Source organism: Mesorhizobium sp. M4B.F.Ca.ET.214.01.1.1, from assembly GCF_004791545.1.
Lineage (GTDB): Bacteria > Pseudomonadota > Alphaproteobacteria > Rhizobiales > Rhizobiaceae > Mesorhizobium > Mesorhizobium abyssinicae.
This window is the reverse complement of the sequence record NZ_SRUX01000009.1, coordinates 245,235-285,915: the sequence shown is the minus strand read 5'-3', so window position 1 is coordinate 285,915 and position 40,681 is coordinate 245,235. Positions and strand designations below refer to the sequence as shown.

Annotated in this window: 55 protein-coding genes (1 of these 55 running past the window's edge); 16 read left to right on the top strand and 39 right to left on the bottom strand. The window is 62.9% G+C overall.

The window, feature by feature from the left end; translation table 11 throughout:
- On the bottom strand, positions 1-400 hold a 400-nt coding region (locus EN857_RS19895), incomplete at its 3' end, for a response regulator (RefSeq protein ID WP_135897656.1).
- Positions 401-935: 535 nt separating this feature from the next.
- On the opposite strand from EN857_RS19895, the gene EN857_RS19890 reads away from it, so the two are divergent.
- Positions 936-1,115: a hypothetical protein gene (locus tag EN857_RS19890; protein ID WP_135897655.1), complete on the top strand. Its 180-nt coding sequence runs from the start codon at positions 936-938 to the stop codon at positions 1,113-1,115.
- A gap of 67 nt (positions 1,116-1,182) precedes the next feature.
- On the opposite strand, the gene EN857_RS19885 is transcribed toward EN857_RS19890, so the two are convergent.
- The 13 genes from EN857_RS19885 to EN857_RS19835 form a co-directional block, all read right to left on the bottom strand.
- Complete coding sequence (locus EN857_RS19885) at positions 1,183-1,902, bottom strand: hypothetical protein (RefSeq protein WP_135897654.1); 720 nt, start codon at positions 1,900-1,902, stop codon at positions 1,183-1,185.
- A gap of 1 nt (position 1,903) precedes the next feature.
- Complete coding sequence (locus EN857_RS19880; protein WP_135897653.1) at positions 1,904-3,625, bottom strand: hypothetical protein; 1,722 nt, start codon at positions 3,623-3,625, stop codon at positions 1,904-1,906.
- Positions 3,625-4,044, bottom strand: coding sequence for an HK97 family phage prohead protease (locus EN857_RS19875; RefSeq protein ID WP_135897652.1), 420 nt, complete (start codon positions 4,042-4,044; stop codon positions 3,625-3,627). The genes EN857_RS19880 and EN857_RS19875 overlap by 1 nt, the downstream gene beginning before the upstream one ends.
- Positions 4,032-4,298, bottom strand: coding sequence for a hypothetical protein (locus tag EN857_RS19870; protein ID WP_135897651.1), 267 nt, complete (start codon positions 4,296-4,298; stop codon positions 4,032-4,034). Before EN857_RS19870 ends, EN857_RS19875 begins: the two co-directional genes overlap by 13 nt.
- On the bottom strand, positions 4,295-4,555 hold the full coding sequence (locus tag EN857_RS19865; RefSeq protein WP_135897650.1) for a hypothetical protein: 261 nt from the start codon (positions 4,553-4,555) through the stop codon (positions 4,295-4,297). Before EN857_RS19865 ends, EN857_RS19870 begins: the two co-directional genes overlap by 4 nt.
- The gene (locus EN857_RS19860; protein WP_135897649.1) at positions 4,546-4,797 is read right to left on the bottom strand and encodes a hypothetical protein; all 252 of its coding nucleotides are present in this window, start codon (positions 4,795-4,797) and stop codon (positions 4,546-4,548) included. Before EN857_RS19860 ends, EN857_RS19865 begins: the two co-directional genes overlap by 10 nt.
- Positions 4,797-5,210 carry a P27 family phage terminase small subunit gene (locus tag EN857_RS19855; RefSeq protein WP_135897648.1) on the bottom strand — a complete coding sequence of 138 codons (414 nt, stop codon included), beginning with the start codon at positions 5,208-5,210 and terminating at the stop codon, positions 4,797-4,799. Before EN857_RS19855 ends, EN857_RS19860 begins: the two co-directional genes overlap by 1 nt.
- A 123-nt stretch (positions 5,211-5,333) precedes the next feature.
- Positions 5,334-5,531, bottom strand: coding sequence for a hypothetical protein (locus tag EN857_RS19850; protein ID WP_135897647.1), 198 nt, complete (start codon positions 5,529-5,531; stop codon positions 5,334-5,336).
- Positions 5,528-6,277: a hypothetical protein gene (locus EN857_RS19845; RefSeq protein ID WP_135897646.1), complete on the bottom strand. Its 750-nt coding sequence runs from the start codon at positions 6,275-6,277 to the stop codon at positions 5,528-5,530. The genes EN857_RS19850 and EN857_RS19845 overlap by 4 nt, the downstream gene beginning before the upstream one ends.
- Positions 6,274-6,435: a hypothetical protein gene (locus EN857_RS34830; protein ID WP_189522820.1), complete on the bottom strand. Its 162-nt coding sequence runs from the start codon at positions 6,433-6,435 to the stop codon at positions 6,274-6,276. Before EN857_RS34830 ends, EN857_RS19845 begins: the two co-directional genes overlap by 4 nt.
- Positions 6,432-7,109, bottom strand: coding sequence for an ATP-dependent Clp protease proteolytic subunit (locus EN857_RS34825; RefSeq protein ID WP_189522819.1), 678 nt, complete (start codon positions 7,107-7,109; stop codon positions 6,432-6,434). Before EN857_RS34825 ends, EN857_RS34830 begins: the two co-directional genes overlap by 4 nt.
- A 5-nt stretch (positions 7,110-7,114) precedes the next feature.
- A complete protein-coding gene (locus EN857_RS34820; protein WP_189522818.1) occupies positions 7,115-7,642 on the bottom strand; it encodes a hypothetical protein in 528 nt (175 codons plus the stop codon).
- A gap of 59 nt (positions 7,643-7,701) precedes the next feature.
- Positions 7,702-8,004 carry a hypothetical protein gene (locus EN857_RS19835; RefSeq protein WP_128333389.1) on the bottom strand — a complete coding sequence of 101 codons (303 nt, stop codon included), beginning with the start codon at positions 8,002-8,004 and terminating at the stop codon, positions 7,702-7,704.
- Between the two features lie 167 nt (positions 8,005-8,171).
- On the opposite strand from EN857_RS19835, the gene EN857_RS19830 reads away from it, so the two are divergent.
- Entirely contained in the window at positions 8,172-8,405 is a 234-nt protein-coding gene (locus EN857_RS19830) for a hypothetical protein (protein ID WP_135897644.1), read from the top strand.
- Positions 8,406-8,467: 62 nt separating this feature from the next.
- Here the strand turns inward: EN857_RS19830 and EN857_RS19825 are convergent, their stop codons facing one another.
- From EN857_RS19825 to EN857_RS19800, 6 genes are all read right to left on the bottom strand, one after another.
- The gene (locus EN857_RS19825; RefSeq protein ID WP_135897643.1) at positions 8,468-9,145 is read right to left on the bottom strand and encodes a hypothetical protein; all 678 of its coding nucleotides are present in this window, start codon (positions 9,143-9,145) and stop codon (positions 8,468-8,470) included.
- Positions 9,142-9,798, bottom strand: a complete 657-nt coding sequence (locus tag EN857_RS19820) for an HNH endonuclease (protein ID WP_189522817.1) — start codon at positions 9,796-9,798, stop codon at positions 9,142-9,144. Before EN857_RS19820 ends, EN857_RS19825 begins: the two co-directional genes overlap by 4 nt.
- Positions 9,776-9,982 (bottom strand): hypothetical protein, encoded by a 207-nt coding sequence (locus EN857_RS19815; protein ID WP_135897641.1) that lies wholly within the window; start codon positions 9,980-9,982, stop codon positions 9,776-9,778. The genes EN857_RS19820 and EN857_RS19815 overlap by 23 nt, the downstream gene beginning before the upstream one ends.
- Positions 9,979-10,281 (bottom strand): hypothetical protein, encoded by a 303-nt coding sequence (locus tag EN857_RS19810; RefSeq protein WP_135860020.1) that lies wholly within the window; start codon positions 10,279-10,281, stop codon positions 9,979-9,981. The genes EN857_RS19815 and EN857_RS19810 overlap by 4 nt, the downstream gene beginning before the upstream one ends.
- A gap of 107 nt (positions 10,282-10,388) precedes the next feature.
- Positions 10,389-10,934, bottom strand: coding sequence for a hypothetical protein (locus EN857_RS19805; protein WP_135860021.1), 546 nt, complete (start codon positions 10,932-10,934; stop codon positions 10,389-10,391).
- On the bottom strand, positions 10,934-12,121 hold the full coding sequence (locus tag EN857_RS19800) for a site-specific integrase (RefSeq protein WP_135897640.1): 1,188 nt from the start codon (positions 12,119-12,121) through the stop codon (positions 10,934-10,936). Before EN857_RS19800 ends, EN857_RS19805 begins: the two co-directional genes overlap by 1 nt.
- A gap of 576 nt (positions 12,122-12,697) precedes the next feature.
- Here EN857_RS19800 and EN857_RS35810 point away from each other — a divergent pair.
- Together EN857_RS35810 and EN857_RS35805 are read left to right on the top strand one after the other, a co-directional pair.
- Positions 12,698-13,252 (top strand): ankyrin repeat domain-containing protein, encoded by a 555-nt coding sequence (locus EN857_RS35810; protein ID WP_245511282.1) that lies wholly within the window; start codon positions 12,698-12,700, stop codon positions 13,250-13,252.
- A gap of 2 nt (positions 13,253-13,254) precedes the next feature.
- Positions 13,255-13,593 (top strand): c-type cytochrome, encoded by a 339-nt coding sequence (locus EN857_RS35805; protein WP_245511283.1) that lies wholly within the window; start codon positions 13,255-13,257, stop codon positions 13,591-13,593.
- Positions 13,594-13,864: 271 nt separating this feature from the next.
- On the opposite strand, the gene EN857_RS19790 is transcribed toward EN857_RS35805, so the two are convergent.
- The 3 genes from EN857_RS19790 to EN857_RS19780 form a co-directional block, all read right to left on the bottom strand.
- Positions 13,865-14,512, bottom strand: coding sequence for an outer membrane protein (locus EN857_RS19790; protein WP_128346764.1), 648 nt, complete (start codon positions 14,510-14,512; stop codon positions 13,865-13,867).
- A 91-nt stretch (positions 14,513-14,603) separates the two neighbouring features.
- On the bottom strand, positions 14,604-14,816 hold the full coding sequence (locus EN857_RS19785) for a hypothetical protein (protein ID WP_127391529.1): 213 nt from the start codon (positions 14,814-14,816) through the stop codon (positions 14,604-14,606).
- Positions 14,817-14,869: 53 nt separating this feature from the next.
- Positions 14,870-15,721, bottom strand: coding sequence for an alpha/beta hydrolase (locus EN857_RS19780; protein ID WP_127391528.1), 852 nt, complete (start codon positions 15,719-15,721; stop codon positions 14,870-14,872).
- A gap of 146 nt (positions 15,722-15,867) precedes the next feature.
- Here EN857_RS19780 and ade point away from each other — a divergent pair, with 146 nt between their 5' ends.
- Positions 15,868-17,685, top strand: a complete 1,818-nt coding sequence (gene ade / locus EN857_RS19775; RefSeq protein ID WP_127391527.1) for an adenine deaminase — start codon at positions 15,868-15,870, stop codon at positions 17,683-17,685.
- 22 nt (positions 17,686-17,707) lie between these two features.
- Here the strand turns inward: ade and EN857_RS19770 are convergent, their stop codons facing one another.
- The 3 genes from EN857_RS19770 to EN857_RS19760 form a co-directional block, all read right to left on the bottom strand.
- Positions 17,708-18,871: an alpha/beta hydrolase gene (locus tag EN857_RS19770; protein ID WP_127391526.1), complete on the bottom strand. Its 1,164-nt coding sequence runs from the start codon at positions 18,869-18,871 to the stop codon at positions 17,708-17,710.
- A gap of 123 nt (positions 18,872-18,994) precedes the next feature.
- A complete protein-coding gene (locus EN857_RS19765) occupies positions 18,995-20,068 on the bottom strand; it encodes an alpha/beta hydrolase (protein ID WP_127391525.1) in 1,074 nt (357 codons plus the stop codon).
- Between the two features lie 102 nt (positions 20,069-20,170).
- Positions 20,171-21,574 carry an aminopeptidase P family N-terminal domain-containing protein gene (locus EN857_RS19760; protein ID WP_127391524.1) on the bottom strand — a complete coding sequence of 468 codons (1,404 nt, stop codon included), beginning with the start codon at positions 21,572-21,574 and terminating at the stop codon, positions 20,171-20,173.
- 139 nt (positions 21,575-21,713) lie between these two features.
- Here EN857_RS19760 and ilvA point away from each other — a divergent pair, with 139 nt between their 5' ends.
- Together ilvA and EN857_RS19750 are read left to right on the top strand one after the other, a co-directional pair.
- Positions 21,714-22,970, top strand: coding sequence for a threonine ammonia-lyase IlvA (ilvA, locus tag EN857_RS19755; protein ID WP_127391523.1), 1,257 nt, complete (start codon positions 21,714-21,716; stop codon positions 22,968-22,970).
- Positions 22,967-23,524 (top strand): DUF1697 domain-containing protein, encoded by a 558-nt coding sequence (locus EN857_RS19750; RefSeq protein ID WP_127391522.1) that lies wholly within the window; start codon positions 22,967-22,969, stop codon positions 23,522-23,524. Before ilvA ends, EN857_RS19750 begins: the two co-directional genes overlap by 4 nt.
- Positions 23,525-23,533: 9 nt before the next feature.
- On the opposite strand, the gene EN857_RS19745 is transcribed toward EN857_RS19750, so the two are convergent.
- Both EN857_RS19745 and gloA read right to left on the bottom strand, forming a co-directional pair.
- Positions 23,534-23,824 (bottom strand): DUF2218 domain-containing protein, encoded by a 291-nt coding sequence (locus tag EN857_RS19745; RefSeq protein ID WP_126054341.1) that lies wholly within the window; start codon positions 23,822-23,824, stop codon positions 23,534-23,536.
- Between the two features lie 119 nt (positions 23,825-23,943).
- Positions 23,944-24,384 (bottom strand): lactoylglutathione lyase, encoded by a 441-nt coding sequence (gene gloA / locus EN857_RS19740; protein ID WP_127285838.1) that lies wholly within the window; start codon positions 24,382-24,384, stop codon positions 23,944-23,946.
- A 300-nt stretch (positions 24,385-24,684) separates the two neighbouring features.
- Here gloA and EN857_RS19735 point away from each other — a divergent pair, with 300 nt between their 5' ends.
- The 4 genes from EN857_RS19735 (at position 24,685) to EN857_RS19720 (ending at position 27,322) form a co-directional block, all read left to right on the top strand.
- On the top strand, positions 24,685-25,281 hold the full coding sequence (locus EN857_RS19735; protein WP_127285837.1) for a cold-shock protein: 597 nt from the start codon (positions 24,685-24,687) through the stop codon (positions 25,279-25,281).
- 170 nt (positions 25,282-25,451) lie between these two features.
- A complete protein-coding gene (locus EN857_RS19730; protein WP_127391521.1) occupies positions 25,452-26,015 on the top strand; it encodes a DUF192 domain-containing protein in 564 nt (187 codons plus the stop codon).
- 19 nt (positions 26,016-26,034) lie between these two features.
- Complete coding sequence (locus EN857_RS19725; RefSeq protein ID WP_127391520.1) at positions 26,035-26,802, top strand: alpha/beta hydrolase; 768 nt, start codon at positions 26,035-26,037, stop codon at positions 26,800-26,802.
- A 19-nt stretch (positions 26,803-26,821) separates the two neighbouring features.
- Positions 26,822-27,322, top strand: coding sequence for a GNAT family N-acetyltransferase (locus EN857_RS19720; protein ID WP_127391519.1), 501 nt, complete (start codon positions 26,822-26,824; stop codon positions 27,320-27,322).
- Here EN857_RS19720 and EN857_RS19715 read toward each other — a convergent pair.
- Positions 27,319-27,924, bottom strand: a complete 606-nt coding sequence (locus EN857_RS19715) for a hypothetical protein (protein WP_127391518.1) — start codon at positions 27,922-27,924, stop codon at positions 27,319-27,321. The two genes, EN857_RS19720 and EN857_RS19715, sit on opposite strands and share 4 nt — an antisense overlap.
- Before the next feature lie 208 nt (positions 27,925-28,132).
- Between EN857_RS19715 and cysE the strand changes: the two genes are divergently transcribed.
- Together cysE and EN857_RS19705 are read left to right on the top strand one after the other, a co-directional pair.
- Complete coding sequence (cysE, locus tag EN857_RS19710) at positions 28,133-28,981, top strand: serine O-acetyltransferase (protein WP_127285831.1); 849 nt, start codon at positions 28,133-28,135, stop codon at positions 28,979-28,981.
- A gap of 144 nt (positions 28,982-29,125) precedes the next feature.
- On the top strand, positions 29,126-29,329 hold the full coding sequence (locus EN857_RS19705; RefSeq protein WP_042644432.1) for a DUF3126 family protein: 204 nt from the start codon (positions 29,126-29,128) through the stop codon (positions 29,327-29,329).
- A gap of 70 nt (positions 29,330-29,399) precedes the next feature.
- On the opposite strand, the gene EN857_RS19700 is transcribed toward EN857_RS19705, so the two are convergent.
- Positions 29,400-30,131 (bottom strand): hypothetical protein, encoded by a 732-nt coding sequence (locus tag EN857_RS19700; RefSeq protein ID WP_127285830.1) that lies wholly within the window; start codon positions 30,129-30,131, stop codon positions 29,400-29,402.
- Between the two features lie 124 nt (positions 30,132-30,255).
- Between EN857_RS19700 and EN857_RS19695 the strand changes: the two genes are divergently transcribed.
- Both EN857_RS19695 and EN857_RS19690 read left to right on the top strand, forming a co-directional pair.
- The gene (locus EN857_RS19695; RefSeq protein ID WP_127391516.1) at positions 30,256-30,600 is read left to right on the top strand and encodes a hypothetical protein; all 345 of its coding nucleotides are present in this window, start codon (positions 30,256-30,258) and stop codon (positions 30,598-30,600) included.
- A gap of 19 nt (positions 30,601-30,619) precedes the next feature.
- Positions 30,620-31,147: a gamma carbonic anhydrase family protein gene (locus EN857_RS19690; protein WP_127391515.1), complete on the top strand. Its 528-nt coding sequence runs from the start codon at positions 30,620-30,622 to the stop codon at positions 31,145-31,147.
- 31 nt (positions 31,148-31,178) lie between these two features.
- Here the strand turns inward: EN857_RS19690 and EN857_RS19685 are convergent, their stop codons facing one another.
- From EN857_RS19685 to EN857_RS19665, 5 genes are all read right to left on the bottom strand, one after another.
- Positions 31,179-31,748 carry an ankyrin repeat domain-containing protein gene (locus EN857_RS19685; RefSeq protein WP_127391514.1) on the bottom strand — a complete coding sequence of 190 codons (570 nt, stop codon included), beginning with the start codon at positions 31,746-31,748 and terminating at the stop codon, positions 31,179-31,181.
- 7 nt (positions 31,749-31,755) lie between these two features.
- Positions 31,756-32,508 carry an NYN domain-containing protein gene (locus EN857_RS19680; protein WP_127391513.1) on the bottom strand — a complete coding sequence of 251 codons (753 nt, stop codon included), beginning with the start codon at positions 32,506-32,508 and terminating at the stop codon, positions 31,756-31,758.
- A 346-nt stretch (positions 32,509-32,854) separates the two neighbouring features.
- Positions 32,855-33,460 carry a transglutaminase-like cysteine peptidase gene (locus EN857_RS19675; protein WP_135858401.1) on the bottom strand — a complete coding sequence of 202 codons (606 nt, stop codon included), beginning with the start codon at positions 33,458-33,460 and terminating at the stop codon, positions 32,855-32,857.
- Between the two features lie 262 nt (positions 33,461-33,722).
- Positions 33,723-34,340 carry a PilZ domain-containing protein gene (locus EN857_RS19670; protein WP_127286334.1) on the bottom strand — a complete coding sequence of 206 codons (618 nt, stop codon included), beginning with the start codon at positions 34,338-34,340 and terminating at the stop codon, positions 33,723-33,725.
- A 126-nt stretch (positions 34,341-34,466) separates the two neighbouring features.
- Positions 34,467-35,105, bottom strand: a complete 639-nt coding sequence (locus EN857_RS19665; RefSeq protein ID WP_127394237.1) for a PAS domain-containing protein — start codon at positions 35,103-35,105, stop codon at positions 34,467-34,469.
- Between the two features lie 578 nt (positions 35,106-35,683).
- On the opposite strand from EN857_RS19665, the gene EN857_RS19660 reads away from it, so the two are divergent.
- Positions 35,684-36,727 carry a substrate-binding domain-containing protein gene (locus tag EN857_RS19660; RefSeq protein WP_127394228.1) on the top strand — a complete coding sequence of 348 codons (1,044 nt, stop codon included), beginning with the start codon at positions 35,684-35,686 and terminating at the stop codon, positions 36,725-36,727.
- A gap of 75 nt (positions 36,728-36,802) precedes the next feature.
- Here EN857_RS19660 and EN857_RS19655 read toward each other — a convergent pair whose 3' ends face one another.
- The 4 genes from EN857_RS19655 to EN857_RS19640 form a co-directional block, all read right to left on the bottom strand.
- The gene (locus tag EN857_RS19655; protein WP_127286331.1) at positions 36,803-37,096 is read right to left on the bottom strand and encodes a MoaD/ThiS family protein; all 294 of its coding nucleotides are present in this window, start codon (positions 37,094-37,096) and stop codon (positions 36,803-36,805) included.
- Positions 37,097-37,101: 5 nt separating this feature from the next.
- The gene (locus EN857_RS19650; protein WP_128347081.1) at positions 37,102-38,184 is read right to left on the bottom strand and encodes an exo-alpha-sialidase; all 1,083 of its coding nucleotides are present in this window, start codon (positions 38,182-38,184) and stop codon (positions 37,102-37,104) included.
- 166 nt (positions 38,185-38,350) lie between these two features.
- Positions 38,351-39,364 carry an ABC transporter permease gene (locus EN857_RS19645; RefSeq protein WP_127394001.1) on the bottom strand — a complete coding sequence of 338 codons (1,014 nt, stop codon included), beginning with the start codon at positions 39,362-39,364 and terminating at the stop codon, positions 38,351-38,353.
- Positions 39,361-40,681, bottom strand: the 3' portion of a protein-coding gene (locus EN857_RS19640; protein ID WP_187331297.1) for a sugar ABC transporter ATP-binding protein. Its footprint extends 212 nt past the window's final position; only the last 1,321 of its 1,533 coding nucleotides appear in the window; its start codon lies beyond the right edge, outside the window — the gene reads right to left on this strand; it ends in the stop codon at positions 39,361-39,363. The genes EN857_RS19645 and EN857_RS19640 overlap by 4 nt, the downstream gene beginning before the upstream one ends.

Below are 40,681 nucleotides of genomic sequence, written 5' to 3'. Positions count from 1 at the left end.
AGGTCAGCTCGATTAGATGCCTGATGAGGTCATCGGGCATAACGGGTTTCACAAGACGCCGAACGCCCGAGAATTCGCTTGGGACAATGGTCCGGTCATACCCGGTGACGAATATGAACGGGATGCCGTGCGCCTTCAATTCGGCCGCGACGGCGAAAGTCGCGGCCGCACCAAGCTTAATGTCAACCGTGGCGCATTCGACGTCGTCGCTGGCGATTTTCCGCGATGCATCTTCAGGATTAGCCACAGGGCCAATTACCCTGCCGCCAGCTTCTCTGATCGCCTCTTCGAGTTCGACTGCGATCAGATACTCGTCCTCTACGACAAGGACTCGGCGTCCCTGCAGTGGCGCTGCCGGCTTGAACTGGACTGAATTATTGGGAACGACAGAACACAACATCGACGCCCCCTTTGGGTTGTCGGGTCATGAAGAGAACTTATACCTATTATTGAGGGGATTTGCGAGTCAATTTGGCGAGAACCGAATAGCCCGGCTGCTCAGCAGCATGGCAGAGCGACAGGATCGGGCGCCGGGCTATTCAGTAGGCCCGCTGCAGGGTTGGGGAGCTGGCAACGGGGATTTATGACGTGCTTAACGTCGTGACAGGCCACCCAGTTCCCGACAATTTTAGTGCCGGCCGGCAACCCTCTAATGCCGACCTTTCAGGAACCTAGCCTCGCGTAGCAGCGAATTCCAATCGGTTCCAACCAGCTCGATCAGCTGCTTGGCCTCTTCCTCCCCGATGCCAGTCTCCCTCGTAAGTCGCTCTGCCAGCAGCTTTAGATGGGCTTGGCGATCACCCCCATTGTCGATTGCCGGGCACATGGGTTGTTACCTCCAATTTGAAGAGGAACCCATGAAGCTAGCTTTTGTTTCGGCCCGCGAAAGCATACGCTAATATTTGAGGACGAATCGTCAACTTAGGAGGCGCGTCATGGATTCGCCAAGCAAGCTGGAGAACTTGCGCTTTGTTGCATCCCTGCTGGGCGTAATCCGCCATCGGATGCATGAGGATGGTGAAGATCTGCTGACGTACCTAATAGACATTGCGTATCTGGAGGCTAGCGATCGGCTGAAACAAAAAAGCCCGCCGGTCGAAGCCAGCGTGGAATAAACGACCCCAGAGCCCGCCACCGGTGTTCGATCAATTGGATATTGCGCTCGGCTCTGGTGTCAATCGGTTAAGCCCAGCTCGAGGCGACAAGTGCTTCGAAGCCTGCCGACGACGAGCATCCGACCGTGTATGCGCTCGTGGCAGATGCTACGGACGCGTGGCCTGCGGCCGCGCGCATATTGGTCCCGCCGCTGCCGTGCTGGCGATCATCGTCGGCAGTGACGCCCGACAAGGTGAAGGCGCCGGTCGAAGGCTCGACGCCTCCGAAAGCGCCGATGACGACGCTGAGATCTGACGCCGCGAGGGTAGAATCTGATGGGTCGTTGCCAGTCGCCTTGACAGTATCAACTGGCGTCGATGATGCCAGGCCTGTGATGGTGTAGACGTTGATCAGGCCGGCCGGTAGCAGCCCACTCCATGACACGACGATGTCGACCGTGGTGCCGGTGCTCACCACCCCGGACATGAGGCCGACCTGCACGCCTTCGTTCACTCCATCGTTGATGCCGATTTGGTCGATGATCGCCCCAGCGCCACCTGACCCGTTGAACGTGGCGCCAGTGAAAGTTCGTTGCGCAGCCGCGGCGCGAACGATGTGGCCTGTTACGACGACAAGCCTGCCGGTTTCAGCAGCGCCGATATCGACGCCGTTCTGGGTGATCGAATTGACAGATCCCGATGTCGTGAAGGTGCCGCGATGGGTGACGACTGGACCGGTCGGGCCACCACCGCCGCCGCCGGCATTCGGGTTGTTAAAAAATGATCCTGTCGAGAGCAGCATGGCCATTTCACCTTTCAAAGATGGCGATTGAGTACGGCTCGCAAATTGCCCTGGCGATGTCGCGGGCGCCGGCCGTGATGTCGAACACCGCGCCATCGATCAAGTCGTCGATCGTGCCCTCACAGGCCACTTGCGAGGGATCGAATCCGCCGCCGTAGACCATCAAATCGGTGAGAAGATCGGTGAGGAGACGAAGCTCGCCGCCGCCAGGAACAAACGTCAGCCGCCGCGGAATGCCGCCGGCCGTCTCCGAGATGATTTGGTCGGTCTGACCGTCGAAATAGTACGACGCGGTGGAACTCGCGCCGGAGATCGAGCGCGTCGTGCCGAGATCGAGGTCGGTGAGGTAGGACGTGGTGCCGCCGACTGGCAAAAAATATAGCTCATCAACGAATCGCTGCAGATCAGGCGGGCCGAGATCGCGCGAGCCGATCGCTTCTATCTGGTACGGCACAGACTTGGTGAACTCGACGGCGCCGGTCGTGCCGTTGACGCGGGAAACGGTTGCCGCATCGGTCCATACAACCAGGTCGCCATCGTCATAAACAGCATAGCGAAGCGCGTCGGCAAATGTCGCCAACACAGACGTGCTCTTGAGCGTCCCCTGGCTCGAGAACGTTGCTTTGACCAGGTCATTGTCGGCGCAGAGGTAGAACACCGCGTCGCTACCGCTCACCGGGCCGGGCGTGATGCATTGCAGGTCGGAATAGCCCTGCCAGGAAGCCGTCGACTGGTAGGCCCTGGTCACGGTGTCGGCAGTGAGGCGATAGCAGAACACCTGTTCGTTGAGGCCGAAGCCGACGACGAGCGCGGTTGAGGTGCTGACATCAACCAGACAGCCATCGACCAGCGAACTGTTTGTCGCCGAGTCGCCTGACGTTGCAACCACGGCGCCAGTGCTTCCGTCGCACAATACCGCGTCCCAGTCCCCCGTGCCGCTGGCGCTCGCGAAATAGAACAGCCGGTCGAGTGTTCGGCTATAACGAAAGGCCCGATAATAGTTGTAGATGTCCGGCTCGCGATCGAACGTGAAATACTGCTTCGCCGCGGGGATCGAGTAGAGGAAAATGTCCGTATCGTCGAAGCCGTAAAGCTTCGACTGGTCCCAGACAGGAATCAGGTTGCGGGCATTGGGGGTGCCGGCAAAGGTCGTGTAGATGTCGTAGTTATGCGCATTTGCGCCATCCTGAATCCACTCACCTTCGAAGACTGGCGGCGCACCCAGCCCCTGAATATCGAAGTCTGTGAGTACGATATCGAGATAGCCGCGGTGGGCCGATACGTTGTTTTCCCCTTCCTCGGCAACCATGGTTGGATCGCGGCCCTGGGTGCTCTTGCCATCGAAGGCCCGGAATTTAAGCCCCTTCTGCCTGTAGGACTGCGTAGCGTCGTAAATGAGTTTGCCGTTTGCGTAGAGCTTTCTGAGCGTCCATGTCGAGTTCGGAACCAGAGGACGGGCGAAGCGAAGCCGGCACGACATATCGCTGGTCGTGGTCGTGATTTGGTCCCACCACTCCATATGCGTCGAAGTGACGGTGAGGATCGGCGGCACCCAGATATAGGCCGAAGGGAGGCGACATTTGCCCCAGACAACGGGGATTGTCTGGCCATAGGCCGACGTGGGAAGCGTCGTCTGGATCGGTGACGCTTCAGGAACATCCGGCGCCGTTGGCGTTCCGCCGAAATTCCAGTGGCCGATCGGCCGTAGGTTGAAACCGCCAATCGCCATTATGCAACCCCCGCGGTGAAATGCAGGAGCCGTGCGGCCGGGTTTGCCGGCACCTCGCACACGCTGATTTCCGGAAGCGAAAAGACCTCGCGGCAATGCCTGACTTCTGGCGTGATCGGCCTCGCCAGACCGACGATGGGCGCGCCCAAGGAAAGCCCGGTGGCGCGGCCATCTTCGGTCATCTCAAAAGCCAGCCGGCCGCGCTTCGCGTCGAGGTCCAGCCGGCCGATCGCCAGAAGGCCGACATCGTCTTCCCTGAACTCAAGCCAGCGCCCGATCTCTTCGCCTTCGTGGCCGAGCAACATCTTTGGCTGAAAATTGCCGGCCGCCAGAAGCTTGGAGAATGCGCCGCGGCTGACGATGACATCGTGCATCACAACGCCCCAGGCGGTCGCGTGGCCGGCGATCAGAGGGGACATTCCGACGCCTCCAAGAGAGCTCGCTGCAACTCAACTGCCTGCTCAAAGGACTGGTCGAAAAGAGTTGTCATCGAATTCGGCTGACATTCGGGATCGCAGCCCAGCGGCTCGACATCGCGCGGCAACGGACTCATTTCCCATGGTCGCAAGCCCAAGGCGCGATGCAGCGCTTTGAAGTCGTTCGCTCTGAAAGCCTCTACCGCTGCCGGCGTGATGACGATCCGATTCTTCGACTTGCTGCCGCGCCGCTTCATGGCCGGGGATCTCCGTATGTCTGGAGCGCCCAGGCTGGCTTGTCCGTCCACCAATCCGGCCGACTGGCTAAGAATGCGGGGCCGAGCCTTGCCCATGCCGCAGGCGCATCAGCGAGTTTCTGAGGGTCGTCGTGCTCGATCGTGTAGCCAAGGTCGGTCAAATCGCCGAAGCCATCAGAGCCAGTTTGGAAAAGTTCGGCCCATGCCTCGACTTGGGCCGACACGTGCTTTTTGCCGTTGCGGCGTTTCACTGGCATCTCGCCGGTTCTCCGAACTGTGCCAGTGCCCAAATCGGGCCTTGCGTCTGTCTATTTGCCAGGAAGGTTGAGCCCAACACCGACCACGCCTCCGGCGCGTCTGCCTTCATCTCGGCTTCGCTGCAGTAGCCCAGCTCGATATGATCCCCGAACCAGTCGTGGCCGTATTCGAATAGGTCTTCCCATCGGCTCATTTGAGCCAGCAGCCTGTGCTTCTTGGAGGTGCGGCGCTTGACAGGCATCAGCCTCGATTGCTCCTGATGGCCGGAGGTCTCGCACTCTCGGATGGCGGCTCATAGTCAAGGTCAAGCTCGCGAATAAGGCGCGCGAAACCGACCTTGGCGTCTCGCTCGATGGCCACTTCCGGCCGAGCCTTCGGACAGCCCTGAGCGTCAACAAAAGTCAGCCCGTGCTTCGCGATTGCGGCCCGAGCTGCTTGCATCCGCTCCCAGCTTTCACAGGCCGCCTGGAGCAGCCGCAAGTGATGGGACTCAAGCTGATACTCCCGCACGATCTCGTCCCACCATTTACGAGAGGCTGCGGACAGGTGCGCTGGCGCGGCGGGTGCCTTCACCGATGCGGAATAGTCCACACTCGCTGGCGCCTGGCTGACGATGGCAAGCTGTGCGGATGATTTCGGTCCTCTAGTGCCCATTATCTACTCCTCGCGCGTGCGGGTTGAACCGGGGAGTGAAAACTCTGCGCGTAGGGGGGCCACCGGTAGCCAGAGGGTCAGCTTGGCCGGTTTGCCTTCCCCCCCCATGGGGTCTCTGCATGGTCATGGGAACGGCCTCCAGCGACCATGACGGGCCGCGTCTTCCCACTCGTCGCGCAGGAAGTTCTCTTCGTCGATCTCTATGGGCAGTGGCGGGAATGCCTGGAGGTAGCAGGCATCGTCGGCTGTGTAGCCGTAGAGCCAGACTGTGCGCCTGTCCTCGCATAGCTGAGCGTCGATTTGCACCAGAACGTCACTCATCGCGCGTCCCTCGCGTCCTTGCCCTTCTTGACGCAGAGCTTCCATGCTGCGCCCTGTCCTGGCAGCAAGCCTTGTGAGCCTATTTCGGCGTGCCACATCGAACCGTCATGCGTGCAAAGGTGGCCGCGCTTGTACGTCTCACCGGCCTGCCAGACGCCTTTGTATTCAACCGCCGGCTTGCTCTCCAATTCGGCAACGCGCGCCTCGAGCGCCTTGCAGCGTTCGCCAAGCCAGATGAATTGCGCCTTTGAGACACCGATGTTCGTGCAGCCGAAGTCCAGACTGATGCGCGTATCCGGATGAAAACCATCCTTTCGGAAGTCGTCCATGGCCTGGGCGACGCAAATCTCAACCAGGTCCAACATCCCTTGGGCGAAGGCGTTGTGATTGTCCTCTGTCCTGACAACGCTGGGGTATTTGACCTGCTTGCGCAGAAGCGTCTCGTCGATCTCCCAGGCCCGATGCTGGACAGGTGAGGCTTTCGGCTTGGGAGCGATGATCTCCGAAGCCTCGCCGATCTCGATCTTGAAACGCTTGTCGCGTAGTTGGCCGATCAAGCCGTCGATGGTGTCGATCTCGGCCTTGAGCCGACGCTGAATCTCCATGTTCTGGTCGAGCGCATGTTTGTCGGTGTCGGCCTTGAACAGCGCTTGCTTCTCGGCGATCTGCTTGCCGAGCCGCGCAATCTCGCCGTCAACCTTGGCGAGGTCGGATTGACGCTGATCAACGATGACGGGCTTCTTCATTTCGTGCGCTTCCATGCGTCGAGGTCGCGCTGGTGGCGGAATTCCTCGCTGGCGTGGCGAAGGCGGCGCTCAACTGCGGTTTCGTTGAGCTTCACCGTGACATGCTTCCTCGGGCGCGGTGGGCCGCCGTTGAGTGTCACCTGTTTTGGCTTCTTCATTTCGGCACCTCGATTTCATGGATGAGACCATGCGCAAGACACCAGGCCAGCGGCTGCGGCTCGTCCTTTGCGGCCTCAATCGCTAGTTCAGCGAGATCGGCTCCAGAAGCATCGGCAATGACGTTGAGATACTGCTGATCCGACCACCGCAGCCGCCGCATCGATTCGAGGTGCCTATAGATCGTCCACCGTTCCCGATGGTCAGGCTGGTCGGCCGTGAGGTGCAGAAGAAATTCAGTGTTCGGCGAGGCAATGCGGACGTCACAGCCCATCGCGACAAGCACGCCGGCCGACATGCAGCGCCGGCCGAGCCTTGCGCGCTTCAAGGTTGCAGCGTGCCACCGTATCGCGCGAAAGATCCGGACAGCGGCGTCGAAGTCGCCGCCCTCGCTGTCGATGAAAACCTCGATGGTAGGACATAGGCGAGCCGCCTCCAATTGGTCGCAGACCGCGGTCGCCATCGCGTCGTCGACTTCGCCGACCATGTTGATGGGTGCGACTTCCGCCACTGACATGCAGACAACGTCGCGATCAATCTCGGCCTTGGCGCGCACCTTGGCCATCAACCGATCGCATGGCTCGAAGCCATTGCGGCGACGCTCCAGGGCTGCCGGGAGGAATTCCGCGATTGCGCCCTCGAGTGCTGCGATGCGGGCGAGGAGATCGGCGCTCATGCTGGTCAAGCCCGATCGGCGTGCTTCAGTGCGGCGCGGACGAGTCCAAGGCGCTCGATCGTCGGCGCACAGATGCCTGGAAGGCGGCTGACCTTGGCTAGATCGAAGCCTGCCGCCACGGCTCGGCCTCTGAAGGCGGCGCCATGGCCAAGCAGGGCTTCGAGATTGTCGATCGCCTCGTCGATAGCGGTTCTGAGCTTGCCGATGGGCTCGACAAGCGCCGGCCCGATGCTCGCCTCGAATTTCTGGACTTCCTCGTCGCGACGAGCCTTGGCCTGCTTCTCTGCGTCGAATAGCGGCTGGAGCAAGGCGCCGATCTCGTCGACATCGCGTTGGCTGATCGTAGGCGGCTGGCCGAGCGGCTGGTTGGCGAGCTTCCGGCCGGCTTCGATGTGGCGAGCCTGCCCTTCCTCGCGAGCGGCTACGGCCTTGCGAAGTACCGCCTCTGCCTCGGCTATCGAGGCCGGCTTTTCGGGGATGACAAGGAGCTTGTCGAAGTCGGGTTGAGACGCGGGCTTCAGACGGGCAAGCATTCAAGCGCTCCATTGGTTTCCTGATTTGGAGGATACGCGCGCGATTCCGCGCTGGCCCGTCATGCATGACGGTAAATTTTGGTCTTCAGCACATCGATGAGGTCACGCTCGCGAAGCGCGGGTTCACCAGACGAGCGCACCATGAAAACAAGATGTTCTGTGACCATCAGCGAAAGCGCCGACTCGCACACCTTCCGCCCGGCAAGCTTGCCCGGATCGATCGTCGGATACTTCGCCATCACGGCGGCTGCGACGAGATCGGGATTGAGAGCCAGGCCGAAAACCGCCTCCCGTTTTTTTTCGCGTTCGCGTCTTCGGCTCTGCGCCTCTCGCCATTGCGTCCGTTTGCGTTCGGCCGTCATGGCAGCCATCCAGCGACAACGGCCAGGATGGTGGCGAAGGCTATGGCGGTCAGGACGGCGGAGGCGATTGGTTGGCTGTGTGACAGCCGGTCGCGAACTGTGACGGAACCAAATGCAGCCCGAAGATGTTTCGCCCGCGTGAAGTTCAACCGCGCTGAGGTTGTCACGTGATCACGAACCCGACTGAACTGATCGATTTTGGAAGATCGCTGTTCTACGGCCGACACACCGCAAAGATCGCCACGCCTGTTTCGAGCGCATTTCAAAGAGGCGTCATCGCCGCTCGCATGGGGATGGAAATTGAGGACAACCCCTATCCGTTCGGGACAGATGCCCACATCGACTGGATCGACGGTTATGAGTCCTCGGTCGAGGTGGATCAGGCGATGGATCTGGACTGAGCAGGCTGACGCCACCCCAAGCAGGTCGAACGGGCAGCAGCCGTTTTTGTCGAGGCCACTCATCAGCCTGCCCTCCCGCGGTGACGGCCGGTCCAGCCGCGCCGTTCCATTTGCTTAAGAAGCGCGGAAGAAACAGGGCCGATGTGCTTGGGAGCTTCTGTCGTCTGTCCCCGAGATATAGAGGTAGTGGTGGCTTCCGCACCATGGATAGTAGTGGTGGTTTCCGCACTACAAAAATCGGGTTTGTGGTGCGGTTTCCGCACTGAAATCTGGCGTTTTCCGCCACTGGTGTTTTGTTTTTCAGAAGCCGCCCGCGCTGCACGCGCGAGAAGGTCGGCGGCCTCCATCGTCTCAATCTTCCGCCAATCGTCGGTCGGCTCGGTTAAGTCGGTCGGACGGTAGGTCAGCCGGAACAGATTTGGCCGGCGCCACTCGCCGTTGCCGGATCTGCCTTCCTGTGTGATCTCGACAAAGCCGAGCGCCACCACCTCGCGAATTGCTGGCGCGATGGCATGCCGGTGAATGCCATACTCCTCGAACTGGTCGAACGTCGTCGGCAGCTTGCCGTTGTCGTTGCCGCCGTGCTGACCCACCTCGATCTCAAGGCGAGCCAGGACGCGGTGCCCTGACAATGACAAAACCCTGAAAGCCGGCGACGCCTTCATCTCGATCAACTGCCAAGAGAACTGGCCGGCGATCGTCGTGCGCTTCCCTCTGCGGGCCTTGCCAGATGGCGTCATGTTGCGCCACCTCCGGCGAACTCGCCATAGTGCTGCTTCTCGGCCTCTCGCCGGGCCGCGATCGCCTTATCCTTGTCGGTGAACCGGCCGAGAGTGACGCAACGGTTGTCGAGCCCGATATAGGCTTCCCACCGCTGGGTGCTGGCCACAAACGAGACGCCTACTGTACCGCTGGAATTGCGCTTGCCAGGCCGCCTGTTCCTTGAGTTCTGGACCGGCGTCGCCTCTCGGAGGTTCTTCCACCGGTTGTCAGCACGCATGCCGTTTCGATGGTCGAGCAACTGCTTTGGCCAGCGCCCCGTCATCAGAAGCCAGATGACCCTGTGTGCCTTGTACAGCCTGTAATCGATCTCGACTTGCGTATAGCCGTGCGACGTCCGGGTTCCGGCCAGCGCACCAGTACGGCAACCCCTGGCAACACGCCACGTCAGCGCGCCCGTTTCGGGATCGTACAGGAGCAGTTCGCGAGCTCGCTCGGCCGTGAGTGCCGGCGCCCTTGCACGGCGTTCGGCGATCGTTATGGCTTGAGCAGAATCCGGCGATGATGTAATGTTGTAACAGTCTTGGTTCGCCGCCGAGATATCTCCTAAGGCCTGGTCGCTTCGCCCCGAGGCGACCGGGCTTTTTCGTTCAGGATGCGGGATGGTTGTCATTGACGACATCCCCCCTGATCGCATCGTGGTACATGCGTATGGCCTGACAGGCCTGCGCAGGCGTCATGTTGAAGTGGTCCTTCAACTCAACGACACTGGGTCGGGGGCGGAGGTATTTAGGCGTCCTGCCGAGCCAAGCAGCGCCTTCCATCAAAAGCTGAAGTTCGCGCTCGCCGGTCATCATGCGGCCCTCCGAACGAACTTGGAGGCAAGATGCCGGCAGAAGTCAGCGCGCCCGTACTTCACGAGTTTGGCCGAAAGCCGCAGATATTCCGGGCCTGTGCCGCGATTGCGATGCTTCTTCACCGCTGATGGCTTCACACCCTGAATGACGGCGAGGTCTTCCGGGTCGAAAAAGGCAGGGAGAGTTTCGTCGGTCGCGAGCGCTTCGTAGAGAGCCGCGCCGCTAAGGCCGGATGCGGCCCAGAAGCTCAGCCGGGCATTGAATGCCTTGGCTGCAGCGTTGGTATCGATGTCGTCCATTTTCGTCGCCCTGTGTTGGGAGAGCGACGGGAACCTTAGTTCCTACTCAGTCGCTCTCGGGGTTGATGAGGCGACTGGGAAAATCAAGCCGATGAGCGGCTAGAACACTATGGGTTTCTAAGAAAGTCCCCGCACAGTAGCGCACAGCGGCGAATTTCTGACTCAAGCTCTTCCTCGGTGAAGGCTCCGATCTCTTTCACGAACTTCTTGTAGGTGTCGACCTGGTAGGCAGCGAGGTTTTCCGCTTCGACATTCTTTCGAAAGCTTGTGAGCTTTGACTTGTCGATCTTCGCGTACTTCGCCACGTAGGCGTCGCCCTTTCGGATGGCCAGATTTCTCCGATCGTGCAGCACCGTGACGCTTGCCGCCAAGAAAGCCATAGCGTGAACCTGGTTGGTCGGCTTGAGCGCGCCTCCTTTGCTATCTTGACGCTCTGAGCGGACCCAGTCGTCCCGCAACTCGCCCATGCGGCGCATGATCGGGAAGATCAATTCGGCGTCTATGCCGGTCTCGCTGAGATAGCGACGGACCAGACCAAGCGTCTGATACTCGTCGCCGTTGGCGGTTTTCAATTCGGCGGCTAGCTGCTCATGCCTCGCCAAAAGGATTACGGCATCGGTCGCACGCGCAATCGCAAGATCGTCGTGACTCATCAGCGAATTTCCTTCACATCGGCCGCGAGCTTTTGCAGCACGTTCATCGCGTCGGCAGCACGCTGCGCGCCGCGACGGCCAAGGCTCTCCGCTTTCGAGACATAGCGGTTCGTCATTGCCAGCGTTTTCCAGCCGAAAGCCTCGCGCAGCTCATGCGCCTCGGCGCCGGAGACTGCGGCCCAGGTCGCGGCCGTGTGGCGAAGTCCGTGCGGCGTTATCTGGTCGATGCCGGCGGCAGTGCAGACCGAATGCAGCACTTCGCGCAGCCGCTTATAGGAAACGGGCTGTGAGCCCTTGCGCCCCGAGAACACAAAGCCGAGCCGATGCGGCTGCCGGTCAATGATGGTGGCGGCATCCGTCGATAGAGCCCGGACAGAAGCGCCGGACTTGGTGTCGGGAAGGCGCGCGACCATCTTGGGAAGGTCGACCATGTCCCATGTCAACAGACGCGCCTCACTGACGCGCCAGCCCGAGACTGTGAGATATCGGATAAGGTCGCCGCAATCGCCCTCAACGACGGCCAAGGCCTTAACAAATTGCGGAAGGTCTTGCTCGTCGAGCCAGTCTTCCCGAGCCGTTTCCGTGTTCTTCTTAATGCCGATGCAGGGGTTGTCTTTTCGCCAGCCAAGCTCGATCGCCCGGCCCATCATTACCGAAAGCACGGCAAGGGAGCGGTTCGCGTCAGTAGGGTTCGCGCGCTTCTTGCGATGGAAGTCACGCACCATTTCGGCGGTGATGTCCGCAACTCGCTTGCCCTTGAAGTAGGGGAGGATGTTCCGCCTGATCCGACCGCGGTAATCCTTCCGGGTCTCTGGCTTCTTTGCCGCGATATGCGACTTATCGAAGTCGTCGACCAGATCCTCGAAAGGCGGTTGCGCCTTCTTGGCGGCTTTCGCGGCTGCGGGATCGTCTCCCACCTTGACGGCCTGCAGGATGGCCAAGGCCTCGGCCTTAGCTTTCTCGGCAGGGAAAACCGAATGTTCGCCGATGATGATCTTGCGACGCTTCCGTTTGCCATTCCGCTCCGGAAGCTCTTGGAACACCATAAAGGTTTTCGATGCTTTCCCGTCTGCCTTGCGACGAAGGCGAAGAGCGAAGCCGGCGAGCTTGCTATCTCGAACGATCAGTTCATCTCGGCCGGCGGGGAGGGTGGCTGACTTAACATAATTATCTGAAAGGATCGGCATCGTCCGTTTTCCCCTTGGGTAGCCGTGCGGGTAGCCGCGACGTGTCTACGCATGTCACCTTATCGGAACAAAAGGGGACGGTAAACCCTCGATCTTTCCTTTATTCACAATGCTTTCAGGAGAGATGGATACCCAATGGTGGACGGGCAGGAATTGACTTAAAATCCCTCGATCTCTGATCGTACGGGTTCGATTCCCGTCGTCCGCACCAGCGCACTGGTGCGATCACGGAATTACGCTCTGCGCTCATGTCGCTAAGTTCATCTGGCGGCGGATTTGATCCGCCCAGGCCGGCGTCTTACCCCAAAGCCCCCCGCCCAACAGGCGCCGGCCTCTTTTTATCCGAGATGACCTTGGAACTGAGCAATTCCGAACGGAAGACCTCCAGGCACTTTTTGGGCTAACGCTTCTCGAAAATCAGCTTTCAGTTGCGAGCCCTCTCCCGTCACTCGCGAAAGTCCCGATTTCGTCCGTTAGAAGTCGCTTAAGTAACCTTGTCGCGATTAGGCATTCGCACTAAACTCTGCCCTTCTCAAAGCGTGCCTAGTCCTCCGGTTTGTCACAAGGGGGTAGCGAATGCGCCACGTTTTGCTTTTGCTTCCATTGGTGCTTTTGCACATACCGATTGTAACGCATGCCGCCGCTATCCACGACGCCGCCACGAAGGGCGACGTGGCGGGGATCACGGCAGCGCTCGACGCAGGTGCCGGCGTCGATGAGAGCGATGGGAAGGCGACACCACTCTATCTTGCGGTCAAGGGTGGGCATTTCGCGGCGGCCAAACTGCTCCTGGATCGCGGTGCCGACGTCAACGCCGCCCCGACACCGGTTTTGGGTCCTGCCCTGATGCCGGCTTTGGCTAAACGCAGGATCGACTTGATCAAACTGTTGCTGGACGGAGGCGCAAATCCAAATTCGAAACGCAGCCGCGAAAACGCGATCCACATCGCGGTCAATCTCGGTTGCCTCGATTGCGTGAAGGCACTGGTCGAGGCCGGCGCGGACGTGAATGCGAAGACAAAGGACGGCAAGACACCGATCCATCTGGCAAGATTCAAAGGGCTGCGCGAAATCGCTGACTATCTCATGGCGCACGGCGTCGTCTTGCAACGCCATCCCCGATCTCGATGAAGTTGGCCACTGCCGATATTGAGAAAGGCCAAACCTCCTTCACCCACCTGTGTGCCGGTTGCCACAATGTCGAGCCACAGGGAGGGACCAAGACGGGGCCGAACTTGTGGAGCGTCGTCGGCCGCGACAAGGCCTCCATGACGAAAATGCGTTATTCCGAGACTTTGCTGGGCTGGGAAGGCGTGTGGACGTACGAGGACCTGAACAAATATCTGCTTGAGCCCATGGTCACTACCCCAGGCGTTTACATGGAGATGCCTGGTGTTCCGGACGAGACTGAACGGGTCAACCTGATCGCCTACTTGCGCACACTCAGTGACAAGCCAATCCCGCTACCCTGAGCCCGTCGTGCCTCCAGCACGATCCCGGCCCGGCCTCTCGGTCAGTTCGGGATCGAAAAAGGCGCTCCGGATTGCCCTGGTGCGATCACGGAATTACGCTTTTCGCTCGCGTCGCTAAGTTTATCTGGCGGCGGACTTGATCCGCGCAGGCCGGCGTCTTTCAGGCCCCACCCATTCCCCGCCCCCTGCGGGCGCCGGCCACCCCATTTCCGTCGAAATCGAAGTCCCTGAGCAACGGGGAGGTTTCGCGTCCTGGCGGGCTATCTCGCGGTCAGAATTTGTAGCTCAGGTTCACCCCCAGGGTGTGAAGCTTGACGTCCTGATCGCGGTCGTCCGGGATATCGAAGTGCTCCGAACGGAAATCGAAGTAGCGGTATTGGGCGCCAACCACGAATTTATCCGTCAGGGCATAGTCGACGCCGGCGCCGAGCGTCCAGCCAACTTCCGTGCGCGTGTCGGCAACGCCATTGCGTGACGCTTCGATGCCGGCGAAGGCGATGCCGCCAATGCCGTAGACCAGCACGCGGTCCATGGCATAGCCGGCCTTGGCATCGACGGAGCCGAACCATTTCAGCTCGGCGCCGGCGGAATCTCCGAGGCCGAGGTCCGCCGCGCCGTCGACCGAGGAATAGTTGAGATCGGCTACGGCGCCGAGCACCGCCTGGTCGAATTGCCAGAGGCCGGCGACGTGGCCGCCGATGAAACCGCCATCGAGGTCGGGCGAGGCGGAAAACGGCGCGCCGCCGCTCGAGCCCATGTCGGCGCGGCCCCAGCCATAGCCGGCCTGCAGGCCGGCATAATAGCCGGTCCAGTCGAAGCCCGGGGCCGTCATTGGCAGATCGGCGCCCACGTCCGCCGCCTGGGCCGACCCGGACAGCAGCGCAAGTAAACCGGCACTGGCGAGCGCCAATCGACGCATCGAGCTCTCCGAACTGGCGGTTTCGAAAGACTCCCTGGTACAACCTAGCCTTATTCGCCGCAAAACGGAATTGGCTTCATTCAACAACGGTTTACGCCGGCGGGTTGCGCACCCGATCCTCCAGGTCGCGCTGCTTCTCGAGAGGCGGTGCCAGACGGTTGAAGGCGAACTCGGACAGCACCGAGCCGGCGATGAAGATCAGGATCGGCACGCCCCATGTCCAGAACGAATGCAAGGTAAAGAATGCCAGTCCGGCAAGGCCGGCCGACACTGCGAAGATTGCGAACCTGATCGTCTCTGCCATTTTCCGCCAATCCGAATGATCGTCAGCGACCGACGAGCATTCCAGCTTCCTGGCTATTTGGCGTCGATGAAATCCAGCGCCGCCTTGCTGTATTCGTCCGGCGCCTGCAGCATGGCGAAATGGCTGGCGTTGGGCAAGATGATCAGCTTCGCACCAGGAATGACCGAGGCCATGTATTCGGTGTGCTCGCGTTTGATCGCCTCGTCATGGTCGCCGGCGACGATCGCCGTCGGCGTGGTAATCTTGCCGAGTTGTTCCTTGGTCCACGCCGGCTCGCTCTCCCACATATGGCTGATCTGCGCCACGAAGGCGTCATACTGGTCCGGTGTCTTCGACATCTTCTTGTAGTCCCGGCCAGAGCGCTCGATGTAGGCGGCAAAGGTCTTGTTGGTCATCACGCCGGGATCGACGCCATCGGTGGTGACATTGGCGGCCTGCGCAAAGAGCCTTGTCAGCCGTTCCGGATGATGCAGTGCGATGTCGATACCGATAATGCCGCCATCGCTCCAGCCGACAAGCGCGGTCTTGTCGATCCTCAAGTAGTCGAGCAGCGCCAGATAGTCCGACGCCATCAGGTCGTAGCCATAGGGCTGCTCCGTGCGGGTGGAGCGGCCATGGCCGCGGCTGTCGGCGACAATGACCTTGTGCGTTTTGGAAAGCGTCGCCACCTGGCTCGCCCAGATGTCGGCGTGGCCGAGGCCGCCATGGATGAGCAGAACCGGGTCACCCGCACCGAAAACGGCGTAGTACATCTGGATGCCGTTGACCGGCGCATAGCCGCTCTGCTCGGGTTTGGGCATGGCCACCGGCTCCGGCAATGTCTGCCAACGTTCCTCGGCTGCGGCAAGAGCGGTTGACGCTATCAACAAGACGACGACTGCGATCGCTTTCCAGAGACGGGTCATGTTTCCCTCTTACGGTTCGGTCCGCGGTCAGCATCGCCTTTTAACCGGGTTAGTCAACAAGCGTGGCCTGCCGACCGGATGCCGGCCGACGGCTCTGGCGGCACCCGCCGACATTTGCGAGACTGGCCACAGCCAAGGAATCGCCAATGCCGAAAACGAAGGCCGCCAGGCCCGCAAAACCCCGTGTGTGGACCGAGATGGCGACGCACCTGGTCGATGTCGCGATGGGCCGCAAGCCGGCCGACCTTGTCATCCGCAACGGCCGCTGGGTGAACGTCCATTCGGGTGAGATCATCGCCGGCACCGACATTGCGATTGCCGGCGGGCGCTTCGCCTATTGCGGGCCGAATGCCGGCCACGCCATCGGGCAGGGCACCAAGGTCGTCGATGCCGGCGGGCGCTATCTGGTGCCCGGCCTTTGCGACGGGCACATGCATGTCGAGAGCGGCATGGTGACGGTGACCGAGTTCTGCCGCGCGGTGATCCCGCATGGCACCACCTCGATGTTCATCGACCCGCACGAGATCGCCAATGTGCTGGGCCTGGCCGGCGTGCGGCTGATGCATGACGAGGCAGTCGCCATGCCGATCAACGTGCACGTGCAGATGCCATCCTGCGTGCCGTCGGCGCCGGGGCTGGAACATGCCGGCGCCGAGCTGACGGTCGCCGATGTCGCCGAGGCGATGAGCTGGGAAAACATCATCGGGCTCGGCGAAGTGATGAATTTCCCGGGCGTCGCCGCCAACGACCCGGTGATGTCGGGCGAGATCGCCGCCACGGTCAGGGCCGGCAAGACGGTCGGCGGGCACTATGCCTCGCGCGACCTCGGCCTGCCGTTCCACGGCTATGTCGCCGGCGGTCCGCAGGACGACCACGAGGGCACACGCGCGGAAGATGCGATCGCGCGGGTGCGCCAGGGCATGAAGGCGATGCTGAGGCTCGGCTCGGCCTGGTACGACGTCGCTTCGCAGATCAAGGCGGTGACGGAGAGCGGGCTCGATCCGCGCAACTTCATCCTGTGCACCGACGACAGCCATTCCGGCACGCTGGTGCATGAAGGCCATATGGACCGAGTGGTGCGGCACGCGATCAGCCAGGGCCTGAAGCCGGTGACGGCGATCCAGATGGCGACGCTGAACACCGCCCAGCATTTCGGGCTGGAGCGCGAGATCGGCTCGATCGCGCCGGGACGGCTTGCCGACCTGCTGATCGTCTCGGATCTGGCGGCGATGACCATCGACGAGGTCTATGCTCGCGGCGTCAGGCTGGCCAAGGGCGGCAAGCTCGACATCGACATCCCGGCCTATGACTATCCGAAGACGGCCAAGAACACGGTCAAGCTTGGCAAGAAGCTCAAGGCGAAGGATTTCGACGTGGCCGCGCCGAAGGGGGCCAACGAGGCGCGCGTACGCGTCATCGGCGTGATCGAGAACCAGGCGCCGACGCGAGCACTGGAGGCCGACCTGCCGGTCGAGGACGGGCTTGTCGGCATGGACCGGCGCAACGACGTCTGCCAGATCGCGCTGGTCGAGCGGCACAGGGGCACCGGCGGCGTCACCAATGCCTTCGTCTCCGGCTTCGGCTACATGGCGGACTGCGCGATGGCGTCCAGCGTGGCGCATGACGCGCATCACATCATCGTCGTCGGCACCAACAAGCAGGACATGGCGCTGGCCGTCAACCGGCTGGGTGAGGTCGGCGGTGGTGTGGTCCTGTTCTCCAAGGGCAAGGAACTGGCGCTGGTCGAGATGCCGATCGCCGGGCTGATGTCAGACGAGCGCGCCGAGACAGTCGCGGCCAAGGCCGAGCAACTGACGGAAGCCATGCGCAAGGTCGGTTGCTCGCTGAACAACGCGTACATGCAGCACTCGCTGCTGGCGCTGGTGGTCATTCCCGAGCTCAGGATTTCCGATGTCGGACTGATCGACGTGACGACGTTCCAGAAGGTCGATCTTTTTATCTGAAACCGTGTGGCGGGCCCATCGATCAGCCGCCGGTGGCGATGGTCAGCACCTTGAACGGGGTGGTGATGACCACCTCGGCGACCGAGCCGACGGCCTTTCCAATGCCTTGGCCGATATTGTCGAACTCGGCCGAGTCAGGTTCGGTCGAGCGCAGGGCGGCTGGTGTGCGCAGCCGGTCGCCGAGCAATTGCACCAGCATCGGATTATCCGCGAACTTGGCATGGTTCAGGCGGTCGCCGCCCTTGGTGTTGGTCAGGTCCGCCACGACCACGCCATAGCTGGCAAGGTCGGCCGCATTGCCGTAGTCCCCGACTCGAGGCTTGTCGCCGGAAATGAGGGAAGACAGCTTCAGCGCCCGGTCGTCCCCCGAGAGCAGGATCGCGAAAGGCTTGTCCGGCTTGCCGTAGCGGATCATCTGCTTCTTGAAGACGTCGACATCGATGTCCGGCGAGGCCAGGATGACATAGCCGATCTTGCCGCCGAGATCGCGGTCGCCGGTGATGGCGAGCTGGCGCAGCGCCTCCATCGTCAGCCAGGTCCCCATCGAATGGGCAATGATGTCGATGCTCTTGACGTGAGTCTTGGCCAGCATCCGCAGCGTCGCCTCGAGGTCGTCACGCGCGGCTGTGGAGCTGTCCTTGTCGTAGATATAGCCGGTCGTCTTGCCGCTCGACGCCCAGGAGAACAGCACCGGCGTGCCTGGATATTTCGTGTCGTGCGCGATCTGGGTCAGCCGGAAGACGCCATCGTCGAAGCCGTTGTTGAAGCCGTGCACGAAGACCAGGGCGCGGTCGCCGCTTATGGCGATGTTGGAGCCGACGGCCTTGGCGAATTGCTGCTGGTCCCCATAGTGGACGACCTCGGTGGCGGTGAACTGCTTGGCCGGGTTGCTGTCGGCCGAACCCTTGGCGCGTTCGATGGCGCCGACCTGATGCACCTTGGGAACGGTGACGTCGACGCGGGCGTAGCTGGTGGTCAGCGAGCGGTCTCCGTCGAACACCTGCCGCTTGTCCTTCGTCGCCTGCTGGCGGGTGGTTGCGACGAAGATCTCGTGCGTCGCGGCGATGTCGGAGGCCGGCACCGCAACCGTCGTCTTGTTGAGCAGGTCATGCGTGTTCCGGCCGGCGCAGCCCGTGGCGGCGAGCGCGAAGGCAAGGACTATGACAGTCTTCGAACGCACGATCACCCGGGATCCCTCAAGGGGCGAAAATCATAACGCCTCAGACCAATCCGATAAAGCCCACGGCCGGTCCGGTCCAGTTCAAAGTGGGCGCGGCCGGCAACCGCGCCGGCCGGGCGGCACCATCAGCTACTGCCCGAGCTGGCTGATGCGGTCGGTCACCGTCTGGTCGCTGGCGAAGCCGTCATCCTCGCGCAGCCGCTGGCCGATCATCTTCACCAGTTCGGGATTGTCGGCGAATTTGGTGTGGTTGAACCTGTCCGATCCCTTGACGCTGGAGAGGTCGACGACGCTGACGCCATAGGTGGCGAGGTCGGCCGCGTCCTTGTAGTCGCCGACGCGTGGCCGCGAGCCGGCGATCAGGCCGGAAAGCCGCAGCGCCCGGTCATCGTCGGACAGAAGCAGGATGAAAGGCTTGTCCGGCTTGCCGTAGCGGCGCATCTGGCTCTTGAACACGTCGACGTCGATATCGGGCGAGGCCAGAACCACGTCGCCGAGCCTGCCGCCGAGATCGCGGTCGCCGGTGATGGCGAGCTGGCGCAGCGCCTCCATGGTCACCCAGGTTCCCATCGAATGGGCGACGATGTCGATGCGCCGCGCGCCGGTCTGGGCAAGCATGCGCAGCGTCACCTCCAGCTGGTCGCGAGCGGCGCTGGCGCTTTCCTTGTCGTAGACATAGTCGGTGGTCTTGGCGCCGGACGCCCAGGAAAACAGCACCGGGGTGCCTGGATAGCCGGAGTCATGCGCAATCTGCGTCAGCCGATAGACGGCGTCGTCGAAGCCGGTGTTGTAGCCATGGACGAAGAGCATGACGCGGCCACCGCGCGCGGCGATGTCGGCGCTGAGCGCGCTGGAGAATTTCGGCTGCGTGTCGTAGCCGACGACCTCGGAGGCCATGAAATATTTCGCCGGGTCGTCCGACTTGCCGCGTGAGCGCCGCTCGATCTGCCCGGGCTGGTGGATGCCCGGAACCGTGACGTTGACGCGGGCGTAGTTCAGTGTCGCCGAGCGCTCGCCGTCGAAGACCTTGTTGGGGTCGTCGGAGCGCTTGCGCGTCGTGGCGATAAAGATCGAATGGTTGCCGGCGATTTCCGTCACCGGCGTAGACATCACGGCGCTGCCGAGCAGTTCCTCGGTTTTGCGGCCGCCACAGCCTGCCACCAGCAGGGCAAGCGCAAGAATGCAAATCGTCTTCAAACGCACGTCAAAATTCCATTCGAGCCCAAAAAGGGCCGTCCACCCTCCGCGACATCTCCCCAGCAGGCGAAGTGCGGCGGAAGTAAGTCGCGTCCAGCTAAAATCTCGTCAGCGCCCGGCGACGGCCATCGCAGTGTTGCGCGAAAGCCAGAACGGCGGAAGGAAGGCCGGGATGTTGGAGAAGGGCAGCACTTCGGGCTTGAGCCGAATGCCGAGCACATCGCCCATGAAGGCGCGGCGAGCCTCGATGCGGCGCCAGGCGTCCGGATAGCGGGCGGCGATCTCCTCGCGCAGCGGCTCGTCGGCAAGCGCGATGCCGTCCTCGATATTGGTAGTGAAATAAGCGCTGCCGGTTGCCGGGATGATGTCGACCTGCAGCGCCATGCCGGACTTGAGTTCGATCGCGGAGCCGGAAAACACCGGCGAATGCATCCATTCGTCGATATGGATGAGATGGCCGGGATTGAGCGAGACGCCGAAGAATGGGTCGCCGATGCGCTGATGCACCGCTTTCCACAGCGCGCCGCCGGCGACACCGATGCCTATGGTCTCGTACCAGTCGACGGCAGCGGAAAAATATGGCGCGACCAGCTTTTCGATGTAGTCGCTGATGCGTTCCGGCAGCTCGGCGGCGCTCTCGACCAGGAAGCCGGCGCGGGCGTTGAGCGAACCCTGGATGCCATAGGCCATGGTGATCGGATCGCCGCGCTGGATGATGTCGAGGCGGGGGCTCGGCAGCCCGTAGGGCGCGCGCTTGCCGGCCGACAGCATCGGGTGGCAGCATTGCGGCAGGCCGTTGATACCCATCAGCCGCGCCGCCTGCAGCTCCGTCATGCCGGGTTCGATGCCCTGGAGTACGTTGCGCAGGCCTTGCGAGGAAAAGGTCGCGGCGAATTCGAAGGCTGCGAGCTGATCGGCCTCGTTGATCGCCCGCAAGCCGTCAGCCGGGTTGATCAGGAGATCGGCCGCGTTCTCGACCGCGCCCCTGTCGCCGGCCAACGCGCGCAGCGTGTCGGCGATGAAGGACGGCAGGTCGAGCGTCCTGCGCCCAAAGCCGGCATCGCCGGCGCCGAACGGCTTCCAGCCGATGGCGCCGATCCGGTGTCCGGGCTTTAGCCCGCTGGCCGCAAGGATGTCAGGCAGCGTATCGGAACGATCGCGCGGCTGCGCCGGCAGCGAAAAGGTCTGGCAGAGGATGCGCTCATAGGGTCCGTCGCAGAGCTCGGCATAGCCCCAGCCCTCATTGCCGACCAGCAGCTTTGCTTGCTTGCCGGCAACGATGACCAGCAGCGTTTCCTCGAAGCGGGGGTCGTAGCCGCAAAGGTAGGCGACATTGGCGGCATGCTCGCGGTCGCCATAGACGACGAAGCCATCGAGGCCGGCCTTCGCGCCGCGCGCCAGCAAGGCTTCGATGCGCGCCTCGTAGGTGGCGCGAGGAATGAGCGGCATCAGGGTCGGCTCGCCGAATTCCGGCAGCGACACGGTTTTCAGGGCGACCGACGCAACAGGCATGAACAAACGCCTCCAAGTGCTTGCAACGATACCGGGAATGCCCCGCGGCGAGGCTGATGGCAGGCGGACAATGGCCTTGCGGGGCCGGATGTGCAATAGGCTTACATTAACCGCCCAGCACGCTTCGGGACGATTTGCCATGAACAGTTTTTCTTCTCGCGTTGCCACGGCCGCCGCCGCCATCCGCCAGATCTTCCCGGAGACGCCGCTTCAGGAAAACGACTATCTGTCGAAGAAGACCGGCGCCCGGGTGTTGCTGAAGCGCGAGGATCTGACGCCGGTGCGCTCCTACAAGATCCGCGGCGCCTTCAACTTCTTTCGCAAGGCGCTGGCCGCCGGCAATGCGGCAGAGCTGTTCGTTTGCGCTTCCGCCGGCAACCATGCGCAGGGGTTTGCCTTTGTCTGCCGCCATTTCGGCAAAAAGGGCGTCGTGTTCATGCCGGTGACGACGCCGCAGCAGAAGATCGACAAGACGCGGCTGTTCGGCGGCGACTTCGTCGAGATCAGGCTGGTCGGCGATTTCTTCGACGACTGCTATCGCGCCGCCTTCGAATTCGCGGAGAGCGCCGGCGCGCATATGGTGCCGCCCTTCGACCACAGGGACATCATCGAGGGGCAGGCGACGGTCGCCTTTGAGATCGCCGACCAGATGCCTGGCGCGCGCATGCCCGACATCGTCATGCTGCCGGTCGGCGGCGGCGGGCTCGCGGCGGGCGTCACCCATTACTTCGCCGACCAGCATCGCGAAGCGCGTTTTGTCTTCTGCGAGCCGGCAGGCGCGCCGAGCCTCAGCGAGAGCCTGTCCTCGGGCAAACGGATCAAGCTCTCCAAGGTAGACAACTTCGTCGACGGGGCCGCGGTCGCCGAGATCGGCCGCGAGCCGCTGCGGCATCTGAGGGAATTTGCCGCCGAAGCGGTGCGGCTGATCCCGGAGAACCGGCTCTGCGCGACGATGATCGAGATGCTCAACGTCGAAGGCGTGGTGCTCGAGCCGGCAGGCGCCCTGGCGATCGATGCGCTCAAGGATTTTTCCCGCAAGGAGATCAGGGGCAAGACCATCGTCGCCGTGGTTTCGGGCGGCAATTTCGATTTCGAGCGGCTCCCCGACGTCAAGGAGCGGGCGCTGCGCTTCGAGGGGCTGAAGAAATACTTCATCATCCGCTTTCCGCAGCGGCCGGGCGCGTTGCGCGATTTCCTCGAAATGCTGGGGCCGGACGACGACATCGCCCGCTTCGAATATCTGAAGAAATCGGCGCGCAATTTCGGCTCGGTGCTGATCGGCATCGAAACCAAGGACCGCCGCAACTTCGACCTGCTGAAAGCGAATTTCGACGCCGAGGGCGTGCAGTACCAAGACATCACGGACAACGAGACGCTGGCCGGGTTCATCATATGAGCGGAAAAGGGACGGTTTTCGTCGCGCTGTTTTCCGGCATCAATGTCGGCGGCAACCGCATCGTCAGGATGGCGGAGTTGCGGAGCTTCTTCGAGGACCTCGGCTTTTCCGATGTGGCCAGCTACGTGCAGAGCGGCAATGTCGTGTTCCGTTCAAGGAAGGGCGGTGCGGCCAGCTTGACCGACAAATTGGAAGCCGCCTTCGAGAAGAATTGGGGGTTCCATTCGCGCATCATGGTGCGCGATGCCGGCTGGCTCGAGCGGCTGGTGGAGGAAAACCCCTATCCGGAGGTTGCCGGCGAGCCGACCAAGCTGCATGCCTATGCGCTGGAGCGCGAACCCACTGCGGAGGAGATCGCCCGGCTCGCCGAAAAATGCACCGGCCCGGAAAGCTTCGAAGTCAAACGCGACGTGCTTTACCTGCACGCGCCGGAGGGGCTTGGCAAATCGGTGTTCGCCAATCTCGTTCCACGCACCCTGAAAGTGCCGGGCACCGCGCGCAACTGGCGCTCGGTGCAGGCGCTGCTGGAGATGGCGACCAAGGCGGGTGCCTGATGCCTCGACTCAGGCGGCCTTCTGCCAGTCGAAGGTCAGCTCCTCGCGGAAGGCAAAGCGCTTGATGTGGTCGGCGACGACCGTTTCCAGCCGCTCGAGCGAGGTGGCGTCGTCGGCTGCCACGGCGATGTGAAGCGCCTTGGCATCGGCCTCCATGACGGTGCGTCCCAGCGACGTCAGATCGATGGCGCCGTGGTGCGGGTCGAACTCGACCGGAAATTTGTGCGCCCAGTGCTTGCAGAGCTGTTGCAGGTAGCGGCTGGCATGTTCGGTGGCGACATCGGCGCGGCTGGTCGGCATGGATGGTTCTCCGATGGGTCAAGAAAAACGCCAGCCTCGCGAGGCTGGCGCCATGACTGCATAGATAGGCGCCGTCTCGCAAAACGCCATAGGCGACCGATCACATCGGCGTTGCCGGCCTACCAACTGCCGGTGTTCGCCATCGAGGCCCAGGGCTCGGCCTTGGCCTTGGCCGGACCCTTCTGCAGCAGCTCGATCGAAATGCCGTCCGGCGAGCGGATGAAGGCCATGTTGCCGTCCCGTGGCGGCCGGTTGATGGTGACGCCCTTGTCCATCAGATTTTGGCAGGTGGCGTAGATGTCGTCGACCTCGTAGGCGAGATGCCCGAAATTGCGGCCGCCCTTGTAGTCTTCGGGGTCCCAATTGTAGGTCAATTCGACCAGCGGCGCCTTTTCCGTGACGCCGCTTTGTTCGTCTTCGGACGCGGCGAGGAAGATCAGCGTGTAGCGCCCCTGCTCGTTCTCGTAGCGGCGCACTTCCTTCAGGCCGAGCTTGTTGCAGTAGAAGTCGAGCGAAGCATCGATGTCGGCGATGCGGACCATGGTGTGCAGATAGCGCATGGGATCTTTCTCCGGGGCGTTGCGTCGCGGCGGAACATAGGGGCCACCCGGCCAAAGGGCAATCGCCGTGGCGCCGGGGGCAAGAGGGCAATCCGATGGTCAAGCAGAGCCGGAGCGGCGGCAGCGTCCGATTTTAGGACATCGTCACCCGGCTGCGGACATGCCGGCAAACAACAAATGAGGTATTCCACTGCTCAACAGTGAAAAAAGGCACGTCAGGTCTTGCACAGACCGGAAGCCGCAGTGTTAATCTGATGTCAAGAATCAGTTGCGGTTGTGTTGAAAAAAGGGGGCATTCTTATGGGGGAAAAGGCCTCTTTTACGGGGCGGGACGGAAGCCTTGAGGGCGCCTTGAAGCGTGACAGCGGCGGCGAAGGCGCCGACCTTGTCGAAATCGCCGGCGCAATCAAATGGTTCGACGTAGCCAAGGGCTACGGTTTCATTCTTCCGGACGATGGTGTCTCCGGTGATATTCTCCTCCATGTGACGTGCCTTCGAAAGGACGGGTTCCAGACCGCGCTGGAAGGCGCGCGCGTCGTTTGCCTGGTCAAGCAGGGCGATCGCGGCCTGCAGGCCTTCCGCGTTCTTTCCATGGATGCCAGCACGGCGGTCCATCCGGCTGAGATGCAGGAACAGCGCACCCACGTCACCGTGACGCCGGAGAGCGGGCTTGAGCGGGCGCTGGTGAAGTGGTTCAACCGCACCAAGGGATTCGGCTTCCTGACCCGGGGCGAGGGCACCGAGGACATTTTTGTCCACATGGAGACGTTGCGCCGCTACGGCATTACCGAGCTCAGGCCCGGCCAGGTCGTGCTGGTTCGCTTCGGCCGCGGCGACAAAGGCCTTATGGCTGCCGAAATTCATCCCGATATGGGCACCTTGCCGGTCTCGCACTAAGCTGTGTTGATATTCAGGTGATGCCGGCCTGCAAATGGCGGCTTCCCGTGCTTCCGGCGCTGACGCAACTGAAGTACGCTCCGCTCCGGCTCTCGGAAACCACCATTCCGGACTCGGCCCGACCTGAATCTCAACACACCTTGGGACGACGTCCCGGCTCAGGATTTTACATGCTTCACAGGAACTGGCTGACGGCAGGCGCGATCTGCATCGCGATGGCTATCGTCGTCGCGGCGGGCGCCTATTTCTATTCGCAGCGGCCGACTTCGGCGGACGGCCAGGCCATGATCCTGCCGGTCGACCCGACGCCGCTGGTGGCGGTGACGAAATCGGGCGAGCGTTCCTTTTCGATCGAGATCGCCGACACGCCCGACGAGCGCGAGGCGGGCCTGATGTTCCGCCAGCATATGGCCGACGATCACGGCATGCTGTTCGTGTTCGAGGAGTCCAGGGACCTGACTTTCTGGATGAAGAACACGCCGATGCCGCTCGACCTGATCTTCGTCGGCCAGGACGGCAGGATCCGGGCAATCTTGAAAGGCGAGCCGCAGTCCGAGGCGATCATCTCGCCCGGCGAACCGGTGCGCTTCGTGCTCGAGCTCAAGGCAGGCACGGCCGCCAAGGACGGTATCGCGGACGGCGACCTGTTGCGCCATCCGGCCATCGGCTCGGCGTCGGGGCCGGCCAAGCCGGCGCCTGACAAGGGCGATGCGCCGAGCGTCGATCCCAACTGAACAATCCGGACCTTTGCCGATGCAGTATTTTTCGCATGACGGTTTCGACCTCGCCTATCTCGATCGCCAGCCGGCATCGGGCCACGGCGATCCGGTGCTGATGATCCACGGCTTTGCCTCCAGCCACCATGTCAACTGGGTGTCGCCAGGCTGGTTCAAGACGCTGAACGATGCCGGCTACCGGGCGATTGCCTTCGACAATCGCGGCCACGGCTCGTCGTCGAAAAGTTACAACGAGGCCGACTACACGCCGGCGAAAATGGCTTCCGACGGCGCCGCCCTGCTAGACCATCTCGGCATCGAACGCGCCCATGTGATGGGCTATTCGATGGGCGCGCGCATCTCGGCGTTCCTGGCGCTGTCCGATCCGGACAAGGTGGCGACGCTGGTGTTCGGCGGCCTCGGCATCGGCATGGTCGACGGCGTCGGCGACTGGGATCCGATCGCCGAAGCGCTGCTTGCCGAGGACCCGGCAACGACGACGCATCCGCGCGGCCGCTCGTTTCGCGCCTTCGCCGACCAGACGCGCAGCGATCGCCGGGCGCTTGCCGCCTGCATCGCCACCTCGCGCGAGTTGCTTGGCGAAGACGATATGGCGCGGATCGCGCAGCCGACCTTGGTCGCTGTCGGCACCAAGGACGACATCGGCGGCTCACCGGACGAACTGGCGGCGCTGATGCCGAACGCCCGGGCGTTCCACATCGAGGGCCGCGACCACATGCTGGCAGTCGGCGACAAGAGCTTCAAGCAGCGGGTGCTGGAGTTTTACGCCGAAAACCCGCTCTGATACCGCATCTGTCAGGACCATGGTCGACCTTCTCGTCACCTATATGGAGATGACCGAGCCGCCGTCCGGCGCGGCTTCTTCCGCTCCGGTCGCGGGCGCGGTGGCGGAGCGCGAAACGCTCGATATCGCCGGCTATGTCGGCCTCTACCGCGCCGTCGGCGAAGCCGTGCAGTGGGATCAGCGGCTGCGCATGAAAGCGGCGGACCTCGAACGGCTGCTCGCCAGTCCGGCGACGCATGTCCATGTCCTGCGCGTCGACGGCGAGGCGGCAGGCCTGTGCGAGTTCAACAGCGTTGGCCAGTCCGTCGTCGAACTCACCCATTTCGGGCTCGTGCCCGCCTTCCAGGGCCGCGGGCTCGGGCCGTTCCTGCTCGACCGGTCGCTTCGCGCGATCTGGTCATATCGGCCCGAACGGCTCTGGCTGCACACCGACACCTATGACCATCCCAATGCGCAGCCCGTCTACAGACGCGCAGGCTTCAGGCCGTATGCCGAGCGCATGGAGACGTTCCCGGATTAGCTAACACCTCCGAGCGCTTGCAGCGATCGCGCCAGGTTTTGTCTGGCCTGGGGCTCGAACCGTTGCCGGAATTCATCGGTGTGGAAGATATGCGGGCGTGCGAGGAAACTCTTCAGCACCGCGCCGCGGCCGGCGCGCCACATCGACTCCTCGACCCATTGATACTCCTGGCGTACCGCCTGCTCATAGGTGTCGAAAGTACCGGGCGCCGCGCCAAGGATTGCCAGGTCCATGTCGAGCAAGAGCGCTGTGTCGCGGATGAAGTCCGCATCGCCCGAGCTTGGCAATTCGTGCGTCGCGGTGGCGAGGATCATCGCGGCGATGCGGCCGAGGCGCACGGCGTCGGTGCGGCCGGCGAGTTTTTGCTCTGCAAGAGCGGCACTCTTCGCCTCGTTGTCCTTGGCCTGGCTGTCATAGATGGCGTCGTGGAACCAGATCGCTGCGTCCACCGCTACGGGATCGTGGAGCAGGGCTTTGTACTCGCCAGCCAGCGCCAGCATCGCCTCGATATGGGCAAGGCCGTGGTAGTGGCGGTCCGGTGCCCGATAGAGCGATGAGAGCTCGTTTCTCAGCGCTTCGTCGATCAAGGCTTCGTTTTCCATGCTGCTTCACCCTTCCGACATTTGACGCCGGGAGCCGAGGCGACGCAAGTCGAGCCTTGTATGGCCGCAAGGGTTCGTTTTCCATGGCCGCTTGATTTCCGATGAACCAAATCCATTTGACAAAGCACTAAGGAAAATAGAGTTCCCCCGTGCTATGATCTGGCCTATATGTGCGGCCGGTAAGGAGCCGGCAGGCCGGAGACCGTCGATGAACAGCATTACGATTGCCCGCCCCAGCATTGTGCAGCCGGTCGATCCGATCTGGCGCTCGATCCGCGACGAGGCGATGGAAGCGGTCAACCGCGACCCGCTGCTCGCGGCGTTCCTCTATGCGACCATCCTCAACCAGGAAAGCCTGGAGGAAGCGGTGATCCACCGCCTCGCCGAGCGCCTCGACCATCAGGATGTCGGTTCCGACCTGATCCGTCAGACCTTCAACGCCATGCTTGCCGACAATCCGGATTGGAGCGCCACGGTGCGCGTCGACATCCAGGCCTATTACGACCGCGATCCGGCCTGCGACCGCTTCATCATGCCGGTGCTCTATTTCAAGGGCTTCCACGCCATCCAGACGCACAGGCTGGCGCACTGGTTGTGGAACCAGGGCCGGCGGGATTTCGCGCTCTACCTGCAGAGCCGGTCCTCCTCGGTGTTCCAGACCGACATCAATCCGGCCGCCCGCATCGGCAAGGGCATTTTCGTCGACCACGCCACCGGCCTTGTCGTCGGTGAGACGGCGGTGATCGAGGACGATGTCTCGATTCTGCATGGCGTGACGCTCGGCGGCACCGGCAAGGCCGGTGGCGATCGCCATCCGAAGATCCGCCGCGGCGTGCTGATCGGCGCCGGCGCCAAGATCCTCGGCAACATCGAAGTCGGCCATTGCTCGAAGATCGCGGCCGGATCGGTCGTGCTGTCGCCGGTGCCGCACAACAAGACGGTCGCCGGCGTGCCGGCGCGCGTCGTCGGCGAGACCGGTTGCGACCAGCCTTCCAGGCAGATGGACCAGCTCCTGCCCTCGCAAACGATGGACCACGTCGTCAGCTTCGATATCTGAGGCCGGGGCGCCCGCCCGCGCGGCTGAAACCGGCCGCAGATGCGGAGGCGCTTTCGGTTCTGCCGCCGGCTTGCCTTTACATCGCCATTGTCGACGTGCCAGAAGCGCGTTCAACCCAGCAAGCCCGACGATCGGAGAAGACTGTTGAAGCCGGACGAAATCAGAAAGCTGGACGCCTATTTCAAGCGCGTCTTCCAGAATCCCAAGCTCCAGGTGAAGGCACGCCCGCGCAAGGAAGATTCGGCCGAAGTCTATGTCGGCGACGAATTCCTCGGCATCGTCTTCAAGGACGAGGACGATGGCGACTACAATTTCTCGATGGCGATTCTCGACATCGACCTGGGCTGAGCCCTCTGCTGGCCGGGCCTGCGTCAGCGCAGCCCGGTCAACGCTTCTTATCTTGTAGTGGTCACTTGCCCTATCGTCCTGTCTTCAGGACATGCGCGGCCGCCGCCGCGATCGCCGCGTCCAGCGCCTGCCAGTTGCCGAGAAATTCCCTGGGAAAGCGATAGGTGAGGCTGAGGCCATCGCCGACCTGGAGGTCGCGCTCGCAAGGCGCCAGCGATTCCTCCGCGCTCGGTCCGCTCAGGCAGCGGGCAACGAACGGATCCTTGCCCGGACGGCCGGCCACCGCGAGCACCTCGTTGAGATAGCCTGATTTCTCGGTGAAGCCATAAAGCGTCGTGCCGCCGGGTCCCGGCGTGCCGGGCTGGACGATCAGCGCGCTGTAGATCGGGGCGAAGCGGCCGCTCATGTCGCGCGACATCATCTGCTGCTCGAAGGAGAGGAAGACGACGTTCTTGCGCGCGCCCGTATGGTTGAAGTCGTCGCGGGCGGCTGTGCTGTAGCCGTCCATCTCGGGGTAGCGCATATAGAGGTCGAGGCGCGAGGCGATGCCGTCGCGCCGCGCCTGCTCGAAGCGGATGAAATTGGCCGGGACGGCAATGACATTGTTGCCGATCACCACCTCGTGGATGGTCGTGTCGTCGGTGTAGCCGGCCATGGCGATCGAGCGCCCCAACCATTTGCCGCCGAGGCTGATCGCCACCGAAAGCAGCGCCAGCGCCGCGAAGGCATAGAACACCCGCTTCATAAGCGTGGAATCGACAACCTCGAATTCCGGGCCACTCGCGGTTGCCGCCTGCTTCATCGCTATCCCCGTTACGGTCGCCGATCCGCTGGATGTCCCCGGGCGGCACACATTGCGCGGCATGGCTCTTGCAGCGCGCCTGTCGGATGCGACTGTGCGACGTCATGGTAAACGGAAGGTAAAGATGGGTGGTGTGGAACTCGTGCTCTTTGCTTTCGCCGTCGGCCTCACCGCCGGCGGCCTGATGGGATCGGCGATGGAACTGGCCAGCGGCCGCAGGCTTGCCTTCGTCGAGCCCTATGTGTCGCCTTCGCACATACTGCGATCGCTGGCCGCGACGGCATGCGCGGGGCCGTTCATGCTCGCCAATGACGCTTTGGATGCCCGCAGGCAGGGCCGCATCACCACGCTGGCGCTGATGTCGTGCGGGTGCACGGCGATTGCCTGGGCGCTGGCGCAGGGCGTCGTCCTGCTCGCCATTGCATCCTGGGCGACCGGTCTCCTAGGGTCGGCTCACTTTCCAGCGTGAGACGATTCGGAGACGGACAATGCCGACCTATGCGATCGACGGAAAAGCGCCCAGCTTCGTGGATGCCGACAGCAACTGGATCGCGCCGGACGCGACGCTGATCGGCGACATCAACATCGGCCGCGATGCCGGCTTCTGGTCCGGCGTCGTCATCCGCGGCGACAACGAGCCGATCACCATCGGCGCCGGGACCAACGTGCAGGAGCATACGGTGATGCACACCGATCCAGGTTTTCCGCTGACCATCGGCGAGGGCTGCACGATCGGTCACCGCGCGCTGCTGCATGGCTGCAAAATTGGCGACAACAGCCTGATCGGCATGGGCGCCATCGTGCTCAACGGAGCAAGGATCGGCAAGAACTCGCTGGTCGGCGCCGGCGCGCTGGTCACCGAGGGCAAGGCGTTTCCCGACAATTCGCTGATCGTCGGCTCGCCCGCGCGGGTCGTGAGGGAACTCGATGACGCCGCAGTCGCCAGGCTGCGCGGCTCGGCCGCGCACTACGTCGCCAACGGCAAGCGCTTCAAGGCCGGGCTGAAGAAGGTCTGAGGCCGCGACCGGCGGCGGCCGTTGGCATCTCTCAACGTTTCCGGCCAGGATTCGAGCCAGGCTTTCCCAGCGCCTCGCGCAGCAGCGAAGCGCCGGCTTCAAAGCCGGCATTGTCGGCCTCCTCCAGCGCCGTCGCATAGTCGTCGATGCGGGTTCTGAGCGCCGGGTCCGCGCCGGCCGCGAGAAGCAGGCGGATCGCCTCGGCATCGCGCATCGCCACCGCATAATGCAGCGGAGTCCAGTCGTTGACGCCGCGCATGTCGGGATCCGCGCCGCGCTCGATCAGCACGCGGATGATGTCGTGCTTGTCGGTCCGCTCGGTGGACAGCGCCGCGATAATAGAGGGAAATCCGGCATGGCCGCCGTAGTTCGGATTCGAGCCCGCTTCGATCAAAGCCGGGATGAAGGCGAGGGGACTCCAGTAGATCGCATACTCCAGCGGATGGCCGAGGCCAAGCTCGAACGGCATGCGCTCGTCGAACCAGCGCGGCGAGCCGCCCACGGCAATGCCGAGCGCATCGAAATCGCCGGCCTTGAAGGCATCGTCTATGGCCTTGAACAGCCTGGCGCGTTCGCAACGGTCTTCAGGAATTTCCAGCATGGCACCTTCACTCGGATTTGTTTTTCCCTTTCTTTGTCGCAGGCTTGACCCGTATTCGCATGGCTCCGCCCTTGGGATTTTCAATCTCGAATGCGGCTGTCTTTCTCACCAGATCGCTCAGTTTGCCGAAGCCGTAGGTGCGAGGGTCGAAATCTGAAAAGAGATTTGAGAGCTGCTTGCCGAAAGTGCCAAGGAGCACCCAGCCATCCTCGCTGTCCATTTGAGCGATGACTTTCTTCAGTATTGGTGTAGCAGCGCTCGGGGGCTGAAGTGGCTTCGTAACTGGTGCTGCATTCTGAGAATTCTCGACAATGCGAAGAAGGTTTTCGGTATAGACGAAACGGCGACATGCCTGCCGAAAACTCAAGGGGGTTTTCTGCTCTCCAAATCCGAAAACATCGACACCTTGTTCGCGTATGCGCGCAGCAAGCCGCGTGAAGTCACTGTCGGAAGAGACTAGGCAGAAGCCGTCGAAGCGACCGCTGTGAAGCAGATCCATCGCGTCGATCACCAGCGTGATGTCGGAAGCGTTCTTTCCGGGCGTGTAAGCAAACTGCTGCTGCGGAATGATCGCGTGCTTTGACAAGACTACTTCGTTCCAGCCTTTCGATCGGCCGTTCGAGAAATCACCGTAGATGCGGCGGACGCTGGCTTCGCCGATCTTCGCGATCTCTTCGAACAGACCATCGACGATTTTGGCAGAAGCGTTGTCGGCGTCGATGAGAACCGCAAGGCGCGGCGATCGGGCTTCGGTCGGCATGCAGCACGTCCCCCGGCTGGCGCATTCTCGAACTCTCGATTTCTAGCCGGAGATACCACAACCAGGCCCCGGTTTGCGCTGCTTGCTGTTGTAGCAGAGGCGGCTGCAAACAGAAATCCGGACTACTGAGCCGTATCATCCTGCCGGGGTCTAAACTATCTTGGCCAGAAATGGCGGAGCCGGCCCGGGGACAGGGCCGGCTCCTAAAACCCGGTCGTTGGGGACGGGGAGGGTGGGGACTCGACCGGGTTTTCTCCCTAAGCACGTCGCATGAGGGCGACGCCCTTAACTTGTTCATGCATGCCGTCGCCCCAAATTCCCCCACGGGGCGGCATGCATTGGCGCCTTAGCGGACGCTGGCGACCGCGTCCTCGCGGCCGTCATTGATCGTCACCCAAACGCCCGAATTCTCTGTCGATTGGCGCTTGAGATAGGTGTAGGGGGTGTCGGTCCAGGCCATCACCTTGGGCTGCAGATTGTCGAGGATGAACTCGCCGAGGCTGGTGCGCACGGTGAGCACCGCGTGGCCGTCGCCATTCGGCTGGCGCGCCACCGTCATCAGCAGGGCGCCGGCAGGCACGCCGATGTCCATCAGCTCGCGGCGCTTTTCCAGCGCATAGTCCTCGCAGTCGCCAAAGCCGCTGTCGGGGTAGGACCAGACCTCTTCCTTGCCCCACATTTCCATGTCGGTGCGCGGCGTGATCCTGGTGTTGACCGAATTGTTGATGTTGACGATCGCTGCCCACAGCTTGCGCGTCAGTTCGATCGGCGCCTGCTTCGGCGTGCGTTCGGTGCATTCCTGCGAAAGCTTCTGGCAGAATTCATAATGGCCGACCGGCTGCGTGGTGCGGCCGCCGGTGTGCATGAAGGCCGGTCCCGCATATGCCGTTCCCCAAGCGGAAAGCTGCATCGCTATTGCCATGAGCAATAGCTTGCCCCTCGTCTTTTTCATTGCTTAGTCTCCCCGTTCGAGGAGACCATCCCACAGTCGGATTTATTTGACGCAAAAACCCGAAGTAGACATTGAGTAAAACCCCAATAGAATAAGCATAAAATTTGAATTAGCTTGATCTAAAATTTTGACGGCCTTCTTAAGCACGGCATTTCGCCGAACGGCCGTTGTTCCTTGACGAGCTCAGGCGGGTGCGGGGCAGGCGCGAAACAAAAAACCGGCCGCTATGGGGCCGGTTCCGTTTCTGGTCGCGCGCCGTTCGTCAGGCGCGCGGCGTGTTGAATTCGGAATCCAGTGTTTCCGGCCGCTGGATGACGGCGAATTCGACGGCGACGCCATCCTCGAAATGACGCACCACCTGGCCGCGCATCGTGCCCAGCATGATCTGGACGCCGATCGCCGGCTTGACGTCGATCTCGACCGCCGCGCCCGAGAGCGACAGGTCGATGATGCGGCACTGGTACTGGCGCCCGTCGGTGAGCTGAAGCACGCTCATCGGGTTGCGCGGCGCGACGCGTTCGTGGCGGCGGTCTTCCGGCAGGTCGAGCTCGTGCTTGTTGGCAAGCCAGGTCAACTGCGCTGCAAGCTTGTCCTTCTTGCGGTCCGAGGCGATGACCGTCATCGCGAAGCCGTCCTGCGAGGTGCGCGTCACGATGCCCTCGACGCGGCCGATGTGGTCGATATAGGCGATGACCTTCTCGCCCGGCATGCCGACCCGCTCGGTCCGCAGCGCCACATTGCCCGGCGACATGTCGATCACCTGGCACGGGTGCTCGGTGCGGTCCTCCAGCATGAAGCGCCCATAGATCTTGACCCGGACGCGCTGAAAGTTACGCCTTTCGGCGCGGGACGGCGCGTAGTCGACCGCCGTTGACCTCATGACTGCCTACACCCCGTTGGCATTCCGCGCGTCGATGCGAGGAATTTCACCCGCAAAACTACAGCAAAGCAGGTTAACAAAGGGGAAAAGCCGAGCCCTTTGCGCTCGATCCAGAGACGGATTCGGCTATTCGCCGCGCCCACCCTCGAACACGACCAGATGACGGATGCGACGTGCGCGGCCGAGCGCCGAAAACGTTTCTGGCGGGTCGAATTCGGACGGAACAAGCGAGGGAACGTTGATCGCCGGCCGGTTCTTCAGGAACATCGGCTCCTTGTCCGGATCGACGACGCGGATCGAATCGATCAGCGCGTCGGTGATCGGATCGGCGCCGAGCCAGAATGGTCTTTCGGCGGCGCTGATGACGCCGAGGCAGCGCGGATTCTCGACGCCGCCGTCGAGCGGCAGCGCAAGCAGCTCGAACTTGTTGGAACGGCCGTTGCGGCTGAAGCCCTCATAGGTGATGAGCACCACGGACTTCTGCTCGAAGACGCCGTGGACCAGCCGCGAGACGAGCCGTTGGTCCTTCTCGCGCCACAGCGAGGGGAAGGAAAACCCCTTGAGCTCGCGGCCATAGCCGGCGCAAAGCCTCGTCCCGGCCAGCCGGAACACGGCTTCGCCGCGCGTATCCCTTTCCAGGATGAACGTGTCGGCTAAAAGCGACTTGATGTCGGCGGGCTCCACTTCCGAACGCTTCGGGGCGGGGCGCCCATCACGCAGCTGGTTCCAATATTGGAACAGCGTGATCGATCCGATCTGGTTCATTGTGTGCTCTTTCGCGCAATCTGTCTTTTCATGTCCCATCGGCGAACAGACAGGGCGCCCTCCGATGACTACATGCGTTGCGGAGCAGGATGCGTGCCAGCATCGTTAACACTTGTTCACGGGTCGGGGACGTTAAGGTTAACAAGTGGTTTACGTTGCCGCCGAACCCTGCCTGTGGCACACCAAAACCACTCCAGAAGCGGTCGTTTCGCGACGATCGGCAGCACTTCAGTCAAGAGTTTCAGGGGAGCAGGGGGCTCGACCGGCCGTTCAAGGGGGGACCTTGGACGGCTTCTTTTTTGATTCGCGCATGCAGCGATTCGCGGCACGCGCGGGCGGGAAGCTCTCCAGCGGCCGCAACAGCCAGACGCCTCGAGCGCAGGCTCGTAGCGCGATCCCCGGACAGCGTGACTGGCAACAGCAACATTTGCCAATCGCACGCTTGGAAAGAGAAAAATCTGCGTTCCGGGCGGCTCCGCCGCCGCTGTACCTTTCGCGAATTCGCACATCGAGGCGCGACGGCGGCGATCCCGCGGTCCGGAGACGTGCCTTGTCGGCGTATTCACGGGGAATTTCTCATGAAGACTTCCATTCTAGGACTATTCGCCGCCGGCCTGCTCGCTTGCGCCGTGCCCGTCGGTGCGGCGTCCGCTGCGGGGATCGCCGGTGCTCCGGCGCCCTTCGACAAGGGCGGCGTAAAGGTGGCGCTCGTCACCTTCATCTCGGCCGGCGATTTCTTCCAGGCCTATCAGGCCGGCGCGACGAAACAGGCGAAAGCGCTCGACATCGACCTGCAGATCTTTTCCGGCCGGCAGGACGCCGCCGCGCAGCGCGATCAGATCGAACAGGCGATCAATCTCGGCGTGCAGGCCATCATCATCGACCACGGCCAGCCCGAGGCGCTGAAGGACGTTGCGCAAAAGGCGCTCGATGCCGGCATCAAGGTCGTCGCCTTCGACGTCAATCTCGACAATCCCAAAATCCCGCAGGTCGAACAGTCCGATCACGAGCTTGCCAAGGCGGCGCTCGGCCAGGCGTTCAAGGACAACGGCACGTCGTTCCAGGCGGGCTACGTCTATGTCGCCGGCTTCGCGCCGCTCGACCGGCGCAACGAGATCTGGGACGAGACCAAGAAGGCCAATGCCGGCATTGTCGAGAAGGCGCGCTGGGGAACGGTCAACGACACGACCGCGGTGTCGACCGCCGATCAGACCAAGGCGGCCTTCCAGGCCAATCCCAATATCAGCGTCGTCTTCGCTCCCTATGACGAGTTCGCGCGCGGCGTGAAACTGGCCACCGACGAACTCGGCATCTCCGGCAAGGTGAAGATCTACTCGGCCGACGTGTCTACAGCCGACATCACGGAGATCACCGCGGAAGGAAGCCCGTGGGTCGCCACCGCCGCCACCAATCCGGCTGTCGTCGGCGCGGTTTCGGTGCGGGCCGCGGCCAAGCTGATCGCGGGTGAGGATCCGGGCCACAGCATCGTCGTCAAGCCGGTGCTGCTGACGCAGGAGGAACTGCGCAAGAACGGCATCAAGACGGTCGAGGACCTCGACGCCAAGCTTCCCGCCTTCGGCCAGAGCGACGCGGCCGCCGCCAACTGGATTCCAACCAACTGATCTTCGCTTCTCCTCTCCCTCGCTTGCCGCGCGGGAGAGGAGAAATTGCCCGAAGGCTTGGGCAACCCTGTGCGTCTAGCCGCCGCTGATGGCCGTCAGGACAAAAACCTCGGTGCCGGGCGCTAACCTGGTTTCCAGGGTTGCCCTTTCACCATCGAGAAAGACGTTCATGTGGCGGCGGATCGCGGGGCGGGAATCGCAGATACGGTCGCGCATGCCGGGCCAGCGCGCGTCCAGCCCGTCAATCATTTCCTTCACGGTGGAGGCCGGCAGTTCGACCCGGCGCGGCGCGCCAGGAAACAGGTCGATGAGCACGCCCGGGAGCCGCGCGACGACCAGGGGCACATTGCGGGCGGTGGCGTTCGACATTTGCGTTACTCGCTCACCACCATCGCCTCGACGGACAGGATCGCGGGCAGATGCTGAGCGATCTCCGACCAGTTTTCGCCTTCATCGGCACTGGCGAAAAGCGAGCCGCCGCTGGTGCCGAAATAGACGCCGGCCGGCTCGAGGCTGTCGGTCGCCATAGCCTGCCGCAACACGCCCGCATAGCAGTTCTCCTGCGGCAGGCCCTTGCGCTCGTCCAACCAGGTGGCGCCCGCATCTTCGGTCTTCCAGACCGCCGCCTTCGCGTCCGGCACGTAGCGGCCGGCACTGTCGCCGTTGAGCGGCAGAAGGAACAGCGTGTCGGCGTCGCGCGGATGCGTGGCCGCGGGAAATCCGAACGTCGAAGGAAGGCCCTTCTCGATGCTCTGCCAGCTCTTGCCGCCGTCATCGGAGCGGTACATGCCGCAATGGTTCTGCTGGTAGAGCCGATCGGGCTTGCCGGGCGCCATCACCAGGCAGTGCACGCACTGGCCGAACTCTGGATAGTTTTGTCCTTCGGGCAGGAAGTCGGCGCGTGTGCCGCGGTTGCGTGGCTCCCACGTCTTGCCGCCGTCCCAGGTGTAGAACACGCCCGCTGACGAGATGCCCACCCAGATCTGCTCCTCGTCCCTGGGGTGCGTGACGATGGAATGGAGGATGAGGCCGGCGCCGCCCGGGTTCCAGTCCTTGCGGCTTGGGTGACGCTGCAGGCCCTCGATGTGGCTCCAGGTGACGCCGTCGTCATCGGAGCGAAACAGGCCGGCCGGCTGCACGCCGGCATAGAGGCTGCCGTTGCGCCTTGCGAGGCTCCACACCGCCTTGATCGGTTCCTCGCCGGCATCATAGGCCAAGCCCTCGCTGGAATGCTTCCAGGTCTCGCCAAGGTCGTCCGACTTCCAGACCGCCGGCCCGAACCACTCATTGCCGCCGGCGCCGTAGATCGCGCCGGTCTTAGGGTCGCCGACGACATGGTTCATCGGCCAGTGCTCGCAGAACGGACCACGCAGCTTCCAAGACCCGCGCTTGCCGTCGCTCTCGGCGATGAAGGCGCCTTTTTTCGTGCCGATCAGGACCAGGACTTTTTCCGGCATTTTTCTCCTCCCGTTCGCATAGCTACCATCAAGGACGGCGGAGCGCGGGCCTAGCCGACAGGATCAGAGAATTTTTTGCAGTCTAAACCCGTCGAGGCCAAGCTGAGAAGATATGCCGCCGCAATTACGGACGAAAACCGCAAACACACTTTTCCTGGAATTGCTCTCAGCGCTTCTTTCCGAGGCCGAAGGTCGCCGCCAGCGCGCCGACCAGCACGACGCCCTTGACGAAATCCTGCGTGTAGTAGGGCGCGTTCAGCATGGTGAGGCCGTTCAAGAGCACGCCGACGAAGATCGCGCCGACGACCGTGCCGATCACATGCGGGCGGCGCTTGTCGAGCACGGCATAGCCGATCAGTGAGGCCGCGACGGCGTCTAGCAGCAGCGAGTTGCCGGCCGAGACGTCGCCGCGGCCGACGCGCGAGGCAACGATCAGGCCGCCGAGCGATGCCAGCGTGCCCGAAATGACATAGGCGGAGAGGCGGTACGCCTTGGTCGGCGCGCCGGAGAGGTGCGCGGCCGTCTCGTTGCCGCCGATGGCATAGAAGACGCGCCCCCAGCGCGTGCGCTCCATCAGGAACCAGGCGACGAGGGCGACGAGCGCCATCGCCACGACGGACAGCGGAACGAGGTCGAGGAGCCGCGAGCGTCCGAGGATCAGGAAGGCAGGATCGAAGGTGCCGGGCACCGTCGAGCCGTCGGGAAGCACCATGCCGGCGGTGATCGAGCGGCCGCCGGTCGGGATCAGCTGCAGGCCGGTCAGCAGGAACATGGTCGCCAGCGTCGCGAGAAGATCCGGCACGCCGACGCGGACGATCAGCAGCCCGTTGGCGAGGCCGATCAGAGCGCCCATCAGCAGGACAAGCGCCATCGTTTCGGCGGCATCCATCTGCCACACGACCATGGCGTAGCTTGCCGCCATCACCGAGGAGGCGGCGACGCTGCCGACCGAGAGATCGAAGCCATCCGCCGCCATGGTGATCGACACGCCGACGCCGAGGATCGCGACCACCGAAACCGCCTGCAGGATCGAGAACAGATTGGCCGAGCGGATGAAGGCGGGCTGCACATACCAGAAGCCGATGACCATCAGGGCAAGCAGCGCGAAGAGCGCGTATCGGCGGATCTCGCGCAGAAGCGAGGGACGCGGGGCGGCTTGCGTTGTCGTCAATTCGGTCATCTCGGGTCTCCGGCGGTCTCCTCGCCCTCGACCCTGTCGATCCGGTCGCTGAGCGGGCCATGGCCGTCTTCGGCCGCATGAAGGGAATGGTTGCGCATGACGAGGATGCGGTCGGCGACTTCCAGCGCCTCCTCGGTGTCGCTGGTCGCGATCAGCGTGGCCGAGCCGCTCTGGCTGCCGCGGATGGCGGCGATCAGGTCGGCGCGAGCGCCGACATCGACGCCCTGGAACGGCTCGTCGAGCAGGAGCAGCCGACAAGGCGCCGCCTGCCAGCGGGCGAGCACGACCTTCTGCTGGTTGCCGCCGGAAAGCTCGTCGAGCGTGTCGTCCGGACCGCGCGCCTTGATGCCGAGCCGTGCGATCGCTTCGGCGGCGACCTTGCGCTCGCGCTTGGTCCTGAGCAGGCCGCCCGGAAACCAGCGTTTCAGATGCGGCAGGGCGATGGTGCCGGCGATGGAGGCGCCGGGAACTTCCGGAGGCAGCAGCGAGGATTGCCAGCGATCCTCAGCGACCATGAACACGCCGTTCTCGATCGACTGTCCTGGCCCGCTCGAAAGCCAGGGTTTCCCATCAAGCCCGAAAGTGCCTTCGGCAAGGGTTGCAAGGCCGAAAAGGGCGCGCAGCAGCCGGCTCTTGCCGGAGCCAAGCGTGCCGGTGATGGCGACGACCTCGCCTGAGCGGAGTTCGAGGTCGAAAGGTGCGGCGCCCGCGACCAGCCTGGCGCCCTTGACCGACAGGACCACGGGTGCGGTCGACGCCTCGCCACGATGGGTGGCGGCCTCCAGCGGCCGGCCGATCATGGCGGCAACCGCCGCCGGGAAGTCGATCGGCCTGGCAAAAGCGCCGACGATGCGGCCACCGCGCATGACGACGGCGCGATCGGCGATCGCCGCGAGGTCGCCGAGCCGGTGTGAAATGTAGAGGACCGCCATGCCGCTGTCGCGCAACCGCCTGACGACGGCGAACAGCCGCTCGGCTTCGGTGGCCGACAGGCTCGATGTCGGCTCGTCGAGGATCAGCAAGGAGGCGCTCGCCGCGACGGCGCGGGCGATGGCGATCAACTGCCGTTCGGCTGGGCGCAAATCGACGAAGTCGCGGTCGAGCGGCAGGTCGAGATCGATCAGCGCCGCGATCTCCCGCGCGCGCTTGCGGATTGACCTGTTCGAGACCAGAAAACGCCCGCCCGGGCTGCAGAGCTCGTCGAGCGCCAGATTCTCGGCGACCGTCAACCCGGCAGCCCCTGCCTGGTCTGTTGCTTGATGCACCGTCGCGATGCCGGCGGCCTTGGCGGCGCTGGGCGAGGCGAAGGTGATCGCC

Excerpts from the sequence above, each read along its gene's own strand:
- EN857_RS19780 (WP_127391528.1), bottom strand. The coding sequence starts at position 15,721 with ATGACCCGTCTCTGGAAAGCGATCGCAGTCGTCGTCTTGTTGATAGCG.
- EN857_RS19850 (WP_135897647.1), bottom strand. The coding sequence starts at position 5,531 with ATGAGTGACGTTCTGGTGCAAATCGACGCTCAGCTATGCGAGGACAGG.
- EN857_RS19645 (WP_127394001.1), bottom strand. The coding sequence starts at position 39,364 with ATGACCGAATTGACGACAACGCAAGCCGCCCCGCGTCCCTCGCTTCTG.
- EN857_RS34820 (WP_189522818.1), bottom strand. The coding sequence starts at position 7,642 with ATGCTTGCCCGTCTGAAGCCCGCGTCTCAACCCGACTTCGACAAGCTC.
- EN857_RS19805 (WP_135860021.1), bottom strand. The coding sequence starts at position 10,934 with ATGAGTCACGACGATCTTGCGATTGCGCGTGCGACCGATGCCGTAATC.
- EN857_RS19890 (WP_135897655.1), top strand. The coding sequence starts at position 936 with ATGGATTCGCCAAGCAAGCTGGAGAACTTGCGCTTTGTTGCATCCCTG.
- EN857_RS19725 (WP_127391520.1), top strand. The coding sequence starts at position 26,035 with ATGCAGTATTTTTCGCATGACGGTTTCGACCTCGCCTATCTCGATCGC.
- EN857_RS19865 (WP_135897650.1), bottom strand. The coding sequence starts at position 4,555 with ATGCCAGTGAAACGCCGCAACGGCAAAAAGCACGTGTCGGCCCAAGTC.
- EN857_RS19670 (WP_127286334.1), bottom strand. The coding sequence starts at position 34,340 with ATGAGGTCAACGGCGGTCGACTACGCGCCGTCCCGCGCCGAAAGGCGT.
- EN857_RS19675 (WP_135858401.1), bottom strand. The coding sequence starts at position 33,460 with ATGAAAAAGACGAGGGGCAAGCTATTGCTCATGGCAATAGCGATGCAG.
- EN857_RS19720 (WP_127391519.1), top strand. The coding sequence starts at position 26,822 with ATGGTCGACCTTCTCGTCACCTATATGGAGATGACCGAGCCGCCGTCC.
- EN857_RS19745 (WP_126054341.1), bottom strand. The coding sequence starts at position 23,824 with ATGCCGACCAGCCGCGCCGATGTCGCCACCGAACATGCCAGCCGCTAC.
- EN857_RS19800 (WP_135897640.1), bottom strand. The coding sequence starts at position 12,121 with ATGCCGATCCTTTCAGATAATTATGTTAAGTCAGCCACCCTCCCCGCC.
- EN857_RS19695 (WP_127391516.1), top strand. The coding sequence starts at position 30,256 with ATGGGTGGTGTGGAACTCGTGCTCTTTGCTTTCGCCGTCGGCCTCACC.
- EN857_RS19880 (WP_135897653.1), bottom strand. The coding sequence starts at position 3,625 with ATGGCGATTGGCGGTTTCAACCTACGGCCGATCGGCCACTGGAATTTC.
- EN857_RS19785 (WP_127391529.1), bottom strand. The coding sequence starts at position 14,816 with ATGGCAGAGACGATCAGGTTCGCAATCTTCGCAGTGTCGGCCGGCCTT.
- EN857_RS19885 (WP_135897654.1), bottom strand. The coding sequence starts at position 1,902 with ATGGCCATGCTGCTCTCGACAGGATCATTTTTTAACAACCCGAATGCC.
- gloA (WP_127285838.1), bottom strand. The coding sequence starts at position 24,384 with ATGCGCTATCTGCACACCATGGTCCGCATCGCCGACATCGATGCTTCG.
- EN857_RS19855 (WP_135897648.1), bottom strand. The coding sequence starts at position 5,210 with ATGGGCACTAGAGGACCGAAATCATCCGCACAGCTTGCCATCGTCAGC.
- cysE (WP_127285831.1), top strand. The coding sequence starts at position 28,133 with ATGAACAGCATTACGATTGCCCGCCCCAGCATTGTGCAGCCGGTCGAT.
- EN857_RS19660 (WP_127394228.1), top strand. The coding sequence starts at position 35,684 with ATGAAGACTTCCATTCTAGGACTATTCGCCGCCGGCCTGCTCGCTTGC.
- EN857_RS19680 (WP_127391513.1), bottom strand. The coding sequence starts at position 32,508 with ATGCCGACCGAAGCCCGATCGCCGCGCCTTGCGGTTCTCATCGACGCC.
- EN857_RS19810 (WP_135860020.1), bottom strand. The coding sequence starts at position 10,281 with ATGGACGACATCGATACCAACGCTGCAGCCAAGGCATTCAATGCCCGG.
- EN857_RS19735 (WP_127285837.1), top strand. The coding sequence starts at position 24,685 with ATGGGGGAAAAGGCCTCTTTTACGGGGCGGGACGGAAGCCTTGAGGGC.
- EN857_RS19815 (WP_135897641.1), bottom strand. The coding sequence starts at position 9,982 with ATGATGACCGGCGAGCGCGAACTTCAGCTTTTGATGGAAGGCGCTGCT.
- EN857_RS19655 (WP_127286331.1), bottom strand. The coding sequence starts at position 37,096 with ATGTCGAACGCCACCGCCCGCAATGTGCCCCTGGTCGTCGCGCGGCTC.
- EN857_RS19690 (WP_127391515.1), top strand. The coding sequence starts at position 30,620 with ATGCCGACCTATGCGATCGACGGAAAAGCGCCCAGCTTCGTGGATGCC.
- EN857_RS19825 (WP_135897643.1), bottom strand. The coding sequence starts at position 9,145 with ATGACGCCATCTGGCAAGGCCCGCAGAGGGAAGCGCACGACGATCGCC.
- EN857_RS19760 (WP_127391524.1), bottom strand. The coding sequence starts at position 21,574 with ATGCCTGTTGCGTCGGTCGCCCTGAAAACCGTGTCGCTGCCGGAATTC.
- EN857_RS19750 (WP_127391522.1), top strand. The coding sequence starts at position 22,967 with ATGAGCGGAAAAGGGACGGTTTTCGTCGCGCTGTTTTCCGGCATCAAT.
- ilvA (WP_127391523.1), top strand. The coding sequence starts at position 21,714 with ATGAACAGTTTTTCTTCTCGCGTTGCCACGGCCGCCGCCGCCATCCGC.
- EN857_RS19730 (WP_127391521.1), top strand. The coding sequence starts at position 25,452 with ATGCTTCACAGGAACTGGCTGACGGCAGGCGCGATCTGCATCGCGATG.
- EN857_RS19715 (WP_127391518.1), bottom strand. The coding sequence starts at position 27,924 with ATGGAAAACGAAGCCTTGATCGACGAAGCGCTGAGAAACGAGCTCTCA.
- EN857_RS34830 (WP_189522820.1), bottom strand. The coding sequence starts at position 6,435 with ATGAAGAAGCCAAAACAGGTGACACTCAACGGCGGCCCACCGCGCCCG.
- EN857_RS19790 (WP_128346764.1), bottom strand. The coding sequence starts at position 14,512 with ATGCGTCGATTGGCGCTCGCCAGTGCCGGTTTACTTGCGCTGCTGTCC.
- EN857_RS19820 (WP_189522817.1), bottom strand. The coding sequence starts at position 9,798 with ATGACAACCATCCCGCATCCTGAACGAAAAAGCCCGGTCGCCTCGGGG.
- EN857_RS34825 (WP_189522819.1), bottom strand. The coding sequence starts at position 7,109 with ATGAGCGCCGATCTCCTCGCCCGCATCGCAGCACTCGAGGGCGCAATC.
- EN857_RS19700 (WP_127285830.1), bottom strand. The coding sequence starts at position 30,131 with ATGAAGCAGGCGGCAACCGCGAGTGGCCCGGAATTCGAGGTTGTCGAT.
- EN857_RS35810 (WP_245511282.1), top strand. The coding sequence starts at position 12,698 with ATGCGCCACGTTTTGCTTTTGCTTCCATTGGTGCTTTTGCACATACCG.
- EN857_RS19685 (WP_127391514.1), bottom strand. The coding sequence starts at position 31,748 with ATGCTGGAAATTCCTGAAGACCGTTGCGAACGCGCCAGGCTGTTCAAG.
- EN857_RS19860 (WP_135897649.1), bottom strand. The coding sequence starts at position 4,797 with ATGCCTGTCAAGCGCCGCACCTCCAAGAAGCACAGGCTGCTGGCTCAA.
- ade (WP_127391527.1), top strand. The coding sequence starts at position 15,868 with ATGCCGAAAACGAAGGCCGCCAGGCCCGCAAAACCCCGTGTGTGGACC.
- EN857_RS19665 (WP_127394237.1), bottom strand. The coding sequence starts at position 35,105 with ATGAACCAGATCGGATCGATCACGCTGTTCCAATATTGGAACCAGCTG.
- EN857_RS19845 (WP_135897646.1), bottom strand. The coding sequence starts at position 6,277 with ATGAAGAAGCCCGTCATCGTTGATCAGCGTCAATCCGACCTCGCCAAG.
- EN857_RS19650 (WP_128347081.1), bottom strand. The coding sequence starts at position 38,184 with ATGCCGGAAAAAGTCCTGGTCCTGATCGGCACGAAAAAAGGCGCCTTC.
- EN857_RS19870 (WP_135897651.1), bottom strand. The coding sequence starts at position 4,298 with ATGAAGCGGCGCGGCAGCAAGTCGAAGAATCGGATCGTCATCACGCCG.
- EN857_RS19835 (WP_128333389.1), bottom strand. The coding sequence starts at position 8,004 with ATGACGGCCGAACGCAAACGGACGCAATGGCGAGAGGCGCAGAGCCGA.
- EN857_RS19875 (WP_135897652.1), bottom strand. The coding sequence starts at position 4,044 with ATGTCCCCTCTGATCGCCGGCCACGCGACCGCCTGGGGCGTTGTGATG.